Genomic DNA, 44,855 nt, shown 5'->3' with positions numbered 1-44,855 from the left:
CCGCCCCGGTAATTCTCATCGTAGGATTGCTGGCGGCGTACTACCTTATGTCCGCAGTTGCGACAGGTATACGTGACATCTTCCGTCCGTACTCCGTTACGGCGCGAAACCAGTTTGCTGCCGCTTCGTTGCAGCTTGTGCTGCCCGCAATTGGGGCATTTGGTGGCTGCGCGCATGGCAAGGATAACGGTGAACAAGCCTATCCCGATGATGCCGAAGCATAATAGGAAGATTCCGGTTGCGGAAAGGTCTTCCTCTTCTTCAGTATCATTTTCCATGCTTCCGTCAAGGCGGGCACATACGGCACGTATACCGGCTGTCATACCTGCATCCCAGTTGCCGTCTTTCAGATAAGGAATCATATCCCGCGTCTGAATACGTTTGCAGATGGCATCGGGCAGGTCTCCTTCCAATCCGTATCCGGTATAGAACTGGATGCAACGCTGGTCGGTCACCAGCAGGATGACCAAGCCGTTGTTCTTCTCTTTCTTGCCTACTCCCCATTCGTTGAGCAATCGGTGCGCGAAGTCGAAGCAGTCTTCGCTGCCGATGGAAGGAACGGCGGCTACTACGGTTTCGATTCCGGTCTGCTGCTCCAGTGCATACAGCATACGGTCCATTTCATCGCATGCAGGGGCGGAAAGGATGCCGGCAGGGTTGCAGACATAACGTGTCTTATCCTGAAGATGTACCTTAGGGATATTCTTGACTGTATAAATCTCTTGTGCCTGTAAGGAAACCAGCATGCACATGAAGAACATTATGGAGATAAATCGTTTCATCTTAATTGTATTTATAGGAACGAAGATAGGAAAAGCGGCGTCACTGGATGTATTTTCCTACGAATTTCTTTACATGTTCCGTATATTTTTGCGGATAATCCTTGTAGGACATGGCATGTTCGGAACCCGGGACAAGCCACAACTCTTTCGGTTCAGGTTTGGCTGCGTAAAGAGGATGAACCATCCATGTAGGCACATAAGAATCTGCATCGCCATGTATAAAGAGCATGGGCAAGGAACACTTCTTTACCTGTTCCAAAGCGGAAGCTTCGCGGAAATCCCATCCATACTCCTGCTTGCAGAGCCAGCTCGCTACGTGCAGCAGCGGGAAGGCGGGCAAGCCGTATTGTACTTTCAGTTCGCCCCGGAATTCATCCCAGACGCTGGTATAACCGCAGTCTTCAACAAAGCATTTGATAAACGGTTGCCGGTGCGTGCCGTGCTCCACTTCACCGGAAACCATCATGGTGGTGGCAGCTCCCATGGATATGCCGTGTACTACCATTTCCGTGCCGCTGCTGCGTGCGCAGGTGCTGTCGCCTATATGGATTGTCTCATTGTTTCTGCCGAAAAGTTCATCGGCAGTTGCAGTCCATTGCAATACGTCAAGGCGGTCGAGCCATCCCATTTGCGCTTCGGCGCCATCGCTCGCACCATGGCCGTGAAGGTCGGGCAACAGGATGTTGTATTTCAGTTGCCGGTTGTACAGGTATCCGATGTGGAGCATACGGATGGCGTTGTCGGTATAGCCGTGCACAATGACTGCTGTTTTGCGGGTAGGCTCGGCGGCTGCGACATACAGGGCATGCAAGGTTTCGCCCCGGTCGTTCTCTATGTAGAAATCGCGCAATGCTCCTGCCGCCTGCAAGCTGTCTACCCACGGTTTTAGTTCGGGATATTGCCCGAACATGTACTCACAAGAGGTCCGGCTGTTGCGGGCGCGTGCGGCAAATTCGTCCGGTTTCAGCGCATGCCCCAGCATATAGTATCCGCCGCACACCAAGACGGTGCAAAGCGCAACAATGCCTATAAGTGAATATTTCAGTATCTTTTTCATGTTACTTATTCCAAATCTCCCATGCGGCAAAGGCTTGCAACAACAACATTTCGAGACCGTTCTTGGTGACAGCCCCTTGCGCCTTGCCTTTCTTCATGAAGAGTGTTTCGTTTGGATTATATAACAAATCATAGAGCAAATGGTTGGGTGTAAGTTGTTCGTACGGGATATTCGGGCAAAAATCCACTTTGGGGAACATGCCTACGGGAGTACAGTTTATGATGACCGTATATTCGGCCATAATCTCCGGAGTCAGCTCCTCGTATGTGAGGAAACTACTGTCTTTTTTGGTGCGTGATATGAAAACGCTTTCTATTCCCAAACTCTCCAAACCGCAATATACGGCTTTGGATGCGCCGCCTGTGCCCAGAATAAGCGCTTTCTTGTGGTGAGGTTGCAACAAGGGTTCGAGGGATTGCGTAAATCCGATAAAGTCCGAGTTGCAGCCTATCAACTTTACTTTGCCTTTGGGGAGACGCACAATCTTGATGACGTTGACCGCGCCTATCTTGGCGGTATCCTTGTCCAACTCGTCGAGGTAGGGGATGACCTGTTCTTTGTAAGGGCTGGTTACATTGAGTCCACAGAGATTGGGATTTTCTTCAATCACTTCCATAAAGTCTTCGATACGTGGAATCTCGAAGTTTACATATTCGGCGTCGATGTTCTCTGCTTTGAACTTCTCGTTGAAGTAGCCGATGGAGAACGAATGTTTCAGCGGATAACCGATTAAACCATATTTCTGCATATCCAATAATGTGTTAAAGGGGGAGTATTAGTGACTATTTCTTTGCAATATATAAAGTACATATTCCGAAAGTCAGCCGTTTGAAGCGTACCTCGCTGAATCCTGCCTTGCGGATAACACCTTGCATGATTTCACCCTGTGGAAAGGCACGGATGCTTTGAGGCAGGTAGGTATAGGCGCTGTTGTCTTTCGAAATACATTTGCCGAGCAGCGGAATGACGATTTTGGAATAGATGCCAAAGAGCTGCTTCATGGGGAAGCGATCCGGTGTGGATAGCTCCAGGATGACGAGATGCCCGCCGGGTACCAGTACGCGGCATATCTCGGAAAGCCCTTTATCCAATCCGTCGAAGTTGCGGATACCGAACGCCACGGTTACGGCATCAAAACTTCTATCGGCAAACGAGAGGGAGGTGCAGTCTTCACGGGCAAAGGAAATCTTGTCCGAGAGATGCGCCCGTTTTACTTTTTCGCGTCCCACATTCATCATGCCTTCGGATATATCGGTCCCGATTAGCGTGTCGGGTTGTAATTCGCGGCAGGCAAGTATGGCAAAGTCACCGGTTCCGGTAGCTACATCCATGATGCGCCGGGGATTGAAAGGGCGGAGCATGTCGATTGCTTTCTTACGCCAACTGCGGTCTATACCCATTGACAGGGTATGGTTCAACGTGTCGTAAGCCGGTGCGATGTTGTCGAACATCTCTTCGACCTGTTCACTCTTCTTACCCTCGCTGTCGTAAGGCTTGATGCTTTCTTGGGGATATTTCATTATACAAAGATTATAGAAGGAGCTATCGTTTTGTTTGGGAGTTAAAGGAGCTATCGGGAGTTGAAAGCCGGTACTTATACTTTATATTTCCGAAGTCCGGAATTTGCAGATTGGATTATTGGCTTTTTAATTCCTAAAGCCCGTTTACAGGCCGGTAACTCCCGATAACTCCTTTTTATTTCTTCTGAAGCTTACTTTAAGTATTCCGTTACGTTCTTTTCAATACGTTCGGCGATGCTGCTTGTATCTTCTTTAACGAACTTCTCTCCCGTGATATGTTCGTACAGTTCAATATAGCGTTCGCTGATAGAAGTTACGATCTCGTCTGTCATTTCGGGCACCTGCTGGCCTTCTTTACCTTGGAAGCCGTTGTCCATCAGCCATTCGCGTACGAACTCTTTGGAGAGTTGTTTTTGCGGCTCACCATTGGCAAACCGTTCTTCGTAGCCTTCGGAGTAGAAGTAGCGGCTGGAGTCCGGTGTATGGATTTCGTCCATCAGGTAGATAGTGCCGTTGTGCTTACCGAATTCGTACTTGGTATCCACAAGAATCAAACCGCGCTCCGCGGCTATCTCCGTACCGCGTTTGAAGAGTGCCATTGTATATTTCTCCAGAATGGCATATTCTTCGGGAGTAGCCAAGCCTTTGGCAAGAATTTCTTCTTTGGATATATCAGCATCGTGTTCGCCGATTTCAGCTTTCGTGGTCGGAGTGATGATAGGTTCCGGGAATTTCTGGTTCTCCTTCATTCCTTCGGGCAGCTTCACACCGCAGATTTCGCGGACACCGCTCTTATAGGCACGCCATGCACTGCCACAGAGATAGCCACGTACAATCATTTCCACCGGGAAACCTTCACACATTACACCTACCGTCACCATAGGGTCGGGAGTAGCCATTTTCCAGTTGGGACAGATGTCGGTGGTGGCATCGAGGAACTTGGCTGCAATCTGGTTCAGCATTTGTCCCTTGAAAGGAATACCTTTGGGCAATACTACGTCGAAGGCGGAGATACGGTCGGTGGCGACCATGACTAATTTCTCACCGTTGATGTTGTACACATCGCGAACCTTTCCGTGATAGACACTCTTTTGTCCGGGAAAGTTGAAGTCTGTTGCTGTTAATGCTTTCATATTATAGTTTTTTTAGTTACGGGCTACAAGCCATAATGGATTGTGCCCATATTGTTTATTTTTAATGAATTTATCAAGCTACAAATCGTTTTGTGATTTCCGTTCGGTACATTTGCACTATTGGGATATTCCTCAAAAGTTATATGTTTTTGAACTTTAAGAATTGCGGGCTGCAAATGGTTATTGCTTATTGTTTCTCCCCTGTGTTTTTTGTCGCTCTGCCGCTCGTCGCTTTTGCAGATTCCTCAAACTTCTCGTAGGCTTCCACAATCCGAGTGACCAATTTGTGGCGTACAATATCTTTTTTGTTAAGTTCGATGAAGCTGATGCCTTTTACGTTTTTCAGGATACGGAGTGCCTGAACCAATCCGGAGGTTTGCGATTGCGGCAAGTCGATTTGCGTCATGTCACCCGTGACAATCATCTTGGTGTTCGTGCCCATACGGGTGAGGAACATCTTGATTTGCTGGGTAGTGGTGTTCTGTGCTTCGTCCAGAATGACAACGGCATCGTTCAGCGTGCGTCCGCGCATAAAGGCGAGCGGGGCAATTTGAATGATGTTCAGTTCCATATATTCTTTCAGTTTGGCGGCAGGTATCATGTCCTGCAACGCATCGTAGAGTGGTTGCAGGTACGGGTCTATCTTGTCCTTCATGTCGCCGGGCAGGAAGCCGAGTTTCTCTCCAGCTTCTACGGCGGGGCGGCTAAGTATGATTTTTTTGATTTCCTTGTTCTTCAATGCACGTACGGCGAGGGCGATAGCCGTATAAGTCTTACCGGAACCGGCAGGACCGATGGCAAACACCATGTCGTTTTTGGCAAAAGCCTCCACCAGTTTTAATTGGTTGTCACTACGTGGAATGATAGGTTTTCCCGTTACGCTGAACACGATGACGTTACCGGATTTTTCCGCGTGCGGAGCATTTCCTTTGATGATATCAATGATGACTTCCTCTTTCAGAGAATTATATTCGGCACAATACTTTTCGAGTTTGATGATGTTCTCTTCGAACGTACACATCTCCTCTTCGTCTCCCAGTACTTTGATGACGTTGCCGCGGGCAACGATGCGGAGTTTGGGATACAAAGCTTTTAGCAGTTGCATATTGGCGTTGTTTACGCCATAAAAGATTACCGGATCGATATCCTCCAGAACAATCAGTTTTTCTATCATTGATATGTTTTAAAGTTCAATTCTTTTTTTGGGGTAAAACGTTTGCAAATGTAGTGAAACGTTTGAATACTTGGACGGTTCTGTGTGTTATTTTTTGTGCAGAGGCATCGTCTATGAAAGAGTTATGGTACAGGATGATATAACGGCATTGCTTTTCTTTACTCAAAGTAGAGCACCGTTCCTCCATCGGAAGCGGCATATTTTTGCAGTAATTCCTGTATCATGGTGGCAGCTTCCGCCAACCCGTTGCATCCGCTGTATCCGTTTACGATGGCAAGGATGTGGCGGGTCTCCAGTCCCATTTTTGTACGTTCGTTGTCACTGGTAGGAGTACCGATGCCGCCTGCGAGGTCGCGGTAGACAGGAAGTCCTTCGATGTTCAGTACGCCGCGTCCGATACCCTCGAAAGGTTCTTCCGCGCGTCCGATGCCAAGTTCGAGGTCGTTGCCCTGTATCTTGTCTGCATCGAACCCCCCGATGGAGTATCCGGTACGGAGTGAAACGAGGTTGATAAGGTCTACCAGCGTGTCAATCCGGTAAAGTTCCAGTCCCCGCATCAGGCGGCGGCGCAAGGCTTCCGCCGAGGGACGGTATCGACTGGGATCTTTTCCGCAACGTTTGTAGGCTTCGCGGGTGGCGGCAATGGCAGGTTGCAGTTTGATACTGTCGGCGGTTTCGGTGCTTCTTAGTTCTTGGGTGAAAGCGCTTATCTCGTCCCAAAGTCCTTGGCAGAATGGTGTGTTGACAACTTCGGCATAGACAGCAACTCCCCGGAAGGCGGGGCAATGTTGTTTGATTTCTTCGGAGAGTGTGATGTTATACATAAATAGGAGTCTTAAGCAGAAATAAAATTCTTGATATTATATGTAATGTAGCTTATTTAATAATTTAGGGGAATGAATGAATCTGTTTTATAATCAGTTATGAATGATGCTGGTCAACATTATTCCTGATAAGATTCTGCCGGAATGTATACCCAGTCGCCGGGCAGAAAAGAAATCTTCGTGTTGGGTGAAGGTGCAGATACCTGCTGTTTCCACTTGAGTGGAGAACAGTCCGAAGTCCAGTAATTGCAGGCGGTTGGCACCCAGAAGGTCAATGTGGTGCTTGTGGGTTTCGGCATTCCATTTGGAGATATGCTCCATTGGGAAGCCTTGTTGATGAAATGCTTCGTAAACCTCTTCGCCTACTTCGAAGGCAGGAAGCGAAATGCCGGGACCGATGACGGCTGCCACCTCTTTTCCTTCTGTGCCGTAGAGGGTGTGCATGCGTTTCAACGTACGCAAGACGATGCGGTTCACAGTACCGCGCCAGCCCGCATGGATGGCGGCGGCAATGCGGTGCTGCTTATCATATAATAATATAGGTATGCAGTCGGCGGTGGAGATGCAGAGACAGATGTCCGGTTCGCGGGTTATCAAGGCATCAATACCCTGTAACCTGGCATGGCGTTCTTCTTTGGATGCTTGCAGATACGTATCGTCTATAACGACAGATTCCGTGCCGTGAGTCTGGAACGGAATGACGAGTTCTTTAGGGCGTTGGGGCAGGATATTGCAAAGTATCTCTTGATTGAGACGGACGTGTCCGGTGTTATCTCCTGTGTAGGGCGTGCAGTTCAGTGAGTTGTATGCACCTGTACTGACACCGCCGTGGCGAGTGGTACTGAAGGCGATGGTACCGGTAGGAAAACTGGTGTAGCGAATAATAGGACTTGTACTCATGCCAAGTTAAAAGTATCTATTTATCTTCCCAGTCTTCCTCATACTCGAAGTCTTCCAGGTCTTCGATGTCGTCCTCGTCCACATATTCGTAGTTCAGGTCTTCATCCTCGCCTTCGTCTTTCAGTTCCTCTTTCAGGTGGCTCATGTCTTTGGCACGGTGGGTGATGCTTTCAATCTTACCCTCTATTTTGTTGCTCTCCTTGTTCAGCTCTTCCCACAAGATGTCTTTCAGAATGGAGACACCCATGCCGGAAATGGCGGAGATAAATACATGCGGAATGTTTTCGGGTAAGGTAGGTTCTATCTCGTCCATCAGTTCCTGATCCAACATATCGCATTTTGTGACGGCAAGCACCCGTTGCTTGTCTAACATCTCAGGATTGAAAGTACGCAATTCGTTGAGCAGGATTTCGTACTCTTTGCGGATGTCGTCACTGTCGGCGGGAATCATGAACAGCAGCAGTGAGTTACGTTCGATGTGGCGCAAGAAGCGAAGCCCCAAGCCTTTGCCCGCACTCGCACCTTCGATGATGCCGGGAATGTCCGCCATGACAAATGATTTGCCATCACGATAAGACACGATGCCCAGATTGGGTTCCAGTGTAGTGAAGGGATAATTGGCGATTTTCGGTTTTGCAGAGGATACAGCCGAGAGCAGTGTCGATTTACCTGCATTAGGGAAACCTACCAAACCGACATCTGCCAGTAATTTTAACTCCATGATGACCGTCATTTCCTGCATCGGTTCGCCCGGCTGCGCAAAACGGGGAGCCTGTCGGGTAGCGGTCTTGAAGTGCCAGTTTCCCAGCCCGCCGCGTCCGCCTTTCAGCAGAACGACTTCCTGTCCGTGTTCGGTTACGTCGCAGAGGTATTCGCCCGTCTCGGCATTGTATACCACAGTACCGCAGGGCACTTCAATGACTTTGTCTTCGCCGTCCTTGCCGAAACTGCGGTTCTTTGAACCCGATTCTCCATGACCTGCCATAATGTGGCGGTCGTAACGAAGATGCAATAATGTCCAGTAGTTACGGTTGCCACGAAGAATCACATGGCCGCCTCGTCCTCCGTCGCCTCCGTCGGGACCACCGTTAGGTATGTATTTCTCACGCCGCATGTGTGTGGAGCCTCGACCGCCCTTACCGGAGCGGCAATAGATTTTTACGTAGTCGACAAAATTTGATTCGGCCATATTCTTCGTTTGTTATTATTTAAGTACCAATGATTAATATCTTATACAATCAGTCAATCTTTTGCAACTTATTTTGCAGCGTCAATCGCTTTGCAAACATCTGCTGTGATAGTATCCAGTTCGCCTATCCCTTTGATGTGTGCATACAACTTTTCGTTCTTGTACCAGTCAATCAGCGGAGCTGTTTGCGAATGGTATACAGTGAGACGTTTCTTGATAGTCTCTTCGTTGTCATCGGCACGGCCTGACTCCTGTCCGCGTTTGATAAGGCGTTTCATCAGTTCGTCTTCGGGTACGTCAAGATCCAACATGACGTTTACGCTTTGTCCGCGTTCGGCAAGCATATTCTTCAATGCTTCCGCCTGTGCAATAGTACGGGGAAAACCGTCGAAGATAACACCTTTGCTCTCCTTGAAACTATCCAGCGTACTTGCCAGAATATCTATAATAAGTTCGTCCGGCAACAGTTGTCCCTGGTCGATATAACCTTTGGCTGTCTTGCCCAATTCGGTACCGTTCTTGATTTCCGCACGGAGCACATCTCCGGTAGAAATGTGATTGATGCCATACTTCTCTACAATTCTCTCACTTTGTGTTCCCTTGCCTGAACCGGGAGCACCGAAAATTACAATGTTCAACATGCTTTTTGAGTTGATTATTATTATATGTGGTTTTATTTTTTGATAGGTGATTATTCTACTACGGTATAAATGTCGGGGTAATTGCGTCCGAATCCGTCGTAATCCAAACCGTAACCCACGATAAAGTCGTTGGGGATGTTCATCGCTACGTATTCGATGTCCAAATCCACTTTCAGTTTTTCAGGTTTTACCAGCAGCGAGGCAATGTGGATTTCTTGCGGACCACGTGTGCCGAGAGTCTCCAACAGACGCTGCATGGTAAGACCGGTGTCTACGATGTCTTCCACGATGACGATAGTACGTCCGGCAATATCTTCGTTGATTCCGATGACTTCTTTGATAACCCCTGTTGAAGATACTCCTTGATAGGAGGCAAGTTTTACGAAAGAAATTTCGCAAGGAATGGTGATGCGCTTCATCAAATCGGAAGTAAACATGAACGACCCGTTCAAGACACTGAGGAAAAGCGGATTCTTACCTGCCAGGTCACGGTTGATTTCGTTCGCTACACGGGTTACTTCTTTCAATATGTCCTGTTCCTTAATGGAAACGGTGAACGTTTTGTCTTTTATCTGTATGGTATCCATAATTGGGAGTTTTTAAAGTCGGCACAAAAGTAGTGATTTTATTCAGAAGCGAAAAGATTTGTTTCGGTATATTCTCAATGGATAATGAATTAATTCTATATCGTATGACGTGCTTTAAGAGAACGGAATTTAAGAGTGTAATTTTATAGAATGAACATACATCAAGGCTTTAGAACGTTATAATGTAATATGGGCAACAAAAAATGTAACATACGTTTAAGGCGATATGATGGAAAAAAGGTTTCTTTGCAAAAGAAAGATTGTTGTTATAATTACACTTAAATAAAAGACTATGAACACAAATTTGATAAAAAGTTTGATAGCTTGTCTGTTTTCGATTGTGCTTTCGGGAAATCTGTTTGCTCAAAATCCGATAATACAAACTTGGTATACCTGCGATCCGGCACCTATGGTGTATAATGATACCGTGTTTCTTTTCGTAGACCACGATGAAGACGATGCGCAATATTTCAAAATGAAGGATTGGCAGTTGTATAGCACTACCGATATGGTAAATTGGACTTATCGTGGCACTCCCATCTCCACCGCTACTTTCGGTTGGGCCAAGCAGGGTGATAACGCTTGGGCTTCGCAGGCCATTGAACGTAATGGTAAGTGGTATTGGTACATTTGTGCGGAAGATACTACTGTTCACCTGCATGGGATAGGGGTTGCTGTAGCCGATCGTCCCGAAGGACCTTATCACGATCCGTTGAAGCGTCCTCTTATTCCCGGTGATTGGGGATTCATAGACCCTTCGGTTTTTATTGACGATGACGGACAGGCGTATCTTTTTTGGGGAAACAACGGGTTGTGGTATGCCAAGTTGAATGAAGATATGATATCTTTGGGTAGCGATGTAATGCCCGTTGCCGGACTGAATCTTCCCGATTGCTTCGGTCCGCAAGTGATGAAGATGGACTATCAGGAAAACCGTCGCAAGATGAAAACCGGTTATGAAGAAGGTCCATGGGTATTTAAATATAAAGGGCTCTATTATATGGCTTATGCTGCAGGTGGTGTGCCCGAACACATGGCTTATTCTACTGCTGAAAATATTCACGGTCCTTGGAAATATCAAGGTCGCATCATGGATGAGGCACAAGGTAGTTTTACCATTCATGGCGGTAATATTGAGTATCACGGTCGTCATTTCATGTTTTATCATAACGGAGCTCTACCCAATGGAGGAGGTTTCCGCCGTTCCTCTTGTGTAGAGGAGTTTTCGATGGGAGCTGACGGGAAAATACCTTTCATCCCTTTTACCCGGGAAGGTGTGCGCAAGCCTGTACGCAATCTTAATCCTTATCAACGTGTAGAGATGGAAACTATGGCTTCCAACTATGGATTGAAAACCGACCGCCTGATGGGCGATAAGCACTACATCACTTCCGTACATAACGGAGACTGGTTAAAAGTTCGTTCTGTAGATTTCGGTAACAGGGGAGCTTCCGGCTTTCGGGTTACAACGCTGAACATTTGTCAGGATGGAGAAGTGGCTGTCTTTTTAGACAATATGGGTAACAAGCCTTTGGTGACTCTTCCTGTCACGAAAGAAAACGATACCATGAATACTTTTCAGGCTGAAGTACAAAAAGTAGTCAAGGGAGTACACGATGTATATTTCTTATTTCGCGGTAATGACGGTGAACTGTTTGATGTGGATTGTTGGCAATTTGAAGAATGAGAACTGACAAAAAATAACAAATATTCGGATTATGAAAAGGTTATGTTTGTTGTTCTTGTTGATAGGGGCATATTGCTATGCCGGTGAAAAGAAATATACGGTTGATTCGCCCGATGGAAAGATACAATTTACGATTGTCCGGACGGATGCCGGTGGGTTGGCTTATCAACTGTCTGTGAATAGTAAACAAGTGATTGCTACTTCTGCATTGGGCTTTAAGGAGAAAAATGGAACTACCTTTCCTTCCCGCGCATGGAAAATGGAGAAGGTTACTCGTAGGAAAGTGGATGCTGTTTGGAAACCTTTGTGGGGAAAGCGTGCCGTAGTGCCTGATAAATACAATGAGATGAAGCTCTTTTGGGTGAATGAATCGGAATCATCGCATACAGTGGAGGTAGTGGCACGGGCTTATAATGACGGTGTGGCTTTTCGCTATGTGCTGCCTCAAGGTGCGGATACCGCATCGGAACTAACCGCTTTTCAGTTTGCAGGCGACTATACGGCATGGTATTATAATGGAGAAAGACATAATATCGGTCCGGAACGGCTGACTGAAACTTCTGGTGAGCGTTTACCCGTGATGACGGTGAAAGTTGCGGAAGATTTATACCTGGCTGTACATGAAGCTTCTTTGGATGAGGGGGAGCCTCTGAAACTGAAGTCGGAAAAAGGACAATGCTTGTTTACCGTTTCTGCCAAACCGCATGTGTTGCGTGCAGGATACCAGTCGGCGTGGCGTGTAGTGCTTTGCGGCAACCGACCTGGCGATTTAGTGGATTCTCATCTTGTGGAATTGCTGAATCCGGAGCCTTCCGGAGAATATGATTTTTCGTGGGTGAAACCGGGAGTTTCGCTATGGGATTGGCGTATGAACGGTGCTCGGTGGGAAGGGTTTGAATATACGATGTCCTACCCTTCTTGGGAGAGAGCAGTTGATTTTGCCGCAGAGCAGGGGTTTGCTTATCTGGTTCTTGATGCCAATTGGTATGGACCCGAGTTTGAACAGGGTTCGGACCCCGTTAAGGGAGATAAGGCACGGGATGTGCGAAGGTTGATTCAATATGGAAAGCAGAAAGGAGTGGGCATCTGGTTGTATCTGAACGATGTGGGAGGACGCAATTATCCGTTGGAAGAGACTTTGAAGCAATATGAAGTGTGGGGAGCTGCTGGAGTAAAGTATGGTTTCATGGCCGGAACTCCTGAAGAGAAGAATAGCAGGACAAAGAGTATAACGGAAATGTGTGCACGGCATAGGCTGTTGGTAGATTTTCATGATTATCCGGTGCATCCTTATGGACAGATGCGGACATGGCCCAATGCTGTGACACGTGAATATTGCAAGGCACAACTGGACGGACACGAGATTTTCTATCCAAAAACTTTCGTTACTTCGGTATTTGTAAATATGATAGCTGGTCCGATTGATATGAACAACGGCATGTTTGATCTTCGGCAAGGAAGGACGACACGTGCGGACAATAATCAGGAAGTGCCTTCAACGGTGGTGTCGGAAGCTGCAAGGACATTGATTACTTTCTCCGGGGCGACGATTATTCCGGATATTCCTGAATATTATCGTAAATATCCTGCCTTACTCCGCTTTTTGTCCGCACAGAAGATGCCTTGGTTGGAAAGTAAGACTTTGGATGGCGAAATAGGGGAATATATCGTAATGATGCGCCAAGCGGAAGATGGAGTATTCTTGATAGGAGCGGCAACCAATGAAGAGGGCAGAATTTTGCACGTGCCGCTTTCTTTTTTAAGTAAAGGGAACTATGTGGCTGAAATCGTGGAAGATGGAGAGGACGCCCATTATTTACGTAACAGGGAAACACTAAAGGTCTCGAAGAGAAAAATAACCCGGAATGAAGTACTGAATATAAAGTTGGCACCGGGTGGCGGAGCTTGTATTCGTATTGAAAAAGAAACTGAAAAGTAAGAAGTACATTCCTGTTGTTTCCTGAGTAATTATTATTTTCGTACCTTTGCCTGTAACTTAAACGAACAAACAGCAATGATAAAGATATTTCCTACTATCCAGATAAAAGAGCTGGATGCCTATACGATGGAGAATGAACCGGTTTCTTCCATAGACCTTATGGAGCGTGCCTCGCAGGCATTGGTACAAGCGATATCCGAACGTTGGGATACGGAGACTCCCTTTACTGTATTTGCCGGACCCGGCAATAATGGCGGAGATGCGTTGGCGGTTTCGCGTTTGCTGGCAGGGCAGGGCTATCGGGTAGAGGTGTATCTCTTTAATACGAAAGGTGCTTTGTCTCCGGACTGTGAAGCGAATAAGGAGCGTTTGGCGGGAGTTGCCGGAATAGATTTCCATGAAATAACCACTCAGTTCGTACCACCGGTGCTGACAGCGGAACACGTTGTGGTAGACGGGCTGTTCGGTAGTGGATTGAACAAACCTTTGAACGGTGGTTTTGCTGCGGTAGTGAAGTACATTAACTCCTCTCCGGCTACGGTAGTCGCCATTGATGTGCCTTCCGGTTTGATGGGAGAGGATAATACCTACAATTCCTCGGTTAATATCGTTCGGGCAAATCTGACACTGAGCCTGCAACTGCCGAAACTGGCTTTTCTCTTTGCCGAAAACGAACCGTTTGTAGGCGAATGGCAACTGCTTGACATCGGTTTGAGCGAGGATGCCATTGATGAAAAAGAAACGGATTTCATGTTGGCGGAATACGAGGATGTGGTGCCCATGCTGAAACCGCGTGGCAAGTTTGCCCATAAAGGGAATTTCGGACGCGCTTTGTTGATAGCCGGTTCGCAGGGAATGGCAGGAGCGTCAGTACTTGCGGCACGTGCCTGCTTGCGTTCGGGTGTGGGATTGCTGACGGTCCATGTGCCTTTCTGCAATAATTTTATCATGCAGACTTCCGTGCCGGAAGCTATGACGGAGATAGATATGAGCGATGTGCGCTTCTCCTATGCCACTGAGACGGATGATTACCAAGCAGTGGGTATCGGTCCCGGATTGGGCAAGGCGGAAGATACCGAAACAGCTTTGTTGGAACAGATAAGTTCTTGCCAGACCCCGATGGTGGTAGATGCTGATGCGCTGAATTTGTTAGGGGAAAACCGTAACTACATCGGACGTTTGCCCAAAGGGAGTATTCTTACTCCACATCCCAAAGAGTTGGAACGTCTGGTCGGAAAATGCCAAAACTCCTACGAACGCCTGATGAAAGCTCGCGAACTGGCAAGGAGTGCCGGAGTGCATATTATACTGAAAGGAGCTTATTCCGCTGTTATTGCGCCTTCCGGTAAATGTTGGTTTAATACCACCGGAAATTCCGGAATGGCGACAGGCGGTAGCGGTGATGTGCTCACGGGCATCGTGTTGGCTTTGTTGGCGCAGGGCTATGATGCTGAGAGTGCCGCACGCATCGCTGTCTATGTTCACGGATTGGCAGGAGATATCGCCTGTAAGAAACAGGGGGTGATAGGTATGACGGCAGGAGATATTGCCGCTTGCCTGCCTATGGCATGGAAGATGCTGGTTGAGAAATAAAGTATGGCGGATAAATATAAAGTATAAGGTGCAATCTTATACTTTATATTTACATCCTATTCCTTATTTTTCATCCTCGTTGTGATGTGGAAGCATCCTTGCTTCAGTTCATATTTGATGTAACATTTATCCGCTTTCTTCAAATCACGCAAAACCTCGGACAATACTAATTTCAATGTATCCGGACTGACATCCTGTAACGGCCGTCCGTTTTCATCCTCTACTTTTTGAAAACGTTTCCAGCTGACATCGAACGTGGTACCGTAGAAGTGGGCGGAGTTCTCGGATGCGTTGATGTTACGGCGCCGCAGGCGTTTCACATCGTCTTTCGTGCGCAACACGGAAGTTACCGTAATCTTGTTTGGATTCAGACCTTTGGCGGTAAGAGAATCAAGGAAATTACATCCTATTCTGTCGAGCAGGGCAACTGCTCCCGGGATGAGGTAGGGGATGGAGTGTGTCAGCGAGTCGACCGCATACCAATCGTTCGTTGTGATGTATTGCAATCGCCCTTGCATTTTTTCCGCTTCCTTGCGCGATGCCAATGGGCGGATACCGATTGTTTGTGCCATTTTCAGGTGTTTGTCATTCAAATCGCCGAAAGAACGTTTATAGCTGACCACACCCCGTATGTTGCGCGGCTCATTCAGTTTAAGAGACATATCTTTCTTTTTGCATCCTGTCAGGCAGCAAGCCATTGCTATAGTTGCTGATAGAAACAGGGAGATAAAACGGTTTTTGCTATACATAATTAATTAGGGACCAGTGTAAATCAGTGTGAATGGTGGTGAAAACCGGTGCAAAGATAGTGCAATCCGGCAGAACAATCGGAAGAGTTGCGGCTTTTTTCCTCTCTTTTTGTACCTTTGCGCTTGAATTCAGGAAGTAAAAAAAGAAACGTGCAACGATATTTTATCTATTTAGCTTACGATGGCACAGCCTATCATGGCTGGCAGATACAGCCCAACGGCGCGAGTGTGCAGGAATGTTTGATGAAGGCGCTCTCTACTTTGCTTCGGCGCGAGGTGGAGGTGGTAGGCGCCGGACGTACCGATGCCGGTGTGCATGCTTCCCTAATGGTGGCACATTTTGACAGTGATACTCCGCTGGATGCGGATTTTATGGCAGACAAACTGAACCGTTTGCTCCCCCCGGATATTTCCGTTTACCGTCTGCGGGCTGTCCGCCCTGATGCCCATGCGCGTTTTGATGCTACGGCACGTACTTACAAGTACTATGTCACTACAGCCAAGAAACCTTTCGACCGGCAGTATCGTTGCCGCCTGTTCCAAGTTCCCGATTTCGAACGGATGAATGAGGCAGCACAGACCTTGTTCGAATATACGGATTTTACCAGTTTTAGCAAGTTGCATACCGATGTCAAAACCAACAACTGCAAGATAATGCACGCTGCTTGGACGCAGGTCGATGATGTGACTTGGGTATTTACCATTCAGGCGGACCGCTTCCTGAGGAATATGGTGCGTGCCGTGGTCGGCACGCTGCTTGAAGTGGGCAGAGGAAAACTCTCAGTCGAGGGGTTTCGCCGTGTCATCGAACAGAAAGACCGTTGCCGTGCAGGCACTTCCGTTCCCGGCAACGCATTGTTTCTGGTAGATGTCGCCTATCCCGAAGAACTGTTTGTTAATTATGAATTTTGAATGATGAATTCTGAATTGCCCTGCGGCGTCCGTGTGTAGGCTAATCAGGAAATCGGAAGTCGATGTTCATCATTCGAAAATTGCAAAATCCATAACTTATAATTCATAATTCATAACCCATAATTCAAAATTCAACATTCATAATTCATCATGTGGTTACTGCTTGCCTTTCTTTCCGCCGCTTTGCTGGGATTTTATGATGCCTTCAAGAAGCAGGCGCTCAAGGACAATGCCGTACTTCCGGTTTTGTTCCTGAATACTATATTTTCCAGTCTGGTATTTCTGCCGTTTATCCTGATGTCGTTCTTTGCTCCTTCGACATTGGGCGGTACGATGTTCGATGTCCCCGTGGTGGGATGGGATGTGCATAAGTTTGTTGTCATCAAGTCGTTCATCGTCCTCTCCTCATGGATATTCGGATACTTCGGGATGAAACACCTGCCGCTCACCATTGTGGGACCTATTAATGCCACACGTCCGGTCATGGTACTTGTGGGTGCCATGCTTGTATTCGGTGAACGGCTCAACCTTTACCAGTGGATAGGTGTGATGTTGGCAGTATTGTCGTTCTTTATGCTGAGCCGTTCCGGTAAGAAGGAAGGCATTGATTTCAAGCATAACAAATGGATATGGTTTATCGTGTTGGCGGCAGTGACGGGTGCTGTCAGCGGATTGTATGACAAGTATCTGATGAGGCAGTTGCCTCCTATGGTGGTGCAGTCGTGGTATAATATCTATCAGGTGTTTATCATGTGTCCCATTATCCTCTTGCTGTGGTATCCCAAGCGTAAGGAGAGCACCCCGTTCCGTTGGGACTGGACCATTATCGGCATTTCGCTTTTTCTCTGTGCGGCAGACTTTGTCTATTTTTACGCCTTGAGCTACGAAGACTCCATGATTTCCATTGTCTCTATGGTGCGGCGCGGCAGTGTGGTTGTATCTTTCTTGTTCGGTGCCCTTTTCTTCCGTGAAAAGAATTTGAAAAGTAAGGCGGCAGACCTCATTTTGGTACTGATTGGAATGTTCTTCTTGTACTTGGGAAGCCGATAGGATTGTAATATGCCATGGGGGCGCGGCTCTTTCATTTAGGGGGAGTCAGAGACGCTGAAGAAGTCAGAGTTGATACTCTTGCGTATGTATTCACAGAAGTATTGGCTTTTACCTTTTAAACTGACTTGCCGGCTGGTAATTCCTGTTAACTCCTGACGGAGCGAAGTGATAACTCCTGTAGTAAATGAAAAAGCCGTGCATGGGTATGATTGGATTGAAAATTTATTTGTACTTTTGTGATAGGTTAGTATCCAAACAATGCAATGATATGGTGAAGAAACTGGTTGTCTTTATATATGTGATAGGGATGTGTATAGGTTCTTTGTCGGCACAGTCGGCAAAGAGTTGTTTCACTCAGATGCCCGATTCCTTGAGTCCGTTGCTGACGGCTGTAAATCGTGCCGATTTTATCGACTTCTTGGAGAGCAATATGAAAGCGGAAGTAACCAACCGCTTTGGCGGCAAGTCTGAAATGACGGAACTTACGCCCGATTACATTCGTGTGCAGGTGACTCCCCAAAGCACCTGGCAGATGAAACTCCTGCCGGTGAACGACAGTATCCGGCTCATCTGCACCATATCTACCGTCTGTGCTCCCGTCTGCGACAGTCACATCAAATTCTATACTCACGATTGGAAAGAACTGCCGTCTGTGCCTTATTTATCGACATTGCCCGGTATGGACGACTTCATTGCGCCTGCCACCGATACGGTAAATGTGTATCGCTACCGGGATGCCCGTCTTCAGGCGGATATGCTTTTGATGCAAGCCGACCTTTCGGGTAAAGACGACACGTTGACCTTTACTTTTACTACTCCCGGCTACATGTCAAAAGAAGCGGCGGAAAAACTGAAACCGTTTCTCCGCCGTCCTGTAAGTTATATCTGGAAAGAAGGAAAGTTCATTCTTTCCGAATGAGTGTTTAATGTGTCTCTCTGCTTTTACTTTTATTCAAGTGCAAGGTTACGGTAAATAGGGGAGACTACTTTACTTTAATCTTGTCAAATCCCTCCCCGTATACCCCGATTACCTGGCTTTGCGATACAAAGGCGTTCGGGTCGATGTCTTTTATTAACCGGAAGATAATGGTCGATTCCCGTTTCTTGGCGAGGACAAACAGCATCTTTATCTCCTTCCCGGTGTAGAAACCGGAAGCGTTTATGACAGTTGCTCCCCGGTGCGGATATACATTGATGTGCCGTGCTATCTCCTCGTACTTTTCGCTGATGATAAAGAACTGCACTGATTGGCGGGCGCTGTTCACCACCTGGTCCAGTACGAAACTGCAAATGTACAAGGTGACGTAGCCGTATACCACTTTCTCCCAGTCTTTCAGTACAAAATAGCTGGATGAGATAATGATAAGGTCGCAAATCAGCATTACCCGTCCCAGTGTGATGTCCCTGTATTTGTTGATGATTGCCGCGATGATATCCGTCCCGCCCGTGCTTCCATTCGAGGAGAAAGCGATGCCGATGCCGCCACCGCAGAAGGAAGCGCCGATGACGCATGCCATGAAAGGCTGGTCTTGCAACAGCCGGATGTCTGCTGTCAGTTGCTGTATGATTGGCAGAAAGGAAGTCAGGGTGAAGACGGCAAAGATGGTTTTGATGCTGAATTTCCATCCCAAAATACGGATGGCAAGCAGTAGCAGCAGGAAATTGATGCCGAAGTAGACATACTGTACCGGCAGTCCGGATGCAAAATAAACCAATGAGGCGATACCCGGTACTCCCCCTGTAGTGATGTCGTTGGGGAGCAGGAATACGGTCCATCCGATGCCGTACATAATCATGCCTAAGGCAATCATCAGATAATCCCGCGTTTCGCGAAATATGTTCTGCCGGGAAAGAATGTTCATGTTCATTTGTAGTTTGCAGTTAAAATTCGTGCAAAGATAAGAAACTGTTTTGATTTTATTTCTGCTTCCTTCCGGGAATTGTTTGTAAGTTTTTTTTATGTTGAGGTGTGATGAGGCAATCCTCAATAAACAACAATCCACTCGGTCCAAGCAAGATAAGTTAGTTATTCAATTAATTAAAGGTAAAAAAACAGTTAATGATTACTCCTCGTCTCTTGTTATTCCGTCAGCCTGAACATTATGGGAATCGTAAACCAGTATCCCACCGCCTTGCCATCGAGCCTTGCCGGATTGAACCGTGGCAGCGCCTTGATGACCCGTAGCGCTTCCTTGTCGAGTTCCTCGTCTATTCCCCTCGTTACTTCGGCTGCACTGACTGTGCCGTCGGCTTCTATGAAAAACCGGATGATGACACGGCCTTGCAGGTCCTTGTCAATCGCTGTGGGCGGATACACCAAGTGTTGCGAAATCCATTCCATAAATTTCCCGTCTCCACCCGGAAACGTGGGGCGGACATCTACTACGGCTTCAACTGTTTCATCCTCTTTTCCGGAACCGGCTACTTTCCCTATTATGGGAACCGAGCTGATTTCTCCTACTGTTTTTTTTATGATGGTCGTAGTGGAGTCTTCGATGGCGGCGATGTCTCCTTCCAGTTCTTCAACCTTGCAATCTTCCGTCTCAAGGCTGTCGGTCGTTGTTATTGCTTCGTACAGAAGCCCGTCGTTCGGTTGGCGCGATGATGTGCCGCTGCAACTCGCCATGAGAATCATCCCTGCCGATATTCCGGCAAGCATTACGTTGTGTCCGGCGCGACGGCGCGTGCCGAGTTGCTGCTCCAGGTAACGTACCTCCGCTTCGCATTTGGGACACGTGCCAAAGCAGTCACCTTTGTAGCGGCATTCCGATGTGACAAACTCGATGCCGTTGGCTTCGGCAATCTGCCGACGTATCTTTTTCAAGATTCTGCAAGTCTGTTTTCCTTGTGCCATGGTCAGTATTTACGGATTTGATAGGTGAATAAGTCGAATCGGGTGAAGCCGAGCGCTTCGAGCATGGTGCGGCTTGCGGTGCGGTCGGCTTCGGTGTTGAAGTCCGGTATTAGTGGAAGGCGGATTAGGCAGTCGCTTTGCCGATGTTGTGCCGCTATCAGCCGCAGGTTGTCAAGGACGCGGCTGTTCTCTTGTCCGGTGTAGTTGCGGTAGATGTCGGGGTTCATGTCTTTGATATCGATAATCAGCGTGTTGGTCATCGAGAACAGGACTTCGACATTGGCGGTCGGCACGTTGAGCGATGTCTTCAGGTTGAGTTGCCATTCGGTGCCGCACAGTTCGCGGAATCGGCGGATGAATTGCGGGCGAAGGCATGGTTCGCCCCCTCCAAAGGTGATGCCGCCGCGGGTGGCGATGAAATAGAGTTCGTCGATGCGCGTCTCGTCATACAGTTCCTCCGGCGTATAGTCGCCGAACTGCCCTGCGTCGCCGAGTGACTGCGGGTTGAGACAGTACCGGCAACGGAGCGGACAGTCGTGGAAGGCGACGAGCGTAGTCACGCCATCGCCGTCTGTCGTAAGGCGGTGGCGGTCTATTCCTATTATCTTGACCCGTGTCTCTTCCATTATGCAGACTTTTTCGGATGTTCTTTGTAGATTTGTTTAGGACGAAAAGAGAGAGGGTAGTCTATTTGTTGGTTAATATGTTTTCCACATCATTTTTGAGAGCCGGAATATGTTTCATAATCAGGCTCCATAAAAATTCTGTAGTAACACTGTCATATCCGTGAATTACTCTGTTGCGAGTATTGATGATTGCTTTGGCATTAGGCAATTGAAATTCCGAATCGGCTTTTAGTATTCTGTTTATAGCCTCTCCCATAATTTCAATATTGCGTTCAACCGCTCTTTGCCGCAACATATCATGCTGAAACTCTTGAAATAGTTTAGGTCTGTCTGCAAAGAAACTTTCAATCTCATTGATAGCGTTGAGCACATCAATCAAATGTTTCTCGGTATATTCATCCATAGACTAATTGTTTGGTGTTGTCGATATTCTTCTTTAGAATAGGATTCCGAATGCCTTTTTCCTCCAATAGATCCACTTCTCTGCCTAATAAATCTTGCAAGGAAGATTTGAAATCAAAGTAGTTGTCGGCATAATTCATTAAATCTATTTTGCCAAAATCGACCACCATGTCTATATCGCTTGCGTCATTGAAACGATTGGTCAGAATGGATCCAAATACAAATAACTTATTCACCTTATACTTTTTGCATAAGTCAATAATCATTTGGATATTATTTTCGATGAGTTTCATTGCGTTAATCTCCTTCCATTGCAAAAATAATGATTTTTTTTGTTTTAGGCAACGCGTATAGTATAAAATAGAAAGGACACCTGACTTAATAGCTATCCTTTCAATTAATAGTATGTATGAGTCGGTTTACTTCTTAACGTAGTGATACTTCATGGAGAGTGTATGTATTTCTATCTTGTCATCGTTTACAGAGTAGACAAGACGATGTTCTGTGGTGGTTCTCCTTGACCATTTACCGGTCAATTTATATTTCAGTGGTTCTGGTTTTCCGATTCCGGTATAGATGTTCTGCAATGTCATTCAGCAAAACTGTAATCTTATTCAGAATTATCTTATTGCCACTCTGTGAGAAGTATAGGTATTCCTTTCGTGCTTGGTCAGATAATATTATTCTGTACATGATGCTCGCTTTAAAAAGTCTTCTATGCTTTCTCCATCTTTCTGTGCTATATAATTGCCATTCTTTATATCCTCCTCGCCTTGGCGTATAGTCTCCATCGTTGCAGGTGAGAACATTATATATTCGGTCTCTTTCAATGAATTGTATTCATCAAGGGAAATCATCACTACTCCTTTGCCATTGCCACGGTCGACGATTACAGTATCATAGTCATCAATCACTGAATCAATGTAGCCTTTAAGATTCGCTCTTAGATCGGTATAATTAGCTGTTCTCATAATTTCTTCTTCTGTTTACTACAAAGGTGTGTACTTATTTCCGTACTTGCAAGTTTGATTAGGTAATTATTGATATTCTTGAAGAGAAGCAGCAGATTTGTATCGGTGATAATAAGTAAAAAAGGTGCATCGTTATTACGATGCACCTTCTTTCTAAGAGCGGAAGACGGGGCTCAAACCCGCGACCCTCAGCTTGGAAGGCTAATGTCCTTTAATCCGTAGGATTAAAGGCAACCAACTGAGCTACTTCCGTTTATATCTTATTAGAAGAAGTCCTTTCAAGTTGCGGTTTACATGTTGGTTTACACGTAAACAAGATAGATTCAACAATAAATTAATAATCTCTTTGCAGCTTCAAACTGCACCACAAAGTTAGTCAATATTACGCTGTTATGCAATGATTCTTTCTTATAGTTTTGCTTTTGACTATCAGTTTTTTATCTATCTAATGATATAGTATATAATAGTATAGAGTAGCTTTTCTGCTAACTCAAAAAACATTCATATACTGTATTCCATTATATAATAGAATAGCGGTAGCTAAATCAGCAACGGGTATGTAAAGCCGTTTTTCTCAAAAATCTGTCTGCTGGAAATACGCTTCAATTACTTGGTATTCTCTGTAACTCTGAATAGAGTTGTATAACACATAGTTTATGGTTAATAGATATTTGTTCAGAACTGAAAAAGCCAACTTATCCGTAATTGGGTAGGTTGGCTTTTTGCGTATAGGTTTACGAAGAATACTATTGCAATCTCTTAATTGTTTTTGTTATAGACAAATACGTTGAGAACTCCATCAGGAGAATCTACTGGATAATATGCAATATATTCATATTCACCTAAGCACTGCCATAAGAAATTAAATTCATGCGGAAGTTCGGGAAACTTTTCAATCAGATTCTCTTTAGTTATCTCTTCATTTACATAAATATCACAGCGGTTTATTATATAGAAATATTGCTCCTCCGTGAATGGATGAAATTCTGTAACATAAGCACCGCCATCCAATCCCGAAGAACTATATGATGGTCTGAACTTTATACTTTGCTCCACTTCATTTATCCTAAGTTCTGTTTCAATATAGTCCGTATTAGTTGATAAATCTCCTAAATAGATGCCATAAGCATAATACACATTGGGGTCTTCTTCATTGTCATCACTGCAAGAAGTGAAATTCACGCACAAGGCTAATAAAACCATTCCAACTAATCTAAATATTTTCATTTCTATTTGATTTTTAAATAATTATTCTGATTGTACTAATTCAACTTTATCTCCTTTTAGTTGATAGGTATTATTGATAGTATTGTTCCATCCATTAGAGCCATAAACAGTAATGGTCTTGTTCTTTGAATCAAACTCACATTGTCCGTTTTCTAATTCTGTAAATGGTGCTTCTGCTTTCCGTATAAAGTAACCGTATGGGCTAATATCGTACACATCATAGGCATTTGATTCTCTTGAACCACTTTTATAGCGGTTGATAATAAACTCATCTTCTCCATCAAAATCAACATCAGAAAAGAAGAAAGGAGAATCATCCGAAAGGTATTCTTCGCTCTCTAATTTGGCTGTATAGTCCAATTCTATAACAGTGTTGTTCGGATATGTGTTATCTTTATCATACAGAATCTTATCAGTCCATTTCTCCGCAAAGTAGTAGTATTGTACTCCTTGTTTCTCTAAACAGAATGGAGCATTACCTACTTCACCATTTTGCAGCCACATTACTTTTACCGTATATCCGTTTATCGGTTGCTTATACTTTATGTAAATATGTGGCTGATTAAAGCACTCAAATTCTTGCGGAACAGATGTTTTGTTTGTTTTGCAAGCCGCTAAACTAAGTAGCCCAATAATGATAAATAGCAATCTTCTCATTATCTTTCATTCATAATATCAACAATCTGCCTAAAAACATCACCTGCCATCAGTCCACCGCTTGCAGGTAATTCTGTCTTATTAATGGTAACGATAACACTGTATTTCGGATTATCGGCAGGGAAGTAACCGCAAAATTCTACGGCATATTCACCGTTCGGAAGTTGAATTGTTCCCGTTGTTCCAGCTACTTTAACTTTATCTGATTGGGCAGGCTTAGCTAATCCATCAGAAACAGAATATGCCAATGCTTCTTTTATGGTAGTGTTACTTTTAGCTATGTTATTAATGAAAGTCAAGTTCTGTAATGGAGTGGTGAGTATGCCATATCCCAAAGGATTATAAACAAGACTTGTGTCTTTCACTTGATAACCATACTTTGCAAGTGCTTCTGAAAAGGCTCGTTCATTATCAAATGCCTTTCTTACTACTTTGTAATTGGTGATATTGGATGAGAAAGCAAACCCTTGTTCTACTGTGATTTTTCCATATTCACCTCTATGCCAATTATGGTCGCACAATGTATCTTTTCCAATAGTTAAAACTCCATCTGCAACGTCTATCGTATCGGATAGTTTGACTGCCTTTGTTTTCAATGCTGCCAAAAGTGAAGCGGTACGCACTAATCCCGATTCTTGCAGAATAGAATCAGAACCAACAGAAGCCTTGATTTCTCCCGTCTGCACTTCCATTATAATAACTTGCCCTACCGTAGCATTAAGTTCGGATAGCTTGTTTTGCAGGATAGAATCAACACTTACTTGTAAAGTGCTGTCTATGGTAGAAACTTGTTTTGTCTTACCATTATTAGAATTACAAGATATAAGTAATATAGCTAATGTTATAATATAGAATATTTTCGACATAACTCTATAATTAAAATATAACTTCTGAACGCAAATTAAAAATAGTATTAATTTCATTTTCAAGATATGGAACTTCCAAAAGATATGGTTTGTTGTATGTAGGATGGAAGATACCCAATCTTAATTTATCTATTTTAATACCATAATTTCTCTCTAAAATGAATTTGTATAGACTTAGCTGTAACGCATAATGATAATAAGGTGAGTTATCTATATGCTCTAAAGGATAATTCCCTTTTTCTCCATATTTATTTGTTTTTATAGGCATACCATTAGCTATGATTTTATCGCTTCGTTTCCAATCATAAACTGTATATTCTCCATTCTGATAATCTACGAAATCAATAGTCCCTGCAAGTTTGTACTCCCAATCATATACAGCCCATTCAGTACGATATGGCACTAATTTAATGTTGTTCGCAAATATTCTAAACAAATTAAAAGCATCATCATTTGCAGAATCAATACCTTGATAATAATTCTCTATTTTTTTGTGCATTGCAGTACCCAAATCCCTGCTTTCTTTTCCTTTGCGTTCCCACATTTCTATTACTTCTTGAACGGATATTCCTAATGCTCCAGCTTTCTGTTTTGCATGAAGCTCTGTATTAAATTTCGGGAAACAGCTACTAACAAAGGTTGTTACAGATTCTAAACAAACTCCATTTACTATATAAAGATGGTCAGATGCACGAAAGGATATAGTAGAATCAAGTGGATGCTTGTTCCTTTGGTTGAATCTAAATTTCTCTTTACGTGCTTCGGCTTCTTGTCTTTCGGCTTCAAGTTTCTTTTCTCTTTCTTCTTGGTTTCTTTTTTTTTCTTCTTCCTCTTTTCTCTGCTGCTGTCTAAAATCGTCACAAGCACAATCAATCATCCACGAACAATTTTGTTCCATTAACCGTACCTCTGTATAGAAAAACATATCTTCATTATTTCTATGCTTTTCTTCAAGTTTTTTAAATTCACGGTTTAAGTCCTTATTAAAATCTTTCCAAAATTCAGCAATATCATCATCGCATTCTTTAATTCTATCATCATAATTAGAACAATCATAATTGGAATCATGATGTATTCGATAGTCAGACCCTTGATATTCAAGATAGTTAGATACCCAAAAATTACGCCATATAAAATATGATTCTATACCGTATTTTATAGCAAATTCTCCATCCTCTTGGCTTATTAAGTATCTCCAAGGTCTAATATAAAGCATTTTTAGACTGTTATATATGACCTCACCATAAATTTCATATTTTTTGATTCCATTTTCGACATAACACCGGAAATGGATAATATCATAAGGAATCCATTCTGTAAAAGGATTTCCACATTTTTGTTCAAGATTATTTTCTAAGTATTTATCTTTACCTATTTTGAGTATGTCTGAAACTTCCGCCATAGTAGAATTAAGTATTGAGGTTATTATGTAGTTACTGTTCTTCAACTGCCTTCCAAATGACAATTAAAATGAGAAAGACAATAATATATGTCATATCTTTTGTCGGATATGCTTTCTAATTCCCCGAAGAAAGCGGATAAAAAATAAGGTGTGGGAACTATATCTGCTTTACCCTTTTTCTCTGGCTTCTCGCATTGCCTATGGAACGGATAAAACAATAGCTACCCACACCAATTTTGACAATATCTAAAGCCTTACAGAATATAAGGTAGGTATATATCAAATGGTGGGGTGCTATTGCTATCATCTTCGTTCCATTTCAAACTTTGCGAGAATTTGAGAAAAAGAAGATAATCTCAATAACACCTTTTCGTTAAATATGTCCTTTCAGTGCCTTAACGCATTAAGACCTCTGAAATTGTTGCAAAGTTAGCGAAAGGTTTTGAATAGCTAAAGATAAAACGCTGATAAATGCAGTTCTAAGTGTTTTAAAGCATATCCTTAGTAAGTAATTAGGGAAGTATCAGTTTCTTTTCTTCGTAATAGCATGAGCAGGTACTTTTTTTGAACGGGGACTATAAGAAGATTTCTTCCCCAAAAAAGTACCCGTAGATTCTGCCGATTGAAAAATTCAGTCCTATTAGAGGTTATAAGGTATATAGGTTTGTAGCCTAACTAAGTAATGAATGAAAGAAGTATCTAATCTTCATAGTAGGCATAAAAAAAGAGTTCACGTTTCCGTAAACTCTGATTTTAATATATGGATAAGATTACTCTGATTTTATTGCTTCTATATTGCGTTTCAGAATCCTAAAATTTTCGTAGATAAAATATTTTTTCCCTTTTAACGTATTTGCGGTGAAAATAATAGGATGTATATCATCATTTGATACAGCATAGACAATATCTTCGTATTTCAATTTCAGAACAACAGAGCCTAAAACTTTTGAAACAAATAATTCTGCAACCTCTCCATCTGTAGCACCATCATTACCACACTGTATATTATTCCATAATATAACACTTCCTAAAGAGAACATATCTTCCATATCTATTGTGTTTTTAGTTAATTAGACCACAAAATTAATGATTCATTTGCAATTATAGCGGTATCTGTGAGGATAAATTTGCCCAATCACTCAATACAGATGGGACAATGCAGGTAGTTTTTGTTAATCTTATAGATAAAGATTAGTTTCGGGTATTTGCCCAATAAGAATAGAGTAACGGGACAAAGCCAAAGTTCTTCACCAAAATTTCCGCTTGGGTCTTTATAGAAAGCACCACCCGTTAAAGTGGAACTTACCTTATATAATCTAACTCCGCAATAAAACTTATCTTCCCATTCTTTAGCAATTCTGATAGTAGCCACAATCTCATTTTCTCCACGGGAGTAATATTCAAGATAGTTGGATGCACCACCAACCATGAGCGTATGTTCAAATAGTTCTTTGGGAAAACCCGGAACATTACAGTACCATTTTCGTCCTATTTTGATAAATGATACCTCATAATTTCCATTACCCACCATTGCATGATATAGTGCTTTTGCAAGAACGGGTATAGCTCTTATATAGGCAGAACTTTTCTTACCTACGGACACACTTTTCTTGAAGTAAGTTTTTAGATTACTCATAGCTGATAAATTTTAAATGATTAAATAAATGGGATTTTGTAAACGAACACTGCAAAGCTATGTGTTTAATTCGGATTATCAAAATAGACTGTATTTCAATGCTTTGTGGGTATTTGCATAATTCATAAATTATTCTATGGCATAGTAATCAATAGATTGGTACGGCATATAGGTATTTCCCAAAAAATCACACATACCATAAACTACAAGCCGTATTATGCCTTTTTAAAAAGATAATTTTCTTACGCTTGCACCAATGCGGAACTAATTACGTTATCGCCATCTGTTTGGCTTGGAACTATGCCCTATCAGATTTATATATATCCATTATTTGCTGTTTCTCTTACATTGCAGTTTTTGAAAGTTACTGTATATTAGAAAATGGGACAAAATTCTCTATTTCTGAAAATGGTATGATACAACAGAAATTTCAAACTTTGTCCCTTTCTAAGCAATTAGTTAGAAACTCAAACAGTCATAAGTATTTAACAGTTCTTCTTGTCTAAGTCCTAAGTATCTCTTAGTAATAGTTACACTTGAATGATTAAATAGTTCCATCAGCTTAACTAAAGCCAATTCAGCATTTTCAGAGGATTCAAATACTTTCCTGCCAAAAGTCTTTCTAAGTGAATGGGTAGAAAAATGGTCTATCTTTAAATTGTACTTGCTTTTCAGTTCTTTAAGTACAATGTTTATCCATTGGATAGAATAGACCTTGTTCTTGCCTTTTCCCGATAAAAAACAGAACTCATTCAAGTTCTGAATATCCAAAGCAGTATAACAGTCTTTGATATGCTTTTGGAACTCCTTATTAATTCTCACTTCCCTACGTTTGCTTGTTTTCTTTTCAGTAATGGTAAACTTTGCATCCTTACTCAAAAGCATTTCCCAAGTAAGTTGTAATAGGTCACTAATACGGAGACCAAAAAATATGCCACACCCAACAAGCAGGCTTATTTTATAATTCTTATCCCTATATAACTTTCTTACCAAGTTTGTGGCACTGTCCCATTGTAGGCAGTCACTTGTTGTATAGCTGTTCTTCAAACTCATGTTGTTTCAATTTTGTAGGTTCAACTATAAAAGTGAAAGTAAATTCGGGAACCATTTTGTAATAGCTTGATTCTCAAATCACTTTCACTTCTATTGAAAAGTGTAACTAAGATTGCAGATAAGTAAAGATAGTGATAATTAGTATCAGCAAAAAGGGATTAATGATACCAATTATTATCAGTAGTATAACTACCAATGTGCCCCATAAAATCAATTTTCCATTATCTTCCATTTTGTAGTATTTTTAAGTGAATAAAAAAGAAAGGACACCTAATAAATAGATGTCCCCTTATTAGTTAGTCAATAAACCATTTGTAATGCTCATCCCCATGCAAGGCTGCATTAATTCCAACTGCCATTTCAGTAGCATTCAAAGAGCGGTCTAAGAAACTATCAATATATGAACTTTTATTTGCTCCAGTGAGCAAATTGTAGAACTTCCACATATTCAAGTCATTTCCAAAGCTGCCAAAGTTCTCATCATTAATGTAGGCTTTTGCAACACTGTTAATCTGTGTATCAGTAAGCAACATTCTTGGCAGTCTCTTTTGGTAGCCATTGGGCAAACACTGATAAAGTCTCATTTTGCCCAATATTTGTGCAAATTGGTGTTCACTCATTGATGTATTGCCCAACTGTTGCATCAAATGCAGATGTTTGGCAGGATTGTAGTTGTTGAACAGTTCCAAAGCAGAACGGTAAAGTTCACTTGTATTGCTCACTCTTAAATCATCCTTGTAACCGTCTGTAAAGATGCACATATTGCAACATACTTGGTTCTTAAAGCCTATTGCCAACCTAAACAACTCTGGAACTTTCTTTGAATACAGATTCATTTGGTTATAGGCTCTAACCCCCACTATTGAAAGGTTCAACTTGTTACCCTCAACCGTTTCATAGATTGTAGGAATGTCAATACTGAAAGCTGCCCTTTCATAATAGATAGTTTTGTCTGATTCTAACAACTGATTAGCAGGTTTGTGGATAGCTTCGGGAATACGACCCTTAATCACATGACTAACACGAATATCGGGCGTTCCAATAGCCTCACCATTGTAGTAGGAGTTTGCAGCTTCCCAAACAGTTTCAATAAATGTAGCATGGTTTACTGTAAGCTCATTGTCTTTGGCAAACACTGGAGTAATGCAGTCATTTTTCAAGTGACTTAAAGAAACTTCTTGTGTGTTTGCCTCTATGAAATGTAAAGACTTGTTAGATATTGCAGTTTCTTCAATAATGGTTGCTTCTTCTGCAAACTCACCTAAATTCATTCTCTCTCTGTTCTCTGTTGGCATGATAGCTAAATTTCTCATATTGATAAAAGTTTAAATGATTAATAATTCTTTTTATATCAATGTACAGAGGGGGGACTATTGGAGGTTGTGGGCACGCAAGGCAGACACTCTTATATATTTTAGCTTACTGACTGAATGGGGAGGGGGCTTTCTGTATAAAGTACCTTATAATATTTGCTCTCTTGACTTTCAGCCAAACTGAATATAGGTGATTCTTTAATAAGGTAGTCTTTTTAATGGTATTAGGTATATGTGGCATATTATAAAGTAGGTACTATATAACTCTTCCTAACGTGGAAATATTCGGAAAATCGGAATCGGGGAAAATGTGGGGCTGTGGTTCTGTGCCAAAAATAAAAGCCGCAAGAATTTCCTGCGATTGTATATTATTAGTTAGTACGAAAATTACTCTGTTTCATTAGTTATTAAGGTTGATAGGGACATTTTACTTAATTTCTGTATCGGGTATAGAAAGGCAAGAAAATGAGATTTTGTCCCATTTAGCTAAACTAATTCCGAATTTAATTGATAGCCTCTTATATTACCCGATTTAAATGGATTTGCTTGATAATAGAGACCGATAAGTTTCGGTTCTATATTTTCTTCGGGGTGTATGTTCAATCTCTCATATATTCTCGTTAATTCATTAACTATTTTCTCATTGGAATATCTGTTACCAACCTTGAATATATTCTTAACCAGTCTGATAACTTTATTCCCCTTACGTTGTGTCAGAATCATTTCTTCTTTGATTTTCTTTTTGGAATAGTTAAGTTCTTCTATCCTCTCTTTGCCCAAAGTCTCAAACGCTTCTACAATGAACGGGTCAATCTTCCGTATATCATTGATATAGTCTAAGGCATATTCTGAATAGGGAGTTTCCATTTCACCAAGTTGCTGTACCATTTTTCTGCGCTTGTCCTTTACCGAGCGTGCAGCCTTGATAATCTTTAATTTCTCGTCATTCTCATTATATTCGCAATTCTCAAATGTGGGATTGAAGAAATGACAATCATTGTACCAATTCATTATTTTTTGTCTTGATTGGTATCTGTTGTTCACCAATACGGAATTAATCTCATTGTCTATGGCAAACCAGTTCTTTGTAAAGTCCGAATATAGGAATTTACGGAACGGCATGGTTTCAAGAACTGCACCGAAAGCGAATCTGCTTTCTCTGTTATCCGCACTTTTGTATAAGGTTTGTATCGTGTTATAGGCAAATTCATGTGCCGAAATTTCCCATTCTATCTGTTCCCTGTCTTTGGTTATGATTTCGGGATTCACCCGATAGATATGTGTTGCCGATTTTATGCCGTTACGGAATCTTCCGCAAATCTGTATGCAGTCCGTATCTATGTCAAGCATGGTGTATTCGGAATTATAAGGGTCTGTAACCATTACCAAATCGGGCTGATAAGGCAAATCCAAGTCGAATGCCGTAAAGAATCTGCCAGTGAAGAAGTTGTATTTCTTCATGGTTTCTGCGCTCCAATCACTATAAGCATTATCAAAGGAGTATTCATTTTTCAGTTTCAAACGGCTTTTTGGCGCACAGTAAACGGCTGAATCTTCCAATATGTTAAATTGTTTCATTATGGAGTAAATCATTACCACAGAATTGACGAAAAAACAGACTGTTCCCTCTGTGTGATTGCCTAAATATTCACTTATTGCCTTGTGTATATTATAAGTATGTGTAACCGCAATTTCTTGTCTGTAATCATAATCGGCACTTACTTCCACTGTTTCAAACTCCTTAAATCTTGGGTCACTGAATCCGATAGGAGTGGCGGAAACAAGAGCCTTGCTTTTAAAACGGAAAAAGTCATTCATGGGCAGCACTATGTCCGTTCTGTAATCCACATCCTTAATTAATTGGTGGCATTCATCCATCAGCAGGAAGAAATGATTATAAATGTCAATATCGCTGCAAGCATTTTTCACCTTACCGAAACTTTCGGGAGTAGTCATTATCTTATGCAGTCTGTTATTGGTTAGATAATTGCGAATCTTATCTGTTGTGACATCTTCATAAACGCCTAACAGATTGCTGTATTTGCCGCACTTGCTTTTGATAACGGGTACATTGGGAACTACGATAATGGAGTTCCTTTCGGTTTCAAGCTCCAAAGTAGTAGCACCACAGCCGGGTATTCTTTTGGAAAGTATGCAGTTTGACGGAATCTCACCCATTACGTCAGACAGGTATTGACCTTTATGTAGAGTAATCATAATCCTTTGCTGTTTAGATAATCTATAAATTCATCGCTTCTCCTTATGCTGAAAAAGAGTTTTCCGAAACGGAACAGTCCCCTAAGTTTTATATAGGCTTCGGTTTCCCGTAGAAAAGGGATTCTTGCAATATTGTATTTCTGTTCTATCAGTCCTTTTACCACATCCTCTTGGAACTCGCTGTATAGCTTGGGTAGTTTGGACGGGAATACTCCAAAATCCTCATAATCTCCCGTTTGCAGATAGTTAAGAATCCACTGCCAGCCTTGTGCGTTGAGTTGGTATCTTATACCCGTTACTCCTTGACTGCTTATCCATGCTTCACCGTTCACTTGGATATAAAGCTGCTTGTGTTGTTTCATTAGTAGCTTCACTTGTCTGTGTGCAGCTTCATTGTTATATGTTTGGGCAAACTGTATCAGTTTCATTTTCTCTATTCCGATTAAAAAAGAAAGTCGAGAGAGGTTGTTCCCTCGACTTTCTTCAAAGCTGATTGTTTAGGCTACTTAATTCTGTTTGGGAACTTGTAATTTGGCTCTCCTTGTTGATTCGGGCTTGCAGGCTTCGCTGATAAGGTTGTTCACTTCAAGCGTTGCTTTCATACAGAACTTTACATTTCCTTTTGGGGTGGGAGAAAATCTCACGCAACGGTAACGCTCTCCATAATTGTTATACCAATCCTTTTCAACATACCCATATATGGGAGAATTTATATGCTGTTTGAACAGTTCCATTACCAAGTTTTCGCCGTCTTTGGCAGTATCTACCTCATGTTCTTCCGCTTTATAATCATCCAAGAGCTTTGTAATTTTTGCCATACAGAAATTTATTGCAGTAATAAGGTCTGAATCTCCTGCACCCTCAAGATGTTGTTTCATACCAGTATCGTAAGCGAATGTAACAGAAATAATCAGTTCACCTTTTGAAGATTGTTTGAAACGCATATCTGTTTGGGTGGGAGACATGGAGAATGCTTCTTGCAGTTCTTGAACGAAAGTTGCACTCACTTTGGTATTCTCTACTATGTTTTCACTAACAGCAAAATCTATTGATTTCATAAATCTAAATTTTAAAGTGTTACACATTAATTATCAGTTCAATCGGTCACTACTAAAGCTATGCGCACTTGCTTATTTGTTCCCTTTTGACATTGCAAAATTAGGGCAGAAATAAAGGGTGACAAAGCATTTTAGCTAATGCCCATGTGTGTAGAAAACGTGTCTGTTTCAGTACGCAAAAAAAATGCGTACCGAAAAGAACATCCCTTTCAGTACGCATTTCTGCTATGGTTTTATGTATGTTGTTTATGAAACTGCGTTGTAGTTATTAGCTATGACGGACGGGAATTTCTCATTCTTGTATCTTCTAAGGAGATTGGAGAGCATTCTGTTCTTGTTGCCCTCCGAATCGTATTCTTCATTATATCTTTTGCCATCATAGCCAACTGTATAGATAAGCCTTGAAACAAGCATCATCTTGTCTTTAGATACCTTTACCTTTTTATTGGGTATGGTGGTAGCCTTTCTTCTTTCAATAAAGAACAGAAACATATCCGTAAACTTCCACTTCTTATAAGATATGTCAAGACTGAACTTGTCTGTAAAGCTGATTTTTGACGATAAGTCATTTCTGATAAAGCCCTCCAGCCCTATGTCCTTTAATTGTTTAATCATAGTTTCTCTGTCTTGTTCGCTATGTATAATATTGCTATATGTATTGGTAAAATGCTGCAAGGCTGCTTGAATGATTCTGATTGTGTCCTCCCTTTCAACAACATAGCTTTTCTTGTTGTTCTTCTTTAAGGTGATACTTGTAGCCTCCAACAGATTGGCATGAAAATAACTAAAGTCTTCCAATACGGACTTGTTCAATGCAGGTGCGTTTGTGCCAATATCCTCTATAAAGTCATATACGAACAGAAGTAGATACCAAAATTTGCTAACATCCAACTTATACGCTTCAATGGTATTCTGTAAATCTTCATTAGTTAGAAACTTCTCTTTGAAAGAATCATCCAGCTTTCTGTATTCTCGTTTCTTGTATTCTTCCAAAGTTCCTTTGAAAGTTTTCATTTCTTGTGTTCTCTCGTACCTTTCTTCAACGGACAAGTTTCTTTCCGCATATCTGTTGGCGAATATGGCAGGTGCGGAAGATTCTACGGGTATCATTCCCGTATCTGTTTCCGCATAATCGGGCAGGAAGTGATTGGCTACTTCCCATACATATTCTAATAGCGGTTCATTTAGACATTTGTAGCTTTCATGCCAAGACGCTTTTAAATCGGGCAGTTCTTCTATCTGATACATAAGTACATTCATATTAGTTATACTGCAAAATAAAAGAAAAGTCTGCAATCTTTAGTGGATTACAGACTTCTTTTTCGTTATAGTAGGTTCTTCATTGCTTCATCCACTTGCTCGTTATCGAAACTATCCAAGTATATTTGGGTAGTGGCTAAGTCTGAATGTCCCAGTGCTTCACTTATCAATGCGATGTTTACCCCCGATTTTTTAAGGACACTTGCGAATGAGTGCCTCGCGACATAGGTTGTCATATTGGCTTCAACTCCAAGCTGTGAGGCAAGTAGTTTTAGATTCTTATTGACCTTTCCCAATATCTTATGTATTCTGTTCTGTTTTTGTAGGGCGGTCTTGTGTATCTTGCTATCCAAAATCGGGAACAGATAGCCTTTACTCTCTTTTGAATATTTCTCGATTATCCACATGGCATCCTGCGGTATTCCTATCTTGATTGGCTTTTTTGTCTTTTGACGGATATAGTGCAATCTGCCATTTTGAATATTCTCGTTTGTCAGATTAGCTATGTCCGTGAAATTGATTCCACCGCACAGATAACTGAATACGAATATGTCTTTGCTCAACTCCATGTATGGTTGTTTTCCAGCAGGCTGCACTTCTTCCGTGAATTTCAGTACGTCTGTTTTGGCAATCGCTCTCTTTTGAGTAGTGGTATCGAACTTGTTAATCTTGTATTCATCAAACGGATAATCAGACTTTCGGGCGCACTTGGCTTTAATAGCTTTATTGTATGTACTTCGGAGCGTGCGGAACATGAGGCTTATAGTAGTTTCTTTGTTTCCTTTGGAACGCAGCCATTTCTCATACTTGGTAAGCCAAGAAGTGTCTATATCGCTGAAAGGTATATCCAGCTTGCCTTTAGTGAATACTTTGAGTGAATTGAAAGAACTTTTATAGATAAGGCGGTTGCCGCATTTGTCCTCACGGGTGTATTGCTCTATCAATTCTTGGTAGAACTCACTAACGGTTTTCAGTTCAAACTTCGTATTCTCATTATTGAGTAAGGTGGTGGTAGTATATTCCTTTTGTTCCACATTCAACTCTAACATTCGCTGTTGAAGTTCTCGCTGTTTATCCAAGATAATCTTTTGGATATATTCTTTGTTAGGACAGTTTGGTTTAGGCTTGTTTCGTGTGAAGTCCCAATATTTAGGATTAATGGATATGCCTAAACTTTGATATTTACGCTTTCCACCTTTAGATACTTGGAGCATCAATGGATTTTCACCATTGGATAATGTCTTAGATTTGTAGCAAACTACTGAAACACAGGCATTCATAATGAATTTTCGGTTTACATCTTGGTTTACATGCACCCTCTGAAACCACCCGAAAATAGACTTTTCGTAACCTGCTAAAAACAGAAAACCTCGATAGCTAATTGCTTAACTATCAAGGTCTTCATTAAGAGCGGAAGACGGGGCTCAAACCCGCGACCCTCAGCTTGGAAGGCTAATGCTCTATCAACTGAGCTACTTCCGCAATTTTAGTGGGCAAAGATGGATTCGAACCACCGAAGGCGTAAGCCAGCAGATTTACAGTCTGCCCCATTTGGCCACTCTGGTATTTGCCCTTTTGCTTTCGAGAACTACTTTAAATCTCTTTTTAAGTAGGTTTGTTTCTCAATTGCGGTGCAAAGATACGACTATTTTTGTAAACTCCAAGCAAAATCTACCATTTTTATTGCAGAAATTGCACATTCGTCGCCTTTGTTGCCTAATTTGCCGCCGGCACGCTCCTCGGCTTGTTCCATTGTATTGGTGGTAATGAGCCCGTAAATCACTGGAACATCGCAGGTTGCGTTCAAATGAGTGATACCTTGCGTTGCACCCATGCAAACGTAATCGAAATGTGGTGTATCTCCACGGACTACGCAGCCAATGGCAATTACGGCATCCACTTCGCTGTATTCTATCAGTTGGTTGGCACCGAAAGTCAGTTCAAAACTGCCGGGTACGTTTTTTATCAGGATATTTTCGTCTTTCGCTCCGTGTTTTTTCAGGGTGTCTATCGCTCCCTTCAAGAGGGCGCCGGTGATATTGTAGTTCCATTCGGATACCACGATACCGAATTTCATATTCTCTGCGCTGGGAACTGAATTGAAATCATAATCCGAAAGGTTGTGATAAGCTGTAGCCATGATAAATAGAAATTAAAAAATGAAAATTAAATAGGTCGGAATAAATAGAGAGCACGGATTACGCGGCTTTCACGGTTTTGACTTCCGTGTATATCCGTGTAATCCGTGCTCAAGATAGCTTATTATATAATAAGGTGTAAATTACTTCTTCAGCAGTTTGGCTTGCTCGATGTATTTATCGATGTCCATAGACTGATATGAACGGAAATATTTCTCCTTGATAGAAGTATATGCTTTGATAGCATCATCATACTTGCCCTGCTTAACCAGGATTTCTCCGGCCTGTTTCAGGAAAATAGGGCTTAGCGTGTTGTTGTCGGCTTCGTTAGCGGCTTTCAGCAACATGGAAGATGCTTTGTCGAGCTGACCCAACTGGGCGTAGCACTTACCCATAGCACCCTTCATGGCGGGAGCTACCATCTGGTCGTCTCCGTCGAAGCTGTCCAATGCCTTTACAGCCTCCTCGAACTTGCCGAGGTGTGCATAGCAAATACCTGCGTATGCTTTTGCCAGGTTGGCTGCATCCGTGCCGCTGTACTGGTCGGCTATCTTGATGAAACCTACATAACCGATGCTGTCACCGTTCAGGGCTTCCGCAAAGGCATCGGCTTCAAAATACTCCTGTCCTTTGAAAAGGGCTGCCTGTGCTTTCTCCTCACGGGGTTCCGCATAGAGGTTCTTGTACATTACTATGCCTGCTATAATGATGATTACAGCCAGGATAGCACCGATGATTGTCTTTTTGTTCTTGATGAGAAATGCCTCCGATTGGGACACTGCGTCTTCCATGTTCAAGGCTTCGTTCGTCTTTTTTTGTTCTGTCATTTTATATATTCTTTTTGTTATTATTCATTAATAGCTGATTCGACCCGCAAAAATAAGTTTTTTATGGCTATCAACGAAATTTAACGGCATCTTTTTTTGTTTGTCAGGCTCTTTCTTGGAGCGCATGTCCGGATATTGGCCGAAGAAGTGATGGTAAACTGCTCTCCGGTCCGAAAAGCAAAGGTTGAAGTCCGCAATTACGGCTTTTTCATTTACAAGAGTTATCGGAAGTCGTTAGAAGCCGATAGCTCTGTTGATGTGTGGTGATACTGCTGGCTTCCAACTCGCTTTACCTTCCGATAACTCCTTTGACTCCCTTACAATGAAAAGCTGTGAGTTCACAATTCAAAATTCATAATTCAAAATTCATAATTCCCTCGGTTTGCATTATCTTTGCGTGAAAAAGCAAAGATGAAGTCATTATGATACTGAATCGTATATCCATACTCAACTATAAGAACCTGGAGCAGGTGGAGCTTGCTTTCTCTCCGAAACTGAATACCTTTTTCGGGCAGAACGGAATGGGGAAGACAAACCTGCTGGATGCCGTTTATTTCCTCTCTTTCTGCAAGAGTGCGGGCAATCCCATTGATTCGCAGAACATAAGGCATGATGCCGATTTTTTTGTCATTCAGGGATTTTACACGTCTGCCGACGGTACGCCGGAAGAAATCTACTGCGGCATGAAGCGCCGGCAGAAGAAGCAGTTCAAGCGGAACAAAAAGGAGTATACGCGTCTGTCCGACCATATCGGTTTCTTGCCGTTGGTGATGGTGTCTCCTGCCGATTCGGCATTGATAAACGGGGGCAGTGACGAGCGCCGCCGCTTTATGGATGTGGTGATTTCGCAGTACGACAAGGAATACCTGGATGCGCTGATTCGCTACAACAAGGCATTGGTTCAGCGAAACACATTGCTCAAGAATGAAACGCCGGTGGAAGAAGAACTTTTCCTGGTGTGGGAGGAGATGATGGCGCAAGCCGGTGAGGTGGTGTTCCGTAAGCGGGAAGAGTTTATCAGGGAGTTCATCCCTATTTTCCAGTCTTTTTATTCGTTCATTTCGCAGGATAAGGAGACGGTCGGACTGTCTTACGATTCGCATGCCCGTGATGCCTCTTTGCTGGAAGTGCTGAAAGAGAGCCGCGTGCGCGACCGGATTATGGGATTTTCCTTGCGCGGGATACATAAGGATGAACTGAATATGTTGCTGGGAGATTTTCCCATCAAGCGGGAAGGTTCGCAGGGGCAGAATAAAACCTATCTGGTGGCTTTGAAGCTGGCGCAGTTTGACTTTCTGAAACGGACGGGCGCCACGGTCCCGTTGCTGTTGCTCGATGATATTTTCGACAAGCTGGATGCTTCGCGCGTGGAGCAGATTATTAAACTTGTGGCGGGTGACGGTTTCGGGCAGATTTTCATTACGGATACCAACCGCGAACATTTGGACCGTATCCTGCACAAGGTGGGCAGTGATTATAAGATGTTTCATGTAGAGCAGGGGGCTGTTGCCGAAATGGTCGGTAGCCGGGCGCCGCTTAATGAGGAGATTGACGGATGAAACGGAATGATGCCGAGCAGATAGGCAAGTTGATACGGAGTTTCCTGCGGCAGGAAAGCCTGGAGTCGCCCTTGAATGAACGACGGCTTATCAATTCGTGGGCAGATGTGCTGGGACCCGCCATAGCCTCTTATACGCGCGAACTTTACATCAAGAACCAGGTGCTGTACGTGCATCTTACCTCTGCCGCTCTCCGTCAGGAGTTGATGATGGGGCGGGAGTTGCTGGTGCGCAACCTCAACCGGCACGTAGGGGCGCAGGTAATCACCAATATCATATTCCGGTGATATATGCGCGTGTTCACGGTTGCGTGATGACCTCGTCCATGCGGATGTCGAACGGTTCCGCCGGAACTTCCTCTACGACTTGAAACGGGAAACAAATCCCAGCTTTGTACGCGGCAGGTATGCGTGGGAGCAACCGGTCGTAATATCCCTTTCCTCTTCCCAGACGGTTTCCGTTGCGGTCGAATGCTACGCCGGGAACAACGACCAGGTCTATTGCGGCATAGTCGGTAAACAGTGCCCCGGTAGGTTCTTCAATGCCGTATGCGCCGATAGCAAGGTCTGCCGGACCTGTGTAGGCACGAAGCTCCAGGTCATCACCCGCGACGACGGGCAGAAGTATCCGTTTCTCCATGCTCCATTTTCTGATGAAGCCGTGCGTGTCCACTTCATCGGGCAGTGAGTGATATAGCAATATAATGTTTGCTGCCCTGAAAGCCGGGTGTGCTTCGAGGGCGGCAAGTATTTCAGCAGACTGTGTCCGGTGCGTAGCGGCAGATTTGTGAAGGGCTTTCAACAAAGCCATACGCTTGCGCAGTTCTTTTTTCTTTTCCATCGTCCGTGTTCTCCTCTTCTTTTCCGGCTTGCAGCGGAGCTTTCGGGAAAGCCTCGCCACGTTCCAGTATTTCCAACGCTTTCTTTACGGTAGCGTCGCTTTCATTGATGTACCGGATATAAGCTTCTTTGCCCAGCGTGTTGTAGATGATGTTGCCGTACAGGTTTCGTTCCAGCAGTTTGTAAGAACGGTGTATCAGCAGGTTACGCCTTTTCACTCCTTTGGAGTCGGCAAAACGTATCAGCTGCTCTACGATGCCTTGCTGGCGCAGGTATTTCAGCAGTTCATTTTCGTTGTCGAATGCGCTCAGCTTGGCGCGGTTGCGGTCGGTGTATTGGAAACTGAACTGTGTAATCAGTCCTTTGTTGCCCACCTCTATCAGATAAGAGGACACTCCGGTTGTATCTTGCGGCACGAATACATCGGGCATGATGCCGCCGCCGCCGTAGACGGGGCGTCCCAGTCCGGTGGAGTAGCGCAGGTTTTCGTCAAGCTTGATACTGTCTTTGGAGAAGAACTCCCCGTGCTCGTAGCGGGTCAGCCAGTCCATTTCGTATTTGGAGTCTTTCCCGTTTTCGTAAGGACGCTGGATGCAACGTCCGGACGGCGTGTAGTAACGGGCGATGGTGAGACGGATGGCAGAGCCGTCGCTGAAGTCGATGGGTTGTTGCACCAGTCCCTTGCCGAATGAACGGCGTCCTACGATAGTTCCCCGGTCATTGTCCTGGATGGCGCCCGCAAAGATTTCGCTGGCAGAGGCGGAGCCTTCGTCCACCAATACCACGAGCGGTGTCTTTTGGCAGCTGCCCGTGCCGTTGGCATACTCTTCCATGCGGGGATACTTGCGCCCCTTGGTGTATACGATGAGTTTTCCTTCCGGCAGGAACTCGTTGACCATGCGTGTGGCGGCCTCCATATAGCCGCCGGTGTTGCCGCGCAGGTCGATGATGAAACCTTTGCATTTCTGGTGGCTGAGCTGGGCAATGGCATTCAGCAGTTCCACGTGCGAGGTACGTCCGAACCTGCTGACCTGTATGTATCCGAAGTCATCGTTGAGCATATAAGCGGCGTCAATCGTGTTTTGAGGAATGTCTCCACGGGTAATGGTGAAGTCCAACAACTCTTTTTCGGTGGCACGCTTTACTCCTAACTTCACTTGTGTGCCTTTCGGTCCTTTCAGGTTGCGCATGGCTTTCTCGTTGGTCACTCCTTTGCCTACGAACAGGCTGTCGTTCACCCTTACAATGCGGTCGCCTGCCATGAGTCCCACCTTTTCGGAAGGACCTCCCTGAATCACGCTGTTTACGTGTATCGTGTCTTCCTGTATGGTAAACTGGATGCCGATGCCGCTGAAGCTGCCTTCCAGTTCGGAGTTCACTTCTTCCAGCCTTTGTGCCGGGATGTAGGTGGAGTGCGGGTCAAGCTCTGCCAATATCTGCGGCATGGCTTTTTCCACCAGGTCGGTCATGTTGACACTGTCCACATACTGGTCGTCTACCACCCGCAGCAAGGCGTTCAGCTTGTTGGACGAGCCGTTGATAATTCCCAAACGGTTTCCTGCGAAGTGTTTGGCATAAAACGTTCCGATAAGAATGCCCGCCACGATGCTGACCGCGATAATAAGCGGCGTGAAGCGGGAGGAGTTTCTGGGTTCCATATCTTTTAGTTGTTTTTTTGTAAGGTTACTGTTTCACGTTTCTAAAGTTCTACATTACGTTTCTAAAGTGGCACTTTACGCCGCTAAAGTGGCACTCTACGTTGCTAAACCCTAAGGTTTGCGCCGCTAACCCCGACCTTTACGTCCGGTCTTCCATGGGGATGAATACCACTTCGATGCCCGCCCGCCTGAGCAGTTCGATGCCGTCTTCCAGGCGGTACTTCTCCGAATATACCACCCGCTTGATGCCTGCCTGGATGATGAGCTTGGCGCATTCTATGCAGGGAGAAGCCGTGACATACATCGTGGCATCGTTGCTGCTGTTGTTGGAGCGCGCTATTTTGGTGATGGCATTGGCTTCGGCATGGAGCACGTACGGTTTGGTAACGTTGTCCTCGTCTTCGCACACATTCTCAAAACCCGCCGGCGTGCCGTTATACCCGTCCGAGATAATCATCTTGTCCTTCACGATAAGCGCGCCTACCTGGCGGCGCCGGCAGTAAGAGTTTTCCGCCCAGATGCTCGCCATGCGTATATAACGCCTGTCCAATGCTTCTTGTTTGCTTTTCGCAGTCTCGTCCATGTCTTTTCCTGTTTAGCGGGCAGTGAATCCCATTACTTTCGTTGTGTTTCCGTCTTTGTAGTAGAGGGTCAGGTTGTGTGTATCCCCTTCGTACTTGAACACGTTCTGCACGCCGCTGACGAATACTTTCGCCAGTTTGTCGCTTTCCGTGCCGGCAGGTTTCCCGCCGATGCTTATGGTGTGTTCCTTGCCGTCTATTTTCAGCGTGGCGTCATGGATGGCGGATTTGACGCCACGGACGTTGACCGTGCCGGTTACTTCCCCGTTCACCTCCGCGCAGTTGAAGTCCAGCGTGAAGTTCCCTTCCGCCTTGAGCAGTTCCCGGCTGGCTTTCTCCTCGGTCTCGTTGTTCCATAATTCTTTATAGAACTGCTCTTTCCCCTTTTCGGTGGCTATGCGGCTCAGTTTCCAGGTCTTGTTGTTGAAGATTTCCATTACGTCGTCCTCGTTGTTGCAGGCACAGAAACCAAGAAGCACGGCAAGCATCAGCAGGCAGCGGCATGTTGCGTTCCTATTGAACATATCTTTCATTTCTTTATCCCGTTTCTGGTTAATAACGCGTCGATGGTCGGCTCTTGTCCGCGGAAGCGTTTGTAGAGTGTCATCGGGTGTTCCGTGCCACCTTTCGACAAGATGTTCTCACGGAAAGATGCCGCCGTCTCGGGATTGAAGATACCCGTCTGCTTGAACAGCGAGAAGGCATCGGCATCCAGCACTTCCGCCCACTTGTAACTGTAGTATCCGACAGCGTATCCGCCCGCGAAGATGTGCGAGAATTGGGCGCTCATGCAACTCTCTTCCACCACGGGGAGGATTTGAGCCTTTCCCCAAGCCTGTTTCTCGTAGGCTTTTACATCCCCTTCGAACGGCGTGTTGCGTGTGTACCATGCCATATCCAGCAATCCGAAGCTCACCTGGCGCAGGCAGGCGTATGCCGCGTTGAAGTTGGATGAGTCCACGATGCGCTGCACCAGTTCGTCCGGTATCAGTTCGCCGGTCTGGTAATGGCGGGCAAACGTATGCAGGAACTCTTTCTCGGTGGAGTAGTTCTCCATGAACTGGGAGGGGAGTTCCACGAAATCCCAGTAGACGTTGGTGCCGCTCAGACCTGCGTAGGTGGAGTTGGCGAACATGCCGTGCAGGCTGTGGCCGAACTCGTGCAGGAAGGTTTCCACTTCGTCGAAAGTCAGCAGGGCGGGTTTGTCCTGTGTCGGTTTGGTAAAGTTCATCACGATAGACACGTGCGGACGGCTGTTCTCGCCGCTCTTTTCGTCTATCCACTGGTCCTTGTAGCTGGTCATCCAGGCTCCCGAGCGTTTGCCTGCTCTGGGGTGGAAGTCGGTATAGAGCACGGCAAGGAATTTGCCGTCTTTGTCGAATACTTCGTAGGCATCCACATCTTTGTGGTAAACGGGGATGTCCGCGTTTTTCTTGAATGTGATGCCGTACAGTTTGGTGGCAAGGCCGAACACGCCGTTCTTCACGTTGCCCAATTCGAAGTAGGGGCGGAGCATTTCATCATCGATATTGAACTTCCGGTCCTTCAGCTTGTGCGAATAGTAGCTCCAGTCCCACGGCATCACTTTGAAATCTTTTCCTTCCGTCTGTTGTGCCAGTGCCTGTACTTCGGCATACTCCTGCCGTGCGGTGGGGGTGTAGGCGTCCAGCAGCTGGTTCAGCAGGCTGTATACGGCATCGCTGTTTTGCGCCATGCGTTCCACCAGGTTGTATTGTGCAAAGTTGTCGTAGCCAAGCAGCTGGGCGATTGCCATGCGGGTGTTGGCAAGCTTCTTCACGATTTCCAGGTTGTTGGTGGCATTGTCGTGCGTGCACTTTGTATTGTAGGCAAGGTAGAGTTCGCGGCGCAGGTCGCGGTTGTCGGCGTAGGTCATGAAAGGGCTGTAGCTGGGAGCTTGCAGGGTGAATACCCAGCCTTCCACACCTTTCTCCCCGGCAGTTTCGGCAGCGGCTT

General features: G+C 44.1%; 44 protein-coding genes, 3 tRNA genes and 3 pseudogenes (2 of these 50 cut by a window edge). 8 read left to right on the top strand and 42 right to left on the bottom strand.

Translation table 11 applies throughout. The annotated features are described in order from the left end of the window. The 11 genes and pseudogenes from QZ327_RS02100 to hpt all read right to left on the bottom strand — a co-directional run. Nucleotides 1-782, bottom strand: a pseudogene (locus QZ327_RS02100) (YgcG family protein) (it extends 128 nt beyond the left edge of the window). Nucleotides 783-822: 40 nt separating this feature from the next. Beyond that, nucleotides 823-1,839 (bottom strand): alpha/beta hydrolase, encoded by a 1,017-nt coding sequence (locus QZ327_RS02095; RefSeq protein WP_294616703.1) that lies wholly within the window; start codon nucleotides 1,837-1,839, stop codon nucleotides 823-825. A gap of 1 nt (nucleotide 1,840) precedes the next feature. Next, a complete protein-coding gene (locus tag QZ327_RS02090) occupies nucleotides 1,841-2,587 on the bottom strand; it encodes a shikimate dehydrogenase (protein WP_294616701.1) in 747 nt (248 codons plus the stop codon). 34 nt (nucleotides 2,588-2,621) lie between these two features. Next, nucleotides 2,622-3,359, bottom strand: a complete 738-nt coding sequence (gene ubiE / locus QZ327_RS02085; protein ID WP_294616699.1) for a bifunctional demethylmenaquinone methyltransferase/2-methoxy-6-polyprenyl-1,4-benzoquinol methylase UbiE — start codon at nucleotides 3,357-3,359, stop codon at nucleotides 2,622-2,624. A 191-nt stretch (nucleotides 3,360-3,550) separates the two neighbouring features. After that, the gene (locus tag QZ327_RS02080) at nucleotides 3,551-4,492 is read right to left on the bottom strand and encodes a phosphoribosylaminoimidazolesuccinocarboxamide synthase (protein ID WP_294616697.1); all 942 of its coding nucleotides are present in this window, start codon (nucleotides 4,490-4,492) and stop codon (nucleotides 3,551-3,553) included. A gap of 187 nt (nucleotides 4,493-4,679) precedes the next feature. Beyond that, complete coding sequence (locus QZ327_RS02075; RefSeq protein ID WP_294616696.1) at nucleotides 4,680-5,666, bottom strand: PhoH family protein; 987 nt, start codon at nucleotides 5,664-5,666, stop codon at nucleotides 4,680-4,682. Between the two features lie 158 nt (nucleotides 5,667-5,824). Further along, nucleotides 5,825-6,490, bottom strand: a complete 666-nt coding sequence (locus tag QZ327_RS02070) for a phenylalanine--tRNA ligase beta subunit-related protein (RefSeq protein WP_294616695.1) — start codon at nucleotides 6,488-6,490, stop codon at nucleotides 5,825-5,827. A 93-nt stretch (nucleotides 6,491-6,583) separates the two neighbouring features. Beyond that, nucleotides 6,584-7,390 (bottom strand): peptidoglycan editing factor PgeF, encoded by an 807-nt coding sequence (pgeF, locus tag QZ327_RS02065; RefSeq protein ID WP_294616693.1) that lies wholly within the window; start codon nucleotides 7,388-7,390, stop codon nucleotides 6,584-6,586. 16 nt (nucleotides 7,391-7,406) lie between these two features. Next, entirely contained in the window at nucleotides 7,407-8,579 is a 1,173-nt protein-coding gene (obgE, locus tag QZ327_RS02060; RefSeq protein ID WP_294616691.1) for a GTPase ObgE, read from the bottom strand. A gap of 68 nt (nucleotides 8,580-8,647) precedes the next feature. Next, nucleotides 8,648-9,220: an adenylate kinase gene (locus tag QZ327_RS02055; RefSeq protein WP_294616690.1), complete on the bottom strand. Its 573-nt coding sequence runs from the start codon at nucleotides 9,218-9,220 to the stop codon at nucleotides 8,648-8,650. Between the two features lie 50 nt (nucleotides 9,221-9,270). Next, entirely contained in the window at nucleotides 9,271-9,807 is a 537-nt protein-coding gene (gene hpt / locus QZ327_RS02050; protein ID WP_294616688.1) for a hypoxanthine phosphoribosyltransferase, read from the bottom strand. A 292-nt stretch (nucleotides 9,808-10,099) separates the two neighbouring features. Here hpt and QZ327_RS02045 point away from each other — a divergent pair, with 292 nt between their 5' ends. From QZ327_RS02045 to QZ327_RS02035, 3 genes are all read left to right on the top strand, one after another. After that, the gene (locus QZ327_RS02045) at nucleotides 10,100-11,494 is read left to right on the top strand and encodes a glycoside hydrolase family 43 protein (RefSeq protein ID WP_294616687.1); all 1,395 of its coding nucleotides are present in this window, start codon (nucleotides 10,100-10,102) and stop codon (nucleotides 11,492-11,494) included. Nucleotides 11,495-11,525: 31 nt separating this feature from the next. Then, a complete protein-coding gene (locus QZ327_RS02040; protein ID WP_294616685.1) occupies nucleotides 11,526-13,433 on the top strand; it encodes a glycoside hydrolase family 97 protein in 1,908 nt (635 codons plus the stop codon). Between the two features lie 78 nt (nucleotides 13,434-13,511). Next, entirely contained in the window at nucleotides 13,512-15,026 is a 1,515-nt protein-coding gene (locus QZ327_RS02035) for an NAD(P)H-hydrate dehydratase (RefSeq protein ID WP_294616771.1), read from the top strand. A gap of 56 nt (nucleotides 15,027-15,082) precedes the next feature. On the opposite strand, the gene QZ327_RS02030 is transcribed toward QZ327_RS02035, so the two are convergent. Next, nucleotides 15,083-15,724 (bottom strand): DUF5715 family protein, encoded by a 642-nt coding sequence (locus QZ327_RS02030; RefSeq protein WP_294616770.1) that lies wholly within the window; start codon nucleotides 15,722-15,724, stop codon nucleotides 15,083-15,085. 201 nt (nucleotides 15,725-15,925) lie between these two features. On the opposite strand from QZ327_RS02030, the gene truA reads away from it, so the two are divergent. From truA to QZ327_RS02015, 3 genes are all read left to right on the top strand, one after another. Beyond that, nucleotides 15,926-16,687, top strand: coding sequence for a tRNA pseudouridine(38-40) synthase TruA (gene truA / locus QZ327_RS02025; protein WP_294616684.1), 762 nt, complete (start codon nucleotides 15,926-15,928; stop codon nucleotides 16,685-16,687). Between the two features lie 150 nt (nucleotides 16,688-16,837). Beyond that, nucleotides 16,838-17,737, top strand: coding sequence for a DMT family transporter (locus QZ327_RS02020; RefSeq protein ID WP_294616683.1), 900 nt, complete (start codon nucleotides 16,838-16,840; stop codon nucleotides 17,735-17,737). Nucleotides 17,738-18,005: 268 nt separating this feature from the next. Further along, a complete protein-coding gene (locus QZ327_RS02015) occupies nucleotides 18,006-18,656 on the top strand; it encodes a DUF3256 family protein (protein ID WP_294616681.1) in 651 nt (216 codons plus the stop codon). Between the two features lie 64 nt (nucleotides 18,657-18,720). Here the strand turns inward: QZ327_RS02015 and QZ327_RS02010 are convergent, their stop codons facing one another. From QZ327_RS02010 to QZ327_RS01890, 25 genes and pseudogenes are all read right to left on the bottom strand, one after another. Beyond that, complete coding sequence (locus QZ327_RS02010; RefSeq protein ID WP_294616680.1) at nucleotides 18,721-19,605, bottom strand: YitT family protein; 885 nt, start codon at nucleotides 19,603-19,605, stop codon at nucleotides 18,721-18,723. A 212-nt stretch (nucleotides 19,606-19,817) separates the two neighbouring features. After that, nucleotides 19,818-20,561, bottom strand: coding sequence for an energy transducer TonB (locus QZ327_RS02005; RefSeq protein WP_294616679.1), 744 nt, complete (start codon nucleotides 20,559-20,561; stop codon nucleotides 19,818-19,820). A gap of 32 nt (nucleotides 20,562-20,593) precedes the next feature. Further along, nucleotides 20,594-21,217, bottom strand: coding sequence for a radical SAM protein (locus QZ327_RS02000; protein ID WP_294616677.1), 624 nt, complete (start codon nucleotides 21,215-21,217; stop codon nucleotides 20,594-20,596). Between the two features lie 61 nt (nucleotides 21,218-21,278). Further along, on the bottom strand, nucleotides 21,279-21,620 hold the full coding sequence (locus QZ327_RS01995) for a HepT-like ribonuclease domain-containing protein (protein ID WP_294616675.1): 342 nt from the start codon (nucleotides 21,618-21,620) through the stop codon (nucleotides 21,279-21,281). After that, a complete protein-coding gene (locus QZ327_RS01990) occupies nucleotides 21,613-21,912 on the bottom strand; it encodes a nucleotidyltransferase domain-containing protein (RefSeq protein WP_294616673.1) in 300 nt (99 codons plus the stop codon). The genes QZ327_RS01995 and QZ327_RS01990 overlap by 8 nt, the downstream gene beginning before the upstream one ends. 126 nt (nucleotides 21,913-22,038) lie before the next feature. Further along, nucleotides 22,039-22,312, bottom strand: a pseudogene (locus QZ327_RS01985) (Txe/YoeB family addiction module toxin). After that, a complete protein-coding gene (locus tag QZ327_RS01980; RefSeq protein WP_294616672.1) occupies nucleotides 22,300-22,590 on the bottom strand; it encodes a type II toxin-antitoxin system Phd/YefM family antitoxin in 291 nt (96 codons plus the stop codon). Before QZ327_RS01980 ends, QZ327_RS01985 begins: the two are co-directional and overlap by 13 nt. Before the next feature lie 158 nt (nucleotides 22,591-22,748). Beyond that, nucleotides 22,749-22,842 (bottom strand) — tRNA-Gly (locus QZ327_RS01975). Nucleotides 22,843-23,349: 507 nt separating this feature from the next. After that, nucleotides 23,350-23,817, bottom strand: coding sequence for a hypothetical protein (locus QZ327_RS01970; protein ID WP_007569774.1), 468 nt, complete (start codon nucleotides 23,815-23,817; stop codon nucleotides 23,350-23,352). A gap of 21 nt (nucleotides 23,818-23,838) precedes the next feature. Next, on the bottom strand, nucleotides 23,839-24,474 hold the full coding sequence (locus QZ327_RS01965; protein WP_294616669.1) for a hypothetical protein: 636 nt from the start codon (nucleotides 24,472-24,474) through the stop codon (nucleotides 23,839-23,841). Beyond that, nucleotides 24,474-25,340, bottom strand: a complete 867-nt coding sequence (locus QZ327_RS01960; protein WP_294616667.1) for a penicillin-binding transpeptidase domain-containing protein — start codon at nucleotides 25,338-25,340, stop codon at nucleotides 24,474-24,476. The genes QZ327_RS01965 and QZ327_RS01960 overlap by 1 nt, the downstream gene beginning before the upstream one ends. 10 nt (nucleotides 25,341-25,350) lie before the next feature. Then, nucleotides 25,351-26,742: a hypothetical protein gene (locus QZ327_RS01955; protein ID WP_294616666.1), complete on the bottom strand. Its 1,392-nt coding sequence runs from the start codon at nucleotides 26,740-26,742 to the stop codon at nucleotides 25,351-25,353. A gap of 770 nt (nucleotides 26,743-27,512) precedes the next feature. Further along, the gene (locus QZ327_RS01950; RefSeq protein WP_035447224.1) at nucleotides 27,513-27,791 is read right to left on the bottom strand and encodes a hypothetical protein; all 279 of its coding nucleotides are present in this window, start codon (nucleotides 27,789-27,791) and stop codon (nucleotides 27,513-27,515) included. Nucleotides 27,792-27,877: 86 nt separating this feature from the next. After that, on the bottom strand, nucleotides 27,878-28,378 hold the full coding sequence (locus QZ327_RS01945; protein ID WP_294616665.1) for a DUF6717 family protein: 501 nt from the start codon (nucleotides 28,376-28,378) through the stop codon (nucleotides 27,878-27,880). Nucleotides 28,379-28,837: 459 nt separating this feature from the next. Further along, the gene (locus QZ327_RS01940) at nucleotides 28,838-29,431 is read right to left on the bottom strand and encodes a tyrosine-type recombinase/integrase (protein WP_294616663.1); all 594 of its coding nucleotides are present in this window, start codon (nucleotides 29,429-29,431) and stop codon (nucleotides 28,838-28,840) included. A 296-nt stretch (nucleotides 29,432-29,727) separates the two neighbouring features. Further along, on the bottom strand, nucleotides 29,728-30,744 hold the full coding sequence (locus QZ327_RS01935) for a DUF3871 family protein (protein ID WP_294616661.1): 1,017 nt from the start codon (nucleotides 30,742-30,744) through the stop codon (nucleotides 29,728-29,730). 486 nt (nucleotides 30,745-31,230) lie between these two features. Then, complete coding sequence (locus tag QZ327_RS01930; protein WP_258974883.1) at nucleotides 31,231-32,961, bottom strand: DEAD/DEAH box helicase family protein; 1,731 nt, start codon at nucleotides 32,959-32,961, stop codon at nucleotides 31,231-31,233. Beyond that, nucleotides 32,958-33,323: a hypothetical protein gene (locus tag QZ327_RS01925; RefSeq protein ID WP_294616658.1), complete on the bottom strand. Its 366-nt coding sequence runs from the start codon at nucleotides 33,321-33,323 to the stop codon at nucleotides 32,958-32,960. The genes QZ327_RS01930 and QZ327_RS01925 overlap by 4 nt, the downstream gene beginning before the upstream one ends. A gap of 144 nt (nucleotides 33,324-33,467) precedes the next feature. After that, nucleotides 33,468-34,019: a hypothetical protein gene (locus QZ327_RS01920; RefSeq protein ID WP_274972909.1), complete on the bottom strand. Its 552-nt coding sequence runs from the start codon at nucleotides 34,017-34,019 to the stop codon at nucleotides 33,468-33,470. Between the two features lie 246 nt (nucleotides 34,020-34,265). Continuing rightward, on the bottom strand, nucleotides 34,266-35,267 hold the full coding sequence (locus tag QZ327_RS01915; RefSeq protein ID WP_294616768.1) for a hypothetical protein: 1,002 nt from the start codon (nucleotides 35,265-35,267) through the stop codon (nucleotides 34,266-34,268). 77 nt (nucleotides 35,268-35,344) lie between these two features. Then, nucleotides 35,345-36,559 (bottom strand): site-specific integrase, encoded by a 1,215-nt coding sequence (locus QZ327_RS01910; protein WP_040312063.1) that lies wholly within the window; start codon nucleotides 36,557-36,559, stop codon nucleotides 35,345-35,347. A gap of 129 nt (nucleotides 36,560-36,688) precedes the next feature. Next, a tRNA-Gly gene (locus QZ327_RS01905) sits at nucleotides 36,689-36,761 on the bottom strand. 8 nt (nucleotides 36,762-36,769) lie between these two features. Further along, nucleotides 36,770-36,852, bottom strand: a tRNA-Tyr gene (locus QZ327_RS01900). Nucleotides 36,853-36,924: 72 nt separating this feature from the next. Further along, nucleotides 36,925-37,419 (bottom strand): 6,7-dimethyl-8-ribityllumazine synthase, encoded by a 495-nt coding sequence (ribH, locus tag QZ327_RS01895; RefSeq protein ID WP_294616657.1) that lies wholly within the window; start codon nucleotides 37,417-37,419, stop codon nucleotides 36,925-36,927. Nucleotides 37,420-37,560: 141 nt separating this feature from the next. Beyond that, entirely contained in the window at nucleotides 37,561-38,244 is a 684-nt protein-coding gene (locus QZ327_RS01890; RefSeq protein ID WP_294616655.1) for a tetratricopeptide repeat protein, read from the bottom strand. Between the two features lie 422 nt (nucleotides 38,245-38,666). Between QZ327_RS01890 and QZ327_RS01885 the strand changes: the two genes are divergently transcribed. Beyond that, nucleotides 38,667-39,803, top strand: coding sequence for a DNA replication/repair protein RecF (locus tag QZ327_RS01885; RefSeq protein WP_294616653.1), 1,137 nt, complete (start codon nucleotides 38,667-38,669; stop codon nucleotides 39,801-39,803). Further along, the gene (locus QZ327_RS01880) at nucleotides 39,800-40,090 is read left to right on the top strand and encodes a DUF721 domain-containing protein (RefSeq protein ID WP_294616651.1); all 291 of its coding nucleotides are present in this window, start codon (nucleotides 39,800-39,802) and stop codon (nucleotides 40,088-40,090) included. The genes QZ327_RS01885 and QZ327_RS01880 overlap by 4 nt, the downstream gene beginning before the upstream one ends. A gap of 13 nt (nucleotides 40,091-40,103) precedes the next feature. Here the strand turns inward: QZ327_RS01880 and QZ327_RS01875 are convergent, their stop codons facing one another. The 5 genes and pseudogenes from QZ327_RS01875 to QZ327_RS01855 all read right to left on the bottom strand — a co-directional run. Next, on the bottom strand, nucleotides 40,104-40,613 hold the full coding sequence (locus QZ327_RS01875) for a 5-formyltetrahydrofolate cyclo-ligase (RefSeq protein ID WP_294616767.1): 510 nt from the start codon (nucleotides 40,611-40,613) through the stop codon (nucleotides 40,104-40,106). Continuing rightward, complete coding sequence (locus QZ327_RS01870; RefSeq protein WP_294616650.1) at nucleotides 40,555-42,300, bottom strand: S41 family peptidase; 1,746 nt, start codon at nucleotides 42,298-42,300, stop codon at nucleotides 40,555-40,557. The genes QZ327_RS01875 and QZ327_RS01870 overlap by 59 nt, the downstream gene beginning before the upstream one ends. A 139-nt stretch (nucleotides 42,301-42,439) precedes the next feature. After that, complete coding sequence (locus QZ327_RS01865) at nucleotides 42,440-42,883, bottom strand: dCMP deaminase family protein (RefSeq protein WP_294616648.1); 444 nt, start codon at nucleotides 42,881-42,883, stop codon at nucleotides 42,440-42,442. A gap of 12 nt (nucleotides 42,884-42,895) precedes the next feature. After that, complete coding sequence (locus tag QZ327_RS01860; RefSeq protein WP_294616646.1) at nucleotides 42,896-43,414, bottom strand: DUF4847 family protein; 519 nt, start codon at nucleotides 43,412-43,414, stop codon at nucleotides 42,896-42,898. Further along, nucleotides 43,411-44,855: pseudogene (locus tag QZ327_RS01855) on the bottom strand (M3 family metallopeptidase); it runs 630 nt beyond the window's last position. Before QZ327_RS01855 ends, QZ327_RS01860 begins: the two are co-directional and overlap by 4 nt.

Source organism: uncultured Bacteroides sp., from assembly GCF_910578895.1.
Lineage (GTDB): Bacteria > Bacteroidota > Bacteroidia > Bacteroidales > Bacteroidaceae > Bacteroides.
This window is presented reverse-complemented; position numbering and strand designations above follow the sequence as displayed.

Coding starts and splice junctions, on each gene's coding strand:
- QZ327_RS01915 (WP_294616768.1), bottom strand. CDS start 35,267: ATGTATCAGATAGAAGAACTGCCCGATTTAAAAGCGTCTTGGCATGAA.
- QZ327_RS02010 (WP_294616680.1), bottom strand. CDS start 19,605: ATGAACATGAACATTCTTTCCCGGCAGAACATATTTCGCGAAACGCGG.
- QZ327_RS02020 (WP_294616683.1), top strand. CDS start 16,838: ATGTGGTTACTGCTTGCCTTTCTTTCCGCCGCTTTGCTGGGATTTTAT.
- QZ327_RS01885 (WP_294616653.1), top strand. CDS start 38,667: ATGATACTGAATCGTATATCCATACTCAACTATAAGAACCTGGAGCAG.
- QZ327_RS01925 (WP_294616658.1), bottom strand. CDS start 33,323: ATGAAACAACACAAGCAGCTTTATATCCAAGTGAACGGTGAAGCATGG.
- obgE (WP_294616691.1), bottom strand. CDS start 8,579: ATGGCCGAATCAAATTTTGTCGACTACGTAAAAATCTATTGCCGCTCC.
- ribH (WP_294616657.1), bottom strand. CDS start 37,419: ATGGCTACAGCTTATCACAACCTTTCGGATTATGATTTCAATTCAGTT.
- QZ327_RS01940 (WP_294616663.1), bottom strand. CDS start 29,431: ATGAGTTTGAAGAACAGCTATACAACAAGTGACTGCCTACAATGGGAC.
- QZ327_RS01920 (WP_274972909.1), bottom strand. CDS start 34,019: ATGAAATCAATAGATTTTGCTGTTAGTGAAAACATAGTAGAGAATACC.
- ubiE (WP_294616699.1), bottom strand. CDS start 3,359: ATGAAATATCCCCAAGAAAGCATCAAGCCTTACGACAGCGAGGGTAAG.
- QZ327_RS01960 (WP_294616667.1), bottom strand. CDS start 25,340: ATGTCGAAAATATTCTATATTATAACATTAGCTATATTACTTATATCT.
- QZ327_RS01945 (WP_294616665.1), bottom strand. CDS start 28,378: ATGAGTAATCTAAAAACTTACTTCAAGAAAAGTGTGTCCGTAGGTAAG.
- QZ327_RS01870 (WP_294616650.1), bottom strand. CDS start 42,300: ATGGAACCCAGAAACTCCTCCCGCTTCACGCCGCTTATTATCGCGGTC.
- QZ327_RS01930 (WP_258974883.1), bottom strand. CDS start 32,961: ATGATTACTCTACATAAAGGTCAATACCTGTCTGACGTAATGGGTGAG.
- QZ327_RS01950 (WP_035447224.1), bottom strand. CDS start 27,791: ATGGAAGATATGTTCTCTTTAGGAAGTGTTATATTATGGAATAATATA.
- QZ327_RS02000 (WP_294616677.1), bottom strand. CDS start 21,217: ATGGAAGAGACACGGGTCAAGATAATAGGAATAGACCGCCACCGCCTT.
- QZ327_RS02090 (WP_294616701.1), bottom strand. CDS start 2,587: ATGCAGAAATATGGTTTAATCGGTTATCCGCTGAAACATTCGTTCTCC.
- QZ327_RS01970 (WP_007569774.1), bottom strand. CDS start 23,817: ATGAAAATATTTAGATTAGTTGGAATGGTTTTATTAGCCTTGTGCGTG.
- QZ327_RS02080 (WP_294616697.1), bottom strand. CDS start 4,492: ATGAAAGCATTAACAGCAACAGACTTCAACTTTCCCGGACAAAAGAGT.
- hpt (WP_294616688.1), bottom strand. CDS start 9,807: ATGGATACCATACAGATAAAAGACAAAACGTTCACCGTTTCCATTAAG.
- QZ327_RS01860 (WP_294616646.1), bottom strand. CDS start 43,414: ATGAAAGATATGTTCAATAGGAACGCAACATGCCGCTGCCTGCTGATG.
- QZ327_RS02075 (WP_294616696.1), bottom strand. CDS start 5,666: ATGATAGAAAAACTGATTGTTCTGGAGGATATCGATCCGGTAATCTTT.
- QZ327_RS01995 (WP_294616675.1), bottom strand. CDS start 21,620: ATGGATGAATATACCGAGAAACATTTGATTGATGTGCTCAACGCTATC.
- QZ327_RS01935 (WP_294616661.1), bottom strand. CDS start 30,744: ATGAGAAATTTAGCTATCATGCCAACAGAGAACAGAGAGAGAATGAAT.
- QZ327_RS02055 (WP_294616690.1), bottom strand. CDS start 9,220: ATGTTGAACATTGTAATTTTCGGTGCTCCCGGTTCAGGCAAGGGAACA.
- QZ327_RS02015 (WP_294616681.1), top strand. CDS start 18,006: ATGGTGAAGAAACTGGTTGTCTTTATATATGTGATAGGGATGTGTATA.
- pgeF (WP_294616693.1), bottom strand. CDS start 7,390: ATGAGTACAAGTCCTATTATTCGCTACACCAGTTTTCCTACCGGTACC.
- QZ327_RS01965 (WP_294616669.1), bottom strand. CDS start 24,474: ATGAGAAGATTGCTATTTATCATTATTGGGCTACTTAGTTTAGCGGCT.
- QZ327_RS01875 (WP_294616767.1), bottom strand. CDS start 40,613: ATGGCTTTGTTGAAAGCCCTTCACAAATCTGCCGCTACGCACCGGACA.
- QZ327_RS02030 (WP_294616770.1), bottom strand. CDS start 15,724: ATGGCTTGCTGCCTGACAGGATGCAAAAAGAAAGATATGTCTCTTAAA.
- QZ327_RS02070 (WP_294616695.1), bottom strand. CDS start 6,490: ATGTATAACATCACACTCTCCGAAGAAATCAAACAACATTGCCCCGCC.
- QZ327_RS01880 (WP_294616651.1), top strand. CDS start 39,800: ATGAAACGGAATGATGCCGAGCAGATAGGCAAGTTGATACGGAGTTTC.
- QZ327_RS01955 (WP_294616666.1), bottom strand. CDS start 26,742: ATGGCGGAAGTTTCAGACATACTCAAAATAGGTAAAGATAAATACTTA.
- QZ327_RS01890 (WP_294616655.1), bottom strand. CDS start 38,244: ATGACAGAACAAAAAAAGACGAACGAAGCCTTGAACATGGAAGACGCA.
- QZ327_RS01865 (WP_294616648.1), bottom strand. CDS start 42,883: ATGGACGAGACTGCGAAAAGCAAACAAGAAGCATTGGACAGGCGTTAT.
- QZ327_RS02095 (WP_294616703.1), bottom strand. CDS start 1,839: ATGAAAAAGATACTGAAATATTCACTTATAGGCATTGTTGCGCTTTGC.
- QZ327_RS01980 (WP_294616672.1), bottom strand. CDS start 22,590: ATGAGAACAGCTAATTATACCGATCTAAGAGCGAATCTTAAAGGCTAC.
- QZ327_RS02045 (WP_294616687.1), top strand. CDS start 10,100: ATGAACACAAATTTGATAAAAAGTTTGATAGCTTGTCTGTTTTCGATT.
- QZ327_RS01990 (WP_294616673.1), bottom strand. CDS start 21,912: ATGAAACTCATCGAAAATAATATCCAAATGATTATTGACTTATGCAAA.
- QZ327_RS01910 (WP_040312063.1), bottom strand. CDS start 36,559: ATGAATGCCTGTGTTTCAGTAGTTTGCTACAAATCTAAGACATTATCC.
- QZ327_RS02040 (WP_294616685.1), top strand. CDS start 11,526: ATGAAAAGGTTATGTTTGTTGTTCTTGTTGATAGGGGCATATTGCTAT.